This is a genomic window from Burkholderia sp. Ac-20379, assembly GCF_017104645.1.
In the GTDB taxonomy this organism is placed as follows: Bacteria; Pseudomonadota; Gammaproteobacteria; order Burkholderiales; family Burkholderiaceae; genus Burkholderia.
Map to the genome: position 1 here is coordinate 1 of NZ_JAAGPF010000007.1, position 55,085 is coordinate 55,085.

Annotated in this window: 59 protein-coding genes, 4 tRNA genes and 1 rRNA gene (1 of these 64 running past the window's edge); 60 read left to right on the forward strand and 4 right to left on the reverse strand. The window is 63.1% G+C overall.

The genetic code is table 11. The annotated features are described in order from the left end of the window. The 14 genes from rrf to rpoC all read left to right on the forward strand — a co-directional run. Nucleotides 1-103, forward strand: a 5S ribosomal RNA gene (rrf, locus tag G3N92_RS01785); the annotation flags it as partial. 734 nt (nt 104-837) lie between these two features. Further along, nucleotides 838-923: transfer RNA gene (locus G3N92_RS01790), tRNA-Tyr, on the forward strand. Nucleotides 924-961: 38 nt separating this feature from the next. Next, nucleotides 962-1,035, forward strand: a tRNA-Gly gene (locus G3N92_RS01795). A gap of 26 nt (nt 1,036-1,061) precedes the next feature. Next, a tRNA-Thr gene (locus G3N92_RS01800) sits at nt 1,062-1,136 on the forward strand. A 67-nt stretch (nt 1,137-1,203) separates the two neighbouring features. After that, nucleotides 1,204-2,394: an elongation factor Tu gene (tuf, locus tag G3N92_RS01805; protein WP_206125731.1), complete on the forward strand. Its 1,191-nt coding sequence runs from the start codon at nt 1,204-1,206 to the stop codon at nt 2,392-2,394. A 57-nt stretch (nt 2,395-2,451) separates the two neighbouring features. Continuing rightward, nucleotides 2,452-2,527 (forward strand) — tRNA-Trp (locus tag G3N92_RS01810). A 39-nt stretch (nt 2,528-2,566) separates the two neighbouring features. Then, nucleotides 2,567-2,947 (forward strand): preprotein translocase subunit SecE, encoded by a 381-nt coding sequence (gene secE, locus G3N92_RS01815; RefSeq protein WP_206125732.1) that lies wholly within the window; start codon nt 2,567-2,569, stop codon nt 2,945-2,947. A gap of 1 nt (nt 2,948) precedes the next feature. Next, a complete protein-coding gene (nusG, locus tag G3N92_RS01820; protein WP_206125733.1) occupies nt 2,949-3,506 on the forward strand; it encodes a transcription termination/antitermination protein NusG in 558 nt (185 codons plus the stop codon). A gap of 144 nt (nt 3,507-3,650) precedes the next feature. Continuing rightward, the gene (rplK, locus tag G3N92_RS01825; protein WP_206125734.1) at nt 3,651-4,082 is read left to right on the forward strand and encodes a 50S ribosomal protein L11; all 432 of its coding nucleotides are present in this window, start codon (nt 3,651-3,653) and stop codon (nt 4,080-4,082) included. After that, nucleotides 4,083-4,781 (forward strand): 50S ribosomal protein L1, encoded by a 699-nt coding sequence (rplA, locus tag G3N92_RS01830; protein ID WP_206125735.1) that lies wholly within the window; start codon nt 4,083-4,085, stop codon nt 4,779-4,781. Between the two features lie 299 nt (nt 4,782-5,080). Further along, on the forward strand, nt 5,081-5,578 hold the full coding sequence (gene rplJ / locus G3N92_RS01835) for a 50S ribosomal protein L10 (RefSeq protein WP_206125736.1): 498 nt from the start codon (nt 5,081-5,083) through the stop codon (nt 5,576-5,578). Between the two features lie 54 nt (nt 5,579-5,632). After that, nucleotides 5,633-6,007 (forward strand): 50S ribosomal protein L7/L12, encoded by a 375-nt coding sequence (rplL, locus tag G3N92_RS01840; RefSeq protein ID WP_206125737.1) that lies wholly within the window; start codon nt 5,633-5,635, stop codon nt 6,005-6,007. 375 nt (nt 6,008-6,382) lie between these two features. After that, complete coding sequence (gene rpoB / locus G3N92_RS01845; protein WP_206125738.1) at nt 6,383-10,492, forward strand: DNA-directed RNA polymerase subunit beta; 4,110 nt, start codon at nt 6,383-6,385, stop codon at nt 10,490-10,492. A 21-nt stretch (nt 10,493-10,513) separates the two neighbouring features. After that, nucleotides 10,514-14,776, forward strand: coding sequence for a DNA-directed RNA polymerase subunit beta' (gene rpoC, locus G3N92_RS01850; protein WP_206125739.1), 4,263 nt, complete (start codon nt 10,514-10,516; stop codon nt 14,774-14,776). A gap of 131 nt (nt 14,777-14,907) precedes the next feature. Here the strand turns inward: rpoC and G3N92_RS01855 are convergent, their stop codons facing one another. Next, on the reverse strand, nt 14,908-15,867 hold the full coding sequence (locus G3N92_RS01855; protein WP_206125740.1) for a LysR family transcriptional regulator: 960 nt from the start codon (nt 15,865-15,867) through the stop codon (nt 14,908-14,910). Between the two features lie 192 nt (nt 15,868-16,059). Here G3N92_RS01855 and G3N92_RS01860 point away from each other — a divergent pair, with 192 nt between their 5' ends. The 7 genes from G3N92_RS01860 (at nt 16,060) to G3N92_RS01890 (ending at nt 24,375) form a co-directional block, all read left to right on the forward strand. Next, nucleotides 16,060-17,373 (forward strand): MFS transporter, encoded by a 1,314-nt coding sequence (locus G3N92_RS01860; RefSeq protein WP_206125741.1) that lies wholly within the window; start codon nt 16,060-16,062, stop codon nt 17,371-17,373. Nucleotides 17,374-17,436: 63 nt separating this feature from the next. Then, nucleotides 17,437-18,669, forward strand: a complete 1,233-nt coding sequence (locus G3N92_RS01865; protein ID WP_206125742.1) for a Zn-dependent hydrolase — start codon at nt 17,437-17,439, stop codon at nt 18,667-18,669. Nucleotides 18,670-18,706: 37 nt separating this feature from the next. Further along, a complete protein-coding gene (locus G3N92_RS01870; protein WP_206125743.1) occupies nt 18,707-19,732 on the forward strand; it encodes a histone deacetylase family protein in 1,026 nt (341 codons plus the stop codon). Nucleotides 19,733-19,996: 264 nt separating this feature from the next. Beyond that, nucleotides 19,997-21,187, forward strand: coding sequence for a porin (locus tag G3N92_RS01875; RefSeq protein WP_241014516.1), 1,191 nt, complete (start codon nt 19,997-19,999; stop codon nt 21,185-21,187). 133 nt (nt 21,188-21,320) lie between these two features. Continuing rightward, nucleotides 21,321-22,640 (forward strand): MFS transporter, encoded by a 1,320-nt coding sequence (locus tag G3N92_RS01880; protein WP_206125744.1) that lies wholly within the window; start codon nt 21,321-21,323, stop codon nt 22,638-22,640. Nucleotides 22,641-22,682: 42 nt separating this feature from the next. Then, nucleotides 22,683-23,453 (forward strand): class II aldolase/adducin family protein, encoded by a 771-nt coding sequence (locus G3N92_RS01885; protein WP_206125745.1) that lies wholly within the window; start codon nt 22,683-22,685, stop codon nt 23,451-23,453. 1 nt (nt 23,454) lies between these two features. Further along, nucleotides 23,455-24,375, forward strand: a complete 921-nt coding sequence (locus G3N92_RS01890) for a glyoxylate/hydroxypyruvate reductase A (RefSeq protein ID WP_206125746.1) — start codon at nt 23,455-23,457, stop codon at nt 24,373-24,375. A 29-nt stretch (nt 24,376-24,404) separates the two neighbouring features. Here the strand turns inward: G3N92_RS01890 and G3N92_RS01895 are convergent, their stop codons facing one another. After that, on the reverse strand, nt 24,405-25,364 hold the full coding sequence (locus G3N92_RS01895) for a LysR family transcriptional regulator (RefSeq protein ID WP_206125747.1): 960 nt from the start codon (nt 25,362-25,364) through the stop codon (nt 24,405-24,407). Nucleotides 25,365-25,568: 204 nt separating this feature from the next. Between G3N92_RS01895 and G3N92_RS01900 the strand changes: the two genes are divergently transcribed. The 37 genes from G3N92_RS01900 to dsbD all read left to right on the forward strand — a co-directional run bounded on the left by G3N92_RS01900 (nt 25,569) and on the right by dsbD (nt 49,895). After that, a complete protein-coding gene (locus G3N92_RS01900) occupies nt 25,569-26,132 on the forward strand; it encodes a hypothetical protein (protein ID WP_206125748.1) in 564 nt (187 codons plus the stop codon). Nucleotides 26,133-26,156: 24 nt separating this feature from the next. Then, nucleotides 26,157-28,004, forward strand: coding sequence for a DNA helicase RecQ (gene recQ, locus G3N92_RS01905; protein ID WP_206125749.1), 1,848 nt, complete (start codon nt 26,157-26,159; stop codon nt 28,002-28,004). A 278-nt stretch (nt 28,005-28,282) separates the two neighbouring features. Beyond that, nucleotides 28,283-28,666, forward strand: coding sequence for a 30S ribosomal protein S12 (gene rpsL, locus G3N92_RS01910; protein ID WP_206125750.1), 384 nt, complete (start codon nt 28,283-28,285; stop codon nt 28,664-28,666). Between the two features lie 173 nt (nt 28,667-28,839). After that, a complete protein-coding gene (rpsG, locus tag G3N92_RS01915) occupies nt 28,840-29,310 on the forward strand; it encodes a 30S ribosomal protein S7 (protein ID WP_006477195.1) in 471 nt (156 codons plus the stop codon). Nucleotides 29,311-29,427: 117 nt separating this feature from the next. Next, a complete protein-coding gene (fusA, locus tag G3N92_RS01920) occupies nt 29,428-31,530 on the forward strand; it encodes an elongation factor G (RefSeq protein ID WP_206125751.1) in 2,103 nt (700 codons plus the stop codon). A 40-nt stretch (nt 31,531-31,570) separates the two neighbouring features. Further along, a complete protein-coding gene (gene tuf / locus G3N92_RS01925; RefSeq protein WP_206125731.1) occupies nt 31,571-32,761 on the forward strand; it encodes an elongation factor Tu in 1,191 nt (396 codons plus the stop codon). A gap of 130 nt (nt 32,762-32,891) precedes the next feature. Then, nucleotides 32,892-33,203 carry a 30S ribosomal protein S10 gene (rpsJ, locus tag G3N92_RS01930; RefSeq protein ID WP_206125752.1) on the forward strand — a complete coding sequence of 104 codons (312 nt, stop codon included), beginning with the start codon at nt 32,892-32,894 and terminating at the stop codon, nt 33,201-33,203. A gap of 186 nt (nt 33,204-33,389) precedes the next feature. Continuing rightward, nucleotides 33,390-34,040 (forward strand): 50S ribosomal protein L3, encoded by a 651-nt coding sequence (rplC, locus tag G3N92_RS01935; protein ID WP_206125753.1) that lies wholly within the window; start codon nt 33,390-33,392, stop codon nt 34,038-34,040. Next, nucleotides 34,040-34,660: a 50S ribosomal protein L4 gene (gene rplD / locus G3N92_RS01940; protein WP_206125754.1), complete on the forward strand. Its 621-nt coding sequence runs from the start codon at nt 34,040-34,042 to the stop codon at nt 34,658-34,660. Before rplC ends, rplD begins: the two co-directional genes overlap by 1 nt. Further along, entirely contained in the window at nt 34,657-34,971 is a 315-nt protein-coding gene (gene rplW, locus G3N92_RS01945) for a 50S ribosomal protein L23 (RefSeq protein WP_206125755.1), read from the forward strand. The genes rplD and rplW overlap by 4 nt, the downstream gene beginning before the upstream one ends. Nucleotides 34,972-34,973: 2 nt before the next feature. After that, nucleotides 34,974-35,801 carry a 50S ribosomal protein L2 gene (gene rplB, locus G3N92_RS01950; RefSeq protein WP_206125756.1) on the forward strand — a complete coding sequence of 276 codons (828 nt, stop codon included), beginning with the start codon at nt 34,974-34,976 and terminating at the stop codon, nt 35,799-35,801. A 10-nt stretch (nt 35,802-35,811) separates the two neighbouring features. After that, on the forward strand, nt 35,812-36,087 hold the full coding sequence (gene rpsS, locus G3N92_RS01955; RefSeq protein WP_042623627.1) for a 30S ribosomal protein S19: 276 nt from the start codon (nt 35,812-35,814) through the stop codon (nt 36,085-36,087). A gap of 12 nt (nt 36,088-36,099) precedes the next feature. Continuing rightward, complete coding sequence (gene rplV, locus G3N92_RS01960; protein WP_206125757.1) at nt 36,100-36,429, forward strand: 50S ribosomal protein L22; 330 nt, start codon at nt 36,100-36,102, stop codon at nt 36,427-36,429. Between the two features lie 11 nt (nt 36,430-36,440). Next, on the forward strand, nt 36,441-37,241 hold the full coding sequence (rpsC, locus tag G3N92_RS01965; protein WP_206125758.1) for a 30S ribosomal protein S3: 801 nt from the start codon (nt 36,441-36,443) through the stop codon (nt 37,239-37,241). 2 nt (nt 37,242-37,243) lie between these two features. After that, nucleotides 37,244-37,660 (forward strand): 50S ribosomal protein L16, encoded by a 417-nt coding sequence (gene rplP / locus G3N92_RS01970; protein ID WP_012734361.1) that lies wholly within the window; start codon nt 37,244-37,246, stop codon nt 37,658-37,660. A 9-nt stretch (nt 37,661-37,669) separates the two neighbouring features. Then, nucleotides 37,670-37,864 (forward strand): 50S ribosomal protein L29, encoded by a 195-nt coding sequence (rpmC, locus tag G3N92_RS01975; protein ID WP_004199856.1) that lies wholly within the window; start codon nt 37,670-37,672, stop codon nt 37,862-37,864. Then, a complete protein-coding gene (gene rpsQ, locus G3N92_RS01980; protein ID WP_206125759.1) occupies nt 37,861-38,133 on the forward strand; it encodes a 30S ribosomal protein S17 in 273 nt (90 codons plus the stop codon). The genes rpmC and rpsQ overlap by 4 nt, the downstream gene beginning before the upstream one ends. Nucleotides 38,134-38,437: 304 nt before the next feature. Next, entirely contained in the window at nt 38,438-38,806 is a 369-nt protein-coding gene (gene rplN, locus G3N92_RS01985; RefSeq protein WP_206125760.1) for a 50S ribosomal protein L14, read from the forward strand. Between the two features lie 9 nt (nt 38,807-38,815). Next, on the forward strand, nt 38,816-39,121 hold the full coding sequence (rplX, locus tag G3N92_RS01990; RefSeq protein ID WP_206125761.1) for a 50S ribosomal protein L24: 306 nt from the start codon (nt 38,816-38,818) through the stop codon (nt 39,119-39,121). A gap of 14 nt (nt 39,122-39,135) precedes the next feature. Then, the gene (gene rplE / locus G3N92_RS01995) at nt 39,136-39,675 is read left to right on the forward strand and encodes a 50S ribosomal protein L5 (protein ID WP_206125762.1); all 540 of its coding nucleotides are present in this window, start codon (nt 39,136-39,138) and stop codon (nt 39,673-39,675) included. Between the two features lie 7 nt (nt 39,676-39,682). Further along, entirely contained in the window at nt 39,683-39,988 is a 306-nt protein-coding gene (gene rpsN, locus G3N92_RS02000) for a 30S ribosomal protein S14 (protein WP_206125763.1), read from the forward strand. A gap of 14 nt (nt 39,989-40,002) precedes the next feature. Continuing rightward, nucleotides 40,003-40,398 (forward strand): 30S ribosomal protein S8, encoded by a 396-nt coding sequence (gene rpsH / locus G3N92_RS02005; protein WP_206125764.1) that lies wholly within the window; start codon nt 40,003-40,005, stop codon nt 40,396-40,398. 16 nt (nt 40,399-40,414) lie between these two features. Beyond that, complete coding sequence (gene rplF / locus G3N92_RS02010; RefSeq protein WP_206125765.1) at nt 40,415-40,945, forward strand: 50S ribosomal protein L6; 531 nt, start codon at nt 40,415-40,417, stop codon at nt 40,943-40,945. A 12-nt stretch (nt 40,946-40,957) separates the two neighbouring features. Then, nucleotides 40,958-41,323, forward strand: coding sequence for a 50S ribosomal protein L18 (gene rplR / locus G3N92_RS02015; protein ID WP_206125766.1), 366 nt, complete (start codon nt 40,958-40,960; stop codon nt 41,321-41,323). Nucleotides 41,324-41,336: 13 nt separating this feature from the next. Further along, nucleotides 41,337-41,855: a 30S ribosomal protein S5 gene (gene rpsE, locus G3N92_RS02020; protein ID WP_206125780.1), complete on the forward strand. Its 519-nt coding sequence runs from the start codon at nt 41,337-41,339 to the stop codon at nt 41,853-41,855. 12 nt (nt 41,856-41,867) lie between these two features. Then, nucleotides 41,868-42,050 carry a 50S ribosomal protein L30 gene (gene rpmD / locus G3N92_RS02025; protein ID WP_007730608.1) on the forward strand — a complete coding sequence of 61 codons (183 nt, stop codon included), beginning with the start codon at nt 41,868-41,870 and terminating at the stop codon, nt 42,048-42,050. A 27-nt stretch (nt 42,051-42,077) separates the two neighbouring features. Next, complete coding sequence (rplO, locus tag G3N92_RS02030; RefSeq protein WP_206125767.1) at nt 42,078-42,512, forward strand: 50S ribosomal protein L15; 435 nt, start codon at nt 42,078-42,080, stop codon at nt 42,510-42,512. Nucleotides 42,513-42,555: 43 nt separating this feature from the next. Next, entirely contained in the window at nt 42,556-43,905 is a 1,350-nt protein-coding gene (secY, locus tag G3N92_RS02035; RefSeq protein ID WP_206125768.1) for a preprotein translocase subunit SecY, read from the forward strand. A 7-nt stretch (nt 43,906-43,912) separates the two neighbouring features. Continuing rightward, a complete protein-coding gene (gene infA, locus G3N92_RS02040) occupies nt 43,913-44,131 on the forward strand; it encodes a translation initiation factor IF-1 (protein ID WP_012734373.1) in 219 nt (72 codons plus the stop codon). Between the two features lie 20 nt (nt 44,132-44,151). Then, on the forward strand, nt 44,152-44,268 hold the full coding sequence (gene rpmJ, locus G3N92_RS02045; RefSeq protein WP_004199844.1) for a 50S ribosomal protein L36: 117 nt from the start codon (nt 44,152-44,154) through the stop codon (nt 44,266-44,268). Between the two features lie 36 nt (nt 44,269-44,304). Beyond that, complete coding sequence (gene rpsM / locus G3N92_RS02050; RefSeq protein ID WP_206125769.1) at nt 44,305-44,670, forward strand: 30S ribosomal protein S13; 366 nt, start codon at nt 44,305-44,307, stop codon at nt 44,668-44,670. 23 nt (nt 44,671-44,693) lie between these two features. Then, the gene (gene rpsK / locus G3N92_RS02055; protein ID WP_012734376.1) at nt 44,694-45,095 is read left to right on the forward strand and encodes a 30S ribosomal protein S11; all 402 of its coding nucleotides are present in this window, start codon (nt 44,694-44,696) and stop codon (nt 45,093-45,095) included. Between the two features lie 148 nt (nt 45,096-45,243). Further along, a complete protein-coding gene (gene rpsD / locus G3N92_RS02060; RefSeq protein ID WP_206125770.1) occupies nt 45,244-45,867 on the forward strand; it encodes a 30S ribosomal protein S4 in 624 nt (207 codons plus the stop codon). Between the two features lie 122 nt (nt 45,868-45,989). Then, nucleotides 45,990-46,967, forward strand: a complete 978-nt coding sequence (gene rpoA / locus G3N92_RS02065) for a DNA-directed RNA polymerase subunit alpha (RefSeq protein WP_206125771.1) — start codon at nt 45,990-45,992, stop codon at nt 46,965-46,967. A 143-nt stretch (nt 46,968-47,110) separates the two neighbouring features. Continuing rightward, nucleotides 47,111-47,503 carry a 50S ribosomal protein L17 gene (gene rplQ, locus G3N92_RS02070; protein ID WP_013696385.1) on the forward strand — a complete coding sequence of 131 codons (393 nt, stop codon included), beginning with the start codon at nt 47,111-47,113 and terminating at the stop codon, nt 47,501-47,503. A 144-nt stretch (nt 47,504-47,647) separates the two neighbouring features. Next, the gene (cutA, locus tag G3N92_RS02075; protein WP_206125772.1) at nt 47,648-47,974 is read left to right on the forward strand and encodes a divalent-cation tolerance protein CutA; all 327 of its coding nucleotides are present in this window, start codon (nt 47,648-47,650) and stop codon (nt 47,972-47,974) included. Continuing rightward, nucleotides 47,967-49,895 (forward strand): protein-disulfide reductase DsbD, encoded by a 1,929-nt coding sequence (dsbD, locus tag G3N92_RS02080; protein WP_206125773.1) that lies wholly within the window; start codon nt 47,967-47,969, stop codon nt 49,893-49,895. Before cutA ends, dsbD begins: the two co-directional genes overlap by 8 nt. A gap of 102 nt (nt 49,896-49,997) precedes the next feature. Here dsbD and hemB read toward each other — a convergent pair whose 3' ends face one another. Together hemB and yihA are read right to left on the reverse strand one after the other, a co-directional pair. After that, entirely contained in the window at nt 49,998-50,996 is a 999-nt protein-coding gene (gene hemB, locus G3N92_RS02085; RefSeq protein WP_206125774.1) for a porphobilinogen synthase, read from the reverse strand. A 244-nt stretch (nt 50,997-51,240) separates the two neighbouring features. Next, complete coding sequence (yihA, locus tag G3N92_RS02090) at nt 51,241-51,900, reverse strand: ribosome biogenesis GTP-binding protein YihA/YsxC (protein WP_206125775.1); 660 nt, start codon at nt 51,898-51,900, stop codon at nt 51,241-51,243. Between the two features lie 248 nt (nt 51,901-52,148). On the opposite strand from yihA, the gene G3N92_RS02095 reads away from it, so the two are divergent. Both G3N92_RS02095 and G3N92_RS02100 read left to right on the forward strand, forming a co-directional pair. Next, nucleotides 52,149-52,796 carry a c-type cytochrome gene (locus G3N92_RS02095; protein ID WP_206125776.1) on the forward strand — a complete coding sequence of 216 codons (648 nt, stop codon included), beginning with the start codon at nt 52,149-52,151 and terminating at the stop codon, nt 52,794-52,796. Between the two features lie 124 nt (nt 52,797-52,920). Beyond that, a protein-coding gene (locus G3N92_RS02100; protein ID WP_206125777.1) for a cytochrome c biogenesis protein ResB crosses the window boundary here: on the forward strand, nt 52,921-55,085 show its 5' portion. The gene runs 16 nt beyond the window's last position; only the first 2,165 of its 2,181 coding nucleotides appear in the window; the start codon lies at nt 52,921-52,923; the stop codon falls past the right edge of the window.

A 55,085-nucleotide genomic window follows, 5' to 3' on the forward strand; every position in this document is an offset into this window, starting at 1 on the left:
TAGCGAGTCGGTACCACCCCTTCCCATCCCGAACAGGACCGTGAAACGACTCTACGCCGATGATAGTGCGGATTGCCCGTGTGAAAGTAGGTAATCGTCAGGCTTCCTCCTTCAGAACCCCCGCTGCGAATGCAGTGGGGGTTTTGTCTTTTCTGCGCCGAATTCCCATCCACCGCGCGCACGGCAATATCCAAATAGCCTCCACCGAATTGCATTTCAATTCGCTCAACTTGGCTGTCCGCTCGAAACCCGCAGCCAGGTGACCAACGGCGCCGCATAGACTGTCGGCAGGCCGGCCTGAATGCCGCGATCGGCGTTCGATTGCGGTAACCGTTGCCAGCTGGTTAGCGCGCTTCTGGCGCCTCCGAGGGCAGTCTGCGCGCCTCGCTCGTGACCTTCCTGGCCCATGTCCCCTACGCACGATCAGGCTTCGGCCGGCCCTGGTGGGCTGCCGAGACCCGTCAGCCTGGGCTCAGGCGATGTGGTTTGGCCTTTTACGGTGATTATCGAGTCGGCGTTTGCCGGGACATCAAAAAACTTTACGAAAAATCCCGTTTACCCCTTGGCATATTCGTCGTGACCCCTTATGATTAATGTCTTTCCGATTTCCGGCGAACTTTCCCGGGGGTTGGAATGACGGTCTGGGCGGGTGCAGTTTCCGCTCCGGTTGCCAGGTTCGACGAAGTGCGGCGCTTTTACAGGGTGCCGGTTCACGCTCCGTCCTGCGGGTGATCGGCATGAGATGTAGACAGCGGGCGCCGCCAAAGAGAGGTAAAAAATCTCTGCGGGAGTGCTTGACACAAAGTCTGCATGCCACCATAATCGTCAGTTCTCTACGGAGGGGTGCCCGAGTGGCTAAAGGGGGCAGACTGTAAATCTGTTGGCTTACGCCTACGTTGGTTCGAATCCAACCTCCTCCACCAGACATATAGAGCGGTAAAGGGATCGTTAAGTGGCCCGCGCGGGTGTAGCTCAATGGTAGAGCAGAAGCCTTCCAAGCTTACGACGAGGGTTCGATTCCCTTCACCCGCTCCACGTTCCATGTAGTTAGTACTTGTTTCGCCCATGTGGCTCAGTGGTAGAGCACTCCCTTGGTAAGGGAGAGGTCGGCAGTTCGATCCTGCCCATGGGCACCAGCAGGTTGTCAGTGTCTGTTTGCGCGCCACGCTGCGCAACATGTGAAATTCCTTACGGGAGTTGAAAATGGCCAAGGGTAAATTTGAGCGGACCAAGCCGCACGTCAACGTCGGTACGATCGGTCACGTTGACCACGGCAAGACGACGCTGACGGCAGCAATCACGACGGTGCTGACCAAGAAGTTCGGCGGCGAAGCGAAGGCCTACGACCAGATCGACGCGGCACCGGAAGAAAAGGCGCGCGGCATCACGATCAACACGGCACACGTCGAGTACGAAACGGCTAACCGCCACTACGCACACGTCGACTGCCCGGGCCACGCTGACTATGTGAAGAACATGATCACGGGCGCCGCACAGATGGACGGCGCGATCCTGGTTTGCTCGGCTGCCGACGGCCCGATGCCGCAAACGCGCGAGCACATCCTGCTGGCCCGTCAGGTTGGCGTGCCGTACATCATCGTGTTCCTGAACAAGTGCGACATGGTGGACGACGCCGAACTGCTCGAGCTGGTCGAGATGGAAGTTCGCGAACTCCTGTCGAAGTACGACTTCCCGGGCGACGACACGCCGATCGTGAAGGGTTCGGCCAAGCTGGCGCTGGAAGGCGACACGGGCGAGCTGGGCGAAGTGGCGATCATGAGCCTGGCCGACGCGCTGGACACGTACATCCCGACGCCGGAACGCGCTGTTGACGGCCTGTTCCTGATGCCGGTGGAAGACGTGTTCTCGATCTCGGGCCGCGGCACGGTGGTGACGGGTCGTATCGAGCGCGGTATCGTGAAGGTCGGCGAAGAACTCGAAATCGTCGGCATCAAGGACACCGTGAAGACGACCTGCACGGGCGTCGAAATGTTCCGCAAGCTGCTGGACCAAGGTCAAGCAGGCGACAACGTCGGTATCCTGCTGCGCGGCACGAAGCGCGAAGACGTGGAGCGTGGTCAAGTTCTGGCGAAGCCGGGCTCGATCAAGCCGCACACGCACTTCACGGCTGAAGTGTACGTGCTGAGCAAGGACGAAGGCGGCCGTCACACGCCGTTCTTCAACAACTACCGTCCGCAGTTCTACTTCCGTACGACGGACGTGACGGGCTCGATCGAGCTGCCGAAGGACAAGGAAATGGTCATGCCGGGCGACAACGTGTCGATCACGGTGAAGCTGATCGCTCCGATCGCCATGGAAGAAGGTCTGCGCTTCGCAATCCGCGAAGGCGGCCGTACCGTCGGCGCCGGCGTTGTTGCAAAGATCCTCGCCTAAGCCAGTTAGGCGTAGATCGACAGTCTTGGGGCCGGAGTTGTCCGGTTCCATTGGTACAGGGGTATAGCTCAACTGGCAGAGCGTCGGTCTCCAAAACCGAAGGTTGGGGGTTCGATTCCCTCTGCCCCTGCCAAATCGCCACGTTTAGACGTGGCATTTGTTTTAAGGTGTTATGGCGAATCCATCCGTCGAAACTGTAAATACCTCCGGCGATAAGCTAATGCTGGGCCTGGGCGTATTGCTGGTCTTGGCCGGATTTGCGGGCTTCTTCTTGCTGGGTGGCAAGGAGTGGTACATCCGCGGCGCTGCGCTGGCAGTGGGCGTGATCGCCGGTGTCGCCGTCGCCCTGATGTCGCTTCCGGGCAAGAACTTCATCGCATTCGGAAAAGATTCCTACCGGGAAGTGCGCAAGGTCGTTTGGCCGACGCGCAAGGAAGCCACGCAAACCACGTTGGTCGTGTTTGGGTTTGTGCTGATCATGGCACTCTTCCTTTGGCTTAGCGATAAGTCGATCGAATGGGTGATTTTCTCGGCGATTCTGGGTTGGAAATGATATGAGCGATACTCCGGCATCCCCGAGCGGAAAGCGTTGGTACGTCGTGCACGCCTACTCCGGCATGGAGAAGAGCGTGCAACGCGCGCTTCAAGAGCGTGTGGAACGTGCTGGCATGCAAGACAAGTTTGGCCAGATCCTGGTTCCGACCGAAGAGGTCGTCGAAGTCCGGGGTGGTCACAAGGCCGTGACCGAGCGTCGTTTCTTCCCTGGCTACGTGCTGGTGGAAATGGAAATGACGGACGAAACGTGGCACCTCGTCAAGAATACGGCGAAAGTCACCGGTTTCGTGGGTGGTGCGCGCAACCGCCCGAGCCCGATTTCTCCGCGTGAAGTCGAAAAGATCATGTCGCAGATGCAGGAAGGCGTGGAAAAGCCGCGCCCGAAGACCCTGTTCGAAGTAGGCGAGATGGTCCGGGTCAAGGAAGGCCCGTTCACCGACTTCAACGGCACTGTCGAAGAAGTGAACTACGAAAAGTCGAGAGTGCGCGTGTCCGTTACGATTTTCGGGCGCGCAACGCCGGTCGAGCTCGAGTTCGGCCAGGTCGAAAAAGTCTGAGTTTCAAGTGGGCAGCCTGTGTGCTGCCCGCCGTCGCGCTTACGGTCCGCATCATTGGCCGTTGAGGAGCGTCAGTAGTCCGTACGGACGAACCCGCGTTATCACTCACCGGACGCCAGCCTGGCGTTCCAACGAGGTTTTCAAATGGCAAAGAAGATTATCGGCTTTATCAAGCTGCAGATCCCTGCAGGTAAAGCCAACCCGTCGCCGCCGGTCGGTCCGGCACTGGGCCAACGCGGCCTGAACATCATGGAGTTCTGCAAGGCGTTCAACGCGCAGACCCAAGGCATGGAACCGGGCCTGCCGGTTCCGGTCGTGATCACGGCATTCGCGGACAAGAGCTTCACGTTCGTGATGAAGACGCCGCCGGCGACCGTCCTGATCAAGAAGGCAGCGAAGATCGACAAGGGTTCGGCCAAGCCGCACACCGACAAGGTCGGTTCGATCACGCGCGCTCAAGCTGAAGAAATCGCAAAGACCAAGATGCCTGACCTCACGGCAGCGGATCTGGACGCAGCAGTTCGCACCATCGCAGGCAGCGCACGCTCGATGGGCATCACCGTGGAGGGCGTGTAAATGGCCAAGATCTCGAAGCGTCGTCAGGCATTTGCCGCTAAGGTCGACCGTCAGAAGCTGTACGCGATCGAAGACGCACTGGCACTCGTGAAGGAATGCGCGAGCGCGAAGTTCAACGAATCGATCGACGTGGCAGTCCAGCTCGGCATCGACGCGAAGAAGTCGGACCAAGTGGTTCGCGGTTCGGTCGTGCTGCCGGCAGGTACCGGCAAGTCGGTTCGCGTCGCCGTGTTCGCCCAAGGCGACAAGGCTGAGCAAGCACGTGCAGCCGGCGCGGAAATCGTCGGCATGGAAGACCTGGCAGAGCAGATCAAGGCTGGCCAGATGGATTTCGACATCGTGATCGCTTCGCCGGACACGATGCGTATCGTCGGTACGCTCGGCCAGATCCTCGGCCCGCGCGGCCTGATGCCGAACCCGAAGGTCGGTACGGTTACGCCGGACGTCGCCACCGCAGTGAAGAACGCGAAGGCAGGTCAGGTTCAGTTCCGTGTTGACAAGGCCGGTATCATCCACGCAACGATCGGCCGCGCGTCGTTCGAATCGGCAGCGTTGCGCAGCAACCTGTCGGCGCTGATCGAAGCGCTGCAAAAGGCCAAGCCGGCAACGAGCAAGGGCGTGTACCTGCGCAAGGTCGCCCTGTCGAGCACGATGGGCGTCGGCGTTCGCGTCGACCAAGGCTCGCTGGCAGCGCAGTAATCGAAGTATTCCGGGTCGCTTCGCGGGTGCGAAGCGGCCTGACAAGGGCTTTGGGCGGTTGCCGGGCGTGTTGAGCGCCGGGTGACCGGTTATCAAAGACCGTTGGTGGGGGGCAGCAGTTGGGCACTCCCTTAATGCAAGCCAACGCAGATGGCGAACCCGAACAAGTTTTGTAGTGGTGAAGCCGAAGGTGCGGAGCGATCCGGGCCGGCGGCGGAAATACTCCTGACGACTCGGACGCCGTTGTTGAACGAGGTACGAAAGGCTTACGCCGATCGTATCGTTTCTGGAGGCTGACCGTGCCGCTTAATAGAGAAGACAAGCAAGCCGTCGTTGCTGAGGTTTCCGCGCAAGTCGCGAAGGCCCAGACCGTTGTGCTGGCTGAGTATCGTGGAATTGCGGTTGGCGATCTGACCAAGCTGCGCGCGCAAGCGCGTGAAAAGCAGGTGTACCTGCGCGTGCTGAAGAACACCCTGGCACGCCGCGCAGTTGAAGGTACGCCGTTTGCTCCGCTGGCAGAGCAGATGACTGGCCCGCTGATCTACGGCATCTCGGAAGATGCCATTGCTGCTGCGAAGGTCGTGAACGACTTCGCCAAGAGCAATGACAAGCTGATCATCAAGGCTGGTTCGTTCGATGGCAAGGTGATGGACAAGGCTGGCGTGCAAGCGCTGGCAACCATCCCGAGCCGCGAAGAACTGCTCTCGAAGCTGCTGTTCGTCATGCAGTCGCCTGTTGCTGGCTTTGCGCGTGCCCTGGCCGCGCTGGCAGAAAAGAAGCAGGCCGAAGCTGCATAACGTCCGCGTCACAGATCGCTGGCTGTATCCGCATTCAATTTAGGAGTATTTCACATGGCAATCGCAAAAGAAGACATCCTGGCAGCAGTCGAAGGCATGACTGTTCTGGAACTGAACGAGCTGGTCAAGGCGTTCGAAGAGAAGTTCGGCGTGTCGGCAGCTGCAGTGGCAGTTGCTGGCCCGGCAGGCGGCGGCGCAGCTGCTGCAGCCGAAGAGAAGACCGAGTTCTCGGTCATCCTGGCTGAAGTCGGCGCCAACAAGGTTTCCGTCATTAAGGCTGTTCGCGAACTGACGGGCCTGGGCCTGAAGGAAGCGAAGGACCTGGTCGACGGCGCACCGAAGCCTGTCAAGGAAGGCGTTGACAAGGCTGCTGCCGACGACGCGAAGAAGAAGCTGGAAGAAGCAGGCGCGAAGGTCGAAATCAAGTAAGTTTCGATTTGCTGCGCGAAGGCTGGCGGTTTTATACCGCCGGCCTTTTTGTGCTTTGTGGGGACGCTGTTTTGACACTCAATTTCTGTGTCAAGATGGATGGCCCCAGAAGTCAAAGAAAACCGCCGTTACGACACACGATGCGTGACAGCCGGCGATTTTCTTTGTCTTCTGAAGCGACTGCAGAAGGCAAGTTTGGTCGGGTAGCGGGCAACACAGGCATCCGCTGCCGTCAGCCAGCGGTTGGTAGCGGCCAACCACCAAGCTTCTAGGCTCGAGCCGCCGCACGGCATTCGGGTCTCAGTCGGTGAACACTCGGGTTTGACACGTCCAGGTATCCCGCCTCGATAGCGCCCGCCGTGATTCGGAGATCGTATGCAATATTCCTTCACCGAGAAGAAGCGTATTCGCAAGAGTTTCGCGAAACGCTCCATCGTTCACCAAGTTCCTTTCCTGCTAGCCACTCAGCTTGAATCATTCAGCACGTTTCTGCAAGCTGAAGTGTCTGCGGCACAACGTAAGTCTGAAGGTCTTCAGGCTGCCTTTACCTCGGTTTTTCCGATCGTTTCCCACAACGGTTTCGCACGCCTCGAATTCGTGAGCTATGCGTTGTCGTCGCCGGCATTCAACATCAAGGAATGTCAGCAGCGTGGTCTCACCTATTGCTCGGCCCTGCGCGCGAAGGTTCGCCTCGTGCTGCTCGACAAGGAATCGCCGAACAAGCCCGTCGTCAAGGAAGTGAAGGAGCAGGAAGTGTACATGGGCGAAATTCCGCTCATGACGCCGACCGGCTCGTTCGTCATCAACGGCACCGAGCGCGTGATCGTCTCGCAGCTCCACCGTTCGCCCGGCGTGTTCTTCGAACACGACAAGGGCAAGACCCACAGCTCGGGCAAGCTGCTGTTCTCGGCACGGATCATTCCGTACCGCGGCTCGTGGCTCGACTTCGAATTCGATCCGAAGGACATCCTGTACTTCCGCGTCGACCGCCGCCGCAAGATGCCGGTGTCGATCCTGCTGAAGGCCATCGGCCTGACGCCGGAACAGATCCTCGCGAACTTCTTCGTGTTCGACAACTTCACGCTGATGGGCGAAGGCGCGCAGATGGAGTTCGTGCCGGAGCGTCTGCGCGGTGAAGTCGCGCGCTTCGACATCTCGGATCGCGAAGGCAAGGTCATCGTCCAGAAGGACAAGCGGATCAACGCGAAGCACATTCGCGATCTCGAAGCCGCCAAGACCACCTTCATCTCGGTGCCGGAAGATTATCTGATCGGCCGCGTGCTGGCGAAGAACGTCGTCGACGGCGATACCGGCGAAGTCATCGCGAACGCGAACGACGAGATCACCGAAAGCGTGCTGGACAAGCTGCGCGACGCGAAGATCAAGGACATCCAGACGATCTACACGAACGATCTGGATCAAGGTCCGTACATCTCGTCGACGCTGCGCGTCGACGAAACGGCCGACAAGACGGCCGCGCGTATCGCGATCTACCGCATGATGCGTCCGGGCGAGCCGCCGACGGAAGAAGCCGTCGAGGCGCTGTTCAACCGTCTGTTCTACAGCGAAGACGCCTACGACCTGTCGAAGGTCGGCCGTATGAAGTTCAACCGCCGTGTCGGCCGCGACGAAATCGTCGGCCCGATGACGCTGCTGGACGACGACATCCTCGCGACGATCAAGATCCTGGTCGAGCTGCGTAACGGCAAGGGCGAAGTGGACGACATCGACCACTTGGGCAATCGTCGCGTGCGTTGCGTCGGCGAACTGGCGGAAAACCAGTTCCGCGCCGGTCTCGTGCGTGTCGAGCGCGCGGTGAAGGAACGCCTCGGCCAGGCCGAAAGCGAAAACCTGATGCCGCACGACCTGATCAACTCGAAGCCGATTTCGTCGGCGATCCGCGAGTTCTTCGGTTCGTCGCAGCTGTCGCAGTTCATGGACCAGACCAACCCGCTGTCGGAAATCACGCACAAGCGCCGTGTTTCCGCACTGGGCCCGGGCGGTCTGACGCGCGAACGCGCAGGCTTCGAAGTCCGCGACGTGCACCCGACCCACTATGGCCGCGTGTGCCCGATCGAAACGCCGGAAGGTCCGAACATCGGCCTGATCAACTCGCTGGCGCTGTACGCCCACCTGAACGAATACGGCTTCCTCGAAACGCCGTACCGCAAGGTGACGGACAGCAAGGTGACCGATCAGATCGATTACCTGTCGGCGATCGAAGAAGGCCGCTACGTGATCGCGCAGGCGAACGCCTCGGTGGACGAAGTGTCGGGCGAACTGACCGACGAACTCGTCTCCGCGCGTGAAGCCGGCGAAACCATGATGGTCACGCCGGACCGCATCCAGTACATGGACGTGGCGCCGTCGCAGATCGTCTCGGTGGCGGCTTCGCTGATTCCGTTCCTCGAACACGATGACGCGAACCGTGCACTGATGGGTTCGAACATGCAGCGTCAGGCCGTGCCTTGCCTGCGTCCGGAAAAGCCGGTCGTCGGTACGGGTATCGAGCGCACCTGCGCGGTCGACTCGGGCACGACGGTTCAGGCGGAACGCGGCGGCGTGGTCGACTACGTCGACGCGGGCCGTATCGTGATTCGCGTGAACGACGACGAAGCGGTGGCGGGTGAGGTCGGTGTCGACATCTACAACCTCATCAAGTACACGCGTTCGAACCAGAACACGAACATCAACCAGCGTCCGATCGTGAAGATGGGCGACAAGGTTGCGCGTGGCGACGTCGTGGCCGATGGCGCCTCGACCGACCTGGGCGAGCTCGCGCTCGGCCAGAACATGCTGATCGCGTTCATGCCGTGGAACGGCTACAACTTCGAGGATTCGATCCTGATCTCGGAGAAGGTCGTGGCGGACGATCGCTACACGTCGATCCACATCGAAGAGCTGAACGTGGTCGCTCGCGACACGAAGCTCGGGCCTGAGGAAATCACGCGCGACATCTCGAACCTGGCGGAAGTCCAGCTCGGCCGTCTCGACGAATCGGGCATCGTTTACATCGGCGCGGAAGTCGAAGCGGGCGACGTGCTGGTCGGCAAGGTCACGCCGAAGGGCGAAACCCAGCTGACGCCGGAAGAGAAGCTGCTGCGCGCGATCTTCGGCGAGAAGGCTTCGGACGTGAAGGACACGTCGCTGCGCGTGCCGTCGGGCATGAGCGGCACGGTGATCGACGTGCAGGTGTTCACGCGCGAAGGCATCGTGCGCGACAAGCGTGCGCAACAGATCATCGACGACGAACTGAAGCGCTACCGCCTGGACCTGAACGACCAGCTGCGTATCGTGGAAGGCGATGCCTTCCAGCGTCTGGCGCGGATGCTCGACGGCAAGGTCGCCAACGGCGGCCCGAAGAAGCTCGTCAAGGGCACCAAGCTCGACCAGGCCTACCTGTCGGATCTCGACCACTATCACTGGTTCGACATCCGTCTGGCCGACGAGGAAGCGGCGGCACAGCTCGAAGCGATCAAGAACTCGATCGAAGAGAAGCGCCACCAGTTCGACCTCGCGTTCGAAGAGAAGCGCAAGAAGCTCACGCAAGGCGACGAACTGCAGCCTGGCGTGCTGAAGATGGTCAAGGTGTACCTGGCGGTCAAGCGTCGCCTGCAGCCTGGCGACAAGATGGCAGGTCGTCACGGTAACAAGGGTGTGGTCTCGAAGATCGTGCCGGTGGAAGACATGCCGTACATGGCGGACGGTCGTCCGGCCGACGTCGTGCTGAACCCGCTGGGCGTGCCGTCGCGGATGAACGTGGGTCAGGTGCTCGAAGTGCATCTGGGCTGGGCCGCGAAGGGTCTCGGCTGGCGAATCGGCGAAATGCTGGCGCGTCAGGCGAAGATCGAAGAACTGCGTGTGTTCCTGACCAAGATCTACAACGAGTCGGGCCGCGCGGAAGATCTCGTCAGCTTCAGCGACGACGAAATCCTCGAGCTGGCGAAGAACCTGCGCGAAGGCGTGCCGTTCGCGACGCCGGTGTTCGACGGTGCGACCGAAGAAGAAATGTCGAAGATGCTCGACCTGGCGTTCCCGGACGACATCGCGCAGAACCTCGGCATGACGCCTTCGAAGAACCAGGTGCGCCTGTACGACGGCCGCACGGGCGAGGCATTCGAGCGGACCGTCACGGTCGGCTACATGCACTACCTGAAGCTGCACCACTTGGTCGACGACAAGATGCACGCGCGTTCGACCGGCCCGTACTCGCTCGTCACGCAGCAGCCGCTGGGTGGTAAGGCGCAGTTCGGTGGCCAGCGTTTCGGTGAAATGGAAGTGTGGGCACTCGAAGCCTACGGCGCGTCGTACGTGCTGCAGGAAATGCTGACGGTGAAGTCGGACGACGTGAACGGCCGGACGAAGGTGTACGAGAACCTCGTCAAGGGCGACCACGTGATCGACGCGGGCATGCCGGAATCCTTCAACGTGTTGGTGAAGGAAATCCGCTCGCTCGGTATCGACATCGACCTCGACCGCAACTAATCGGACTACGGAGAGAAAGCAATGAAAGCTCTGCTCGATCTATTCAAGCAAGTCCAACAGGAAGAAGTTTTCGACGCGATCAAGATCGGTCTGGCTTCGCCGGACAAGATCCGTTCGTGGTCGTTCGGCGAGGTCAAGAAGCCGGAAACGATCAACTACCGCACGTTCAAGCCGGAGCGGGATGGTCTGTTCTGCGCGAAGATCTTCGGGCCGATCCGCGATTACGAATGCCTGTGCGGCAAGTACAAGCGTCTGAAGCACCGCGGCGTGATCTGCGAGAAGTGCGGCGTCGAAGTGACGCTGGCCAAGGTGCGCCGCGAGCGCATGGGCCACATCGAACTGGCCTCGCCGGTCGCGCACATCTGGTTCCTGAAGTCGCTGCCGTCGCGTCTGGGCATGGTGCTCGACATGACGCTGCGCGACATCGAACGCGTGCTGTACTTCGAAGCCTACGTGGTCATCGAACCGGGCATGACGCCGCTGAAGGCGCGGCAGATCATGACCGAAGAGGATTACTACAACAAGGTCGAGGAATACGGCGACGAATTCCGCGCCGAGATGGGCGCGGAAGGCGTGCGCGAGCTGCTGCGCGCGATCAACATCGACGAACAGGTCGAGACGCTGCGCACCGAGCTGAAGAACACCGGCTCGGAAGCGAAGATCAAGAAGTACGCGAAGCGCCTGAAGGTTCTCGAGGCATTCCAGCGTTCGGGCATCAAGCCCGAGTGGATGATTCTCGAAGTCCTGCCGGTGCTGCCGCCGGAACTGCGTCCGCTGGTGCCGCTGGACGGCGGCCGTTTCGCGACGTCGGACCTGAACGATCTGTATCGCCGCGTGATCAACCGGAACAACCGTCTGAAGCGTCTGCTCGAGCTGAAGGCACCGGAAATCATCGTCCGCAACGAAAAGCGGATGCTGCAGGAAGCCGTCGATTCGCTGCTCGACAACGGCCGCCGCGGCAAGGCGATGACGGGCGCCAACAAGCGTCCGCTGAAGTCGCTCGCCGACATGATCAAGGGCAAGGGCGGTCGTTTCCGTCAGAACTTGCTGGGCAAGCGCGTCGACTACTCGGGCCGTTCGGTCATCGTGGTGGGCCCGACGCTGAAGCTGCACCAGTGCGGTCTGCCGAAGCTGATGGCGCTCGAACTGTTCAAGCCGTTCATCTTCAACAAGCTCGAAGTGATGGGTGTCGCTACCACCATCAAGGCTGCGAAGAAGGAAGTCGAGAACCAGACGCCGGTGGTGTGGGACATCCTCGAAGAGGTGATCCGCGAGCACCCGGTGATGCTGAACCGTGCGCCGACGCTGCACCGTCTGGGTATCCAGGCGTTCGAGCCGGTGCTGATCGAAGGCAAGGCAATCCAGCTGCACCCGCTCGTTTGCGCGGCGTTCAACGCCGACTTCGACGGTGACCAGATGGCCGTGCACGTGCCGCTGTCGCTCGAAGCGCAGATGGAAGCGCGCACGCTGATGCTGGCGTCGAACAACGTCCTGTTCCCGGCCAACGGCGATCCGTCGATCGTGCCGTCGCAGGATATCGTGCTCGGCCTGTATTACGCGACGCGCGAAGCGGTCAACGGCAAGGGCGAAGGCATGACCTTCACGGGCGTGTCGGAAGCCCTGCTGGCGTACGAGAACAAGGAAGTCGAGCTGGCTTCGCGCGTGAACGTGCGGATCACGGAAATGGTCCACAACGAGGACAAGTCGGAAGGCGCACCGCAGTTCGTGCCGAAGATCTCGTTGTACGCCACCACCGTCGGCCGCGCGATCCTGTCGGAAATCCTGCCGGCCGGCCTGCCGTTCTCGGTGCTGAACAAGCCGCTGAAGAAGAAGGAAATCTCGCGCCTGATCAACACCGCGTTCCGCAAGTGCGGCCTGCGTGCGACGGTCGTGTTCGCCGATCAGCTGATGCAGTCGGGCTTCCGTCTCGCGACGCGCGCCGGCATCTCGATCTGCGTGGACGACATGCTCGTGCCGACGCAGAAGGAAGTGATCGTCGGCGACGCCGCGAAGAAGGTGAAGGAATACGACCGTCAGTACATGTCGGGTCTCGTCACCGCGCAAGAACGCTACAACAACGTGGTCGACATCTGGTCGGCGACGTCGGAAGCGGTCGGCAAGGCGATGATGGAGCAGCTCTCGACGGAGCCGGTGGTCGATCGCGACGGCAAGGAAACGCGCCAGGAATCGTTCAACTCGATCTACATGATGGCCGACTCGGGCGCGCGGGGTTCCGCGGTGCAGATTCGTCAGCTGGCCGGTATGCGCGGCCTGATGGCGAAGCCGGACGGCTCGATCATCGAGACGCCGATTACGGCGAACTTCCGCGAAGGCCTGAACGTGTTGCAGTACTTCATCTCGACCCACGGTGCACGTAAGGGTCTGGCTGATACGGCACTGAAGACGGCAAACTCGGGTTACCTGACGCGTCGTCTGGTCGACGTCACGCAGGATCTGGTGGTGGTCGAGAACGACTGCGGCACGTCGAACGGCGTGGCGATGAAGGCGCTCGTGGAAGGCGGTGAAGTCGTCGAAGCGCTGCGCGACCGGATTCTCGGCCGCGTCGCCGTGGCTGACGTCGTCAACCCGGAAACGCAGGAAACGCTGTACGAGAACGGCACGCTGCTGGACGAAACCGCTGTCGAGGAAATCGAACGCCTCGGCATCGACGAAGTCCGCGTGCGCACGCCGCTGACCTGCGAAACGCGCTACGGCCTGTGCGCAGCCTGCTACGGCCGCGACCTGGGCCGCGGCTCGGCGGTGAACGTCGGCGAAGCGGTCGGCGTGATCGCGGCGCAGTCGATCGGCGAACCGGGCACGCAGCTGACCATGCGTACGTTCCACATCGGTGGTGCGGCATCGCGTGCGGCAGTGGCCTCGTCGGTCGAAGCGAAGAGCAACGGTACGGTCCGCTTCACGGCGACCATGCGTTACGTCACCAACGCGAAGGGCGAGCAGATCGTCATTTCGCGTTCGGGCGAAGCCATGATCACCGACGATCTGGGCCGCGAGCGCGAACGTCACAAGATCCCGTACGGCGCGACGCTGCTGCGTCTCGACGGCGACGTGATCAAGGCCGGCACGCAACTGGCCACGTGGGATCCGCTGACGCGTCCGATCATCACCGAGTACGGCGGTACGGTGAAGTTCGAAAACGTCGAGGAAGGCGTGACGGTCGCCAAGCAGATCGACGACGTGACGGGCCTGTCGACGCTCGTCGTGATCGACGTGAAGCGCCGCGGTTCGCAAGCGGCGAAGAGCGTGCGTCCGCAGGTCAAGCTGCTCGACGCGGCTGGCGAGGAAGTGAAGATCCCGAACACCGAGCACTCGGTGCAGATCGGCTTCCAGGTCGGCGCGCTGATCACGGTGAAGGACGGCCAGCAGGTGCAGGTGGGTGAAGTGCTCGCACGTATCCCGACCGAAGCGCAGAAGACGCGTGACATTACCGGCGGTCTGCCGCGAGTCGCGGAACTGTTCGAAGCGCGTTCGCCGAAGGACGCCGGCATTCTGGCGGAAGTCACCGGCACGACCTCGTTCGGCAAGGACACGAAGGGCAAGCAGCGTCTCGTCATCACGGATCTCGAAGGCAATCAGCACGAGTTCCTGATCGCGAAGGAAAAGCAGGTGCTGGTCCACGATGCTCAGGTCGTCAACAAGGGCGAAATGATCGTGGACGGCCCGGCCGATCCGCACGACATCCTGCGTCTGCAGGGTATCGAGGCGCTGTCGCGCTACATCGTCGACGAAGTGCAGGACGTGTACCGTCTGCAGGGTGTGAAGATCAACGACAAGCACATCGAGGTGATCGTTCGCCAGATGCTGCGTCGTGTTCAGATCACCGACAACGGCGATACGCGCTTCATCCTGGGTGAACAGGTCGAGCGTTCGGACATGCTGGACGAAAACGATCGCATGATCGCCGAAGGCAAGCGTCCGGCGTCGTACGACAACATCCTGCTGGGTATCACGAAGGCGTCGCTGTCGACGGATTCGTTCATCTCGGCGGCATCGTTCCAGGAAACGACGCGCGTGCTGACGGAAGCGGCGATCATGGGCAAGCGCGACGATCTGCGTGGCCTGAAGGAAAACGTGATCGTCGGCCGTCTGATCCCGGCCGGTACCGGCCTTGCGTTCCACAAGGCGCGCAAGAACAAGGAAGTGTCGGATCGCGAGCGTTTCGACCAGATCGCGGCGGAAGAAGCCTTCGATTTCGGCATCCCGGAAACCCCGGCTGCCGAAACGCCCGACGCAGTCGAGTCGCAGCAGCATCCGAGCGCGGAATAATCGGGAGCGGCGCCAAGCCGCTTTTCGATGGTTCGCCATCCCGAACCGCCCGGTTTCGACCGGGCGGTTTTTTTTCGTCCGTCGCTTTTGCGCGGGGCTCGCGCGGACGCTCGGGAACCGGCCGGCCCGCGCTACTTCGCGCCGAGCCGCTCCGCGAACGAATAGCGCCGCATGTGCAGCTCCATGCTGTCGAGGAACGCGAGATCGGCCGCGTTCATCTTGCGTTCGCGCTGCCAGAGCAGGAATACGTCGACGTCGACCAGCCCCTCGTCGGGCGGCAGACGCCAGAGCCGCTGCTGGGCCAGGTCGTCGCGCACGATGTGCTCGGGCAGGCAGCCGATGCCGTAGCCGGCGAAGATCAGCCGGCGCACCTCGTCGAGGCTCGGCGACGACGCGACGATGCGGCCCGTGAAGCCCTTCTGGTCGCGAAACACCGTGAGCGGCGAGAGGCTGTCGCCGAGCTGGTCGCTCGTGAACGACACGAAGTTCTCGGCGAGCAGATCGTCCATCGTCAGTTGCGACTTGCCGAACAGGCGGTGATGGCGCCCGCAGAAGATCGCGTAGCGCTGCCGCAGGAACGGCCGCATCTCGAGCTTGTCGTGCGGGTTGCGGCACAGGCCGAGGCCGGCCGTCGCCGTTTTCTGCAGCAGCGAGGAAATGATGTCGGACGAGCGCATGACCTCGATCTGCAGATCGATGCGCGGGTAGGTGCGGTGGAATTCGGCGAGGAATTCGTCGTAGACGGGCGACTCGATGCGGCTGATCGTCAGCAGGCGGATCGAGCCGGTGATGTCGGCCGTGCGGTCGTCGAGTTCGGAATCGAGCCGCGAGATCGTGCCGTACAGGTCGCCCGCGATCCGGTAGACGGCCTCGCCGGCGGCGGTGGGGGCGAAGTACGGCCCGCGGCGCTCGATCAGGCGGTGTTCGAGCGCATCCTCCAGCCGTTTCAGCGCCTGGCTCACGGCCGGCTGCGTGACGTGCAGGCGCGCGGCGGCGCGGCTCAGGCTGCGCTCCTGCATGATCACGAGGAACGTGCGCAGCAGGTTCCAGTCGAGACGGTCGTTCAGGAAGCGGGTGAAATCGGTACGCATCGCGGCTCCGGGCAGGGGGGCGATCAAACTATAAGTTTGATTTATGCGTTGAATAATAACTTGAAATTTGACTAATGATTTCTGGCTATCGATAAAGGCGGCGTGCGCGGCGAATCGAAACGCCGCACGCACCGACCCGTGACAAGCGCGCCCGGGGCCTTCGGGGCCACCGCCGGCGCATGAGGAGCCAGCATGACCCCCCAATCCGCCACCACCCGCCAGCCCGCCCGCGCGGCGACCGCCGCGTTCATCGGCACGATGATCGAGTGGTACGACTTCTATATCTACGCCACCGCCGCCGCGCTCGTGTTCGGCGAGCTGTATTTCCCGTCGGGCGACCGCTTCGTCAGCACCATGGCGTCGTTCGCGACGTTCGCGGTGGGCTTCTTCGCGCGCCCCATCGGCGGCATCATCTTCGGCCATCTCGGCGATCGGATCGGCCGCAAGAAGGCGCTGATGACCACGCTGATGATGATGGGCGCGGCCACCGTGTGCGTCGGGCTGCTGCCCGATTACGCCACGGTCGGCGTGCTCGCGCCGGTGCTGCTGGTGCTGCTGCGCGTGGTGCAGGGCATCGCGGTGGGCGGCGAGTGGGGCGGCGCGGTGCTGATGGCGGGCGAACATGCGCCGGAGGGCCGCCGCACGTTCTTCGCGTCGTTCGCGCAGCTGGGCAGCCCGGCCGGCCTGATCCTGTCGCTGATCGCGTTTCGCGCCGTCACCTCGATGGACAAGGCCGCGTTCCTGTCGTGGGGCTGGCGCCTGCCGTTCCTCGCGAGCGCGGCGCTGCTGATCGTGGGCATCCTGATCCGGCTCGGCGTGAACGAATCGCCCGAGTTCGCGCGGCTGCGCGAAGCCAAGCGCACCGCGAAGCTGCCGATCGCCGAAGTGTTCCGCTCCGCATGGGGCCTGGTGCTGCTCGGCATCGGCGCGAACACCATCGGCATCGCCGGCGTGTACTTCACCAACACGTTCATGATCGCGTACACCACGCAGTACGTCGGCGTGACGCGTTCGATGATCCTCGACTGCCTGTTCGTGGTGGCCGTGATCCAGTTGCTGTCGCAGCCGTGCGCGGCATGGCTCGCCGAGCGCATCGGCGGCGCGCGCTTCCTGAAGCTGGCCGCGCTGCTCGCGATGGCCTCGCCGTATCCGATGTTCGTGCTGGTGCAGCACGGCACGACGCTGTCGATGGTGATCGGCATCGCGCTGGCCGTGATCTGCATGGCGAGCTTCTACTCGGTGATCGCCGGGTTCGTCAGCGGCATCTTCCCCACCCATATCCGCTATTCGGCGATCTCGCTCGCGTATCAGGTGTGCGGCGCGATCGCCGGGGGCCTGACGCCGCTGGTCGGCACCTGGCTCGCGCATCGCTACACCGGCCAGTGGTGGCCGCTGGCGGTGTTCTACACCTGCCTGGCCGGCATCTCGCTGATCTGCATCGTCGCGCTCGATGCACGGCGCGCCGCGAGCCGCGATGCGGCCGAGGCGCTGACGAGCCAGGGCTGACCGGCCCGATTTCCCCAGGATTTCCCCGCACCACATGCAATCCCCGATTGCTCAGGAACACGAATGGAACCGCAACTGAAAGTGAACGGCGAGCGCCTCTGGCGCAGCCTGATGGAGATGGCGACGATCGGCGCGACCGCGCGCGGCGGCGTGCGCCGGCTGGCCTTGACCGACGAGGACCGGCGCGGCCGCGAGCTGTTCGCGCAATGGTGCCGCGAGGCCGGCATGACGGTGAGCACCGACGCGGTCGGCAACCTGTTCGCCCGGCGCGCGGGCCGCGATCCGGAGGCCGCGCCCGTGCTGGTCGGCAGCCATCTCGACACGCAGCCCGAAGGCGGCCGCTTCGACGGCGTGTACGGCGTGCTCGCCGGCCTCGAACTGGTGCGTGCGCTGAACGACGCGAAGCTCGACACGGCCCGGCCGATCGAGATCGTCTCGTGGACCAACGAGGAAGGCGCGCGCTTCACGCCGGCCATGCTCGGCTCGGCCGTGTTCACGGGCGCCACGGCGCTCGACGCGGCGCTGGCCACGCGCGACGCCGACGGCGTGACGCTCGGCGCTGCGCTCGACGCCTGCGACAGCCGAGGCACGCGCGAGCGCGGCGCGGTGGACGCCTACTTCGAGGCGCACATCGAGCAGGGCCCGGTGCTGGAGGCGAACGGCACGACGATCGGCGTGGTGACGGGCGGCCAGGCGATCCGCTGGCTCGACGTGACGGTGACGGGCGTGGCCGCCCACGCCGGCACCACGCCGATGCCGTATCGCAAGGACGCGCTGTTCGCGAGCGCGCAGATGGCGCTCGAACTCGAACGGATCGTCGCCGGCTACGCGCCGCGCGGCCTCGCCACGATCGGCCAGGTCGCGATTCCGAACGCCTCGCGCAACACCATCGCGGGGCAGGTGGGCTTCACGGTCGATTTGCGTCATCACGACGACGCCGAAGTGGACGCGATCGAGCGCGATCTGCGCGCGGCGTTCGAGCGGATCGCGGCGGAACGCGGCCTGCGCGTCGAGATCGCCACCTACTGGCGCAGCCCGGCCACGCCGTTCGACGCGACCTGCGTGGGGCTCGTGCAGCAGGCCACCGATGCGCTCGGCTATTCGAACGAGCGCATCGTCAGCGGCGCGGGGCACGACGCGATCCTGATGGCGCGCGAATACCCGACCGCGATGGTGTTCATTCCCTGCGTCGACGGCCTTTCGCACAACGAAGCCGAAGACGCCTTGCCCGGCGACGTGACCGCCGGCGCCAACGTGCTGCTGCACGCCGTGCTGGCACGCGCGCTGGCGCGCTGATTCGTCGCGCGAAGCGGCCCGATATTACGGAGAACCGATGAAAACCTATTTCCATCCCGAACAGTCGCTGCACCATCCGCGCACCTACCTGTCGCGCGGCCAGATGCGCGAGCCGCAGGAAGTGCCCGAACGCGCGGCGCGGCTTGTCGCGGCGGCCCGCTCGCTCGATTTCGAGGTGCTCGAGCCGGCCGATCGCGGCACCGCGCCGATCGCGGCGGTGCACGACATGAACTACCTGCGCTTCCTCGAAGAGGCGCACCGCGACTGGATGCGCATGCCGGACGACTGGGGCGGCGAAGTGATGTCGAACATCTACGTGCGCGAGGGCAATCCGCTGCGCGGCGTGCTGGCCCAGGCGGCGCGCTATCTGGCCGACGGCAGTTGCCCGGTCGGCGAGCATACGTGGCGTTCGGCCTATTGGTCGGCGCAGAGCGCGCTGGCCGCGGCCGATGCGGTGAACGGCGGCGCGCGCGAGAGCTGGGCGCTGTGCCGGCCGCCCGGCCACCATGCGCGTCGCGATGCGGCGGGTGGCTTCTGTTATCTGAACAACGCCGCGATCGCCGCGCAATCGCTGCGCGAGCGCTTCGGCCGCGTCGCGATTCTCGATACCGACATGCACCACGGCCAGGGCGTGCAGGAAATCTTCTACGGCCGCGACGACGTGCTCTATATCTCGATCCACGGCGATCCGACCAACTTCTACCCGGTCGTGGCCGGCTACGAGGACGAAGCGGGCAGCGGCGACGGTTACGGCTACAACGTGAACCTGCCGATGCCGCACGGCGCGTCCGAGGCCGTGTTCTTCGAACGCGTGGACGATGCGCTGCGCGTGCTCAAGCGCTTCCAGCCCGACGCGATCGTGTTGGCGCTCGGCTTCGACATCTATCGCGACGATCCGCAATCGAAGGTGGCCGTCACCACCGAGGGCTTCGGCCGGCTCGGCGGCGCGGTCGGCGCGCTGCAGTTGCCGACCGTGATCGTGCAGGAGGGCGGGTATCACATCGAGAGCCTCGAGGCCAACGCGCGCGCGTTCTTCGGCGGTTTCGGCGAGGCGCGCCGCTAGGCAGTACACCGAAACAGCGCGCACGACAAGGCGCGACGCCGGAAGCAGGGTGCTGCTTCCGGCGTCGCGTTTTTTTGCGCCCGCCGTTTCGCTCGCATCGCCGCGGCAAGGATGAACGCCATTAATACTGACGATGAGTAAACGGCATTTTACGTAGCGTTATTGGCGCTCGATAACTGACACCAGGGCCGGCGATGTCCATGCCGCTCGCCATGAATTTCGCAGTCCAGATCGATTTAAAAACGAATCTCAACCACACGCGCCATGCGACCCACCATGAACTTCAACAAGCCTCTTTGCCTCGGCGTCGCCCTGCTGGGCGCCACCGCTGCGCACGCGCAGAACTCGGTCACGCTGTACGGGATCGTCGACCAGGGCATCGCCATCAACACCAATGCGGGCGGCAGCCGCCAGTTCGCGCTGACCAGCGGCAACGCGTCGGGCAGCCGCTGGGGCCTGCGCGGCCGCGAGGACCTGGGCGGCGGACTGTACTCGCTGTTCGTGCTCGAAGGCGGCTTCAACGGCTCGACCGGCGCGCTCGGCCAGAACGGCGACCTGTTCGGCCGGCAGCTCTATGTCGGGCTCGGCTCCGCGCGATTCGGCGCCGTGACGGCCGGCCGCCAGTATTTGCCGAACGCGGACATGGTCGGCATCTACACGGCCGGCGAGGATTGGGCGCTGTCGGGCGCGGGCTACGGCGCGCACCCGGGCGATCTCGACGACCTCGACGGTTCGTTCCGCGTCAACAACGCGCTGAAGTACGTGTCGCCGGTGTGGGCAGGATTCAGCGTGGAAGCGCTCTACAGCTTCGGCGGCGTGGCGGGCAGTACCGCGCGCAACCAGATCTACGGCGTGGGCGTCGGCTATCAGGGCGGCCCGCTGAAGGCCGCGGCCGCCTACACGCTCGCGCGCAATCCGAACTTCTCGCTGTTCGGCAACAAGGCCAACGACAGCGCCGCCGGCAGCAACATGGCCAGCCCCGTCTACAGCGGCTATGCGAGCGCGGGCACGCAGCAGATCGTCAACGCGGGCGGCGCCTACACGTTCGGCGCGGCCACCTTCGGCGCGGTGTACAGCAACACGCGCTTCAACAACCTCGGTGCAACCGCCGTGGCCGGCTCGACCACGCAGATGCCTGGCGGCAGCGTGGCGTTCAACACGTTCGAGCTGAACACGAAATATCTGATCACGCCGGCCCTGCAGGTGGCCGCGTCGTATGCGTACACGCGCAGCAGCAGCGTGAACGGCCGCGAGGGGGCGAAGTACGGCCAGCTCGATGTGGGCGTGGATTATTCGCTGTCCAAGCGCACCGATCTGTACGCGGTCGGCATCTACCAACTGGCGACCGGCACCGATTCGACGGGCCGCAAGGCCGTGGCGGCGGTGGCGTTCGCGACGCCGTCGTCGAACAGCCATCAACTCGTCACGGTGGCCGGCATCCGGCACCGCTTCTGACGCGGCGCGGAGCATGAACGCGATTCATGCTCCGCATAAGAAATCAGCATTTTACGTGGCGATATTGGCCACCGATAAATGCGCAAAGCCGCACGGCCCTGGCGCCATGCGGCGCTCCGACCAAGGATCCCCGATGACTTCCCCCGTTGCGCAACGCCAGCCGGTCCGCGCCGCACTCGCCGCGTTTTTCGGCACGACGATCGAGTTCTACGATTTCTATACCTACGCGACGGCCGCCGCGCTCGTGCTCGGCGACGTGTTCTTCCCGGCCAGCGACCCGTTCGTCAGCACGCTGGCGTCGTTCGCGACGTTCGCCGTGGGCTTCGTCGCGCGCCCGCTCAGCGGCGCCGTGTTCGGCCATTGGGGCGACCGCCTCGGCCGCAAGAAGATGCTGATCCTGACGATGTTCCTGATGGGCGTGGCGACCACCGGCATCGGCCTGCTGCCGTCGTACGCATCGATCGGCGCGGCCGCGCCGGTGATCCTGATCCTGCTGCGCATCCTGCAGGGCATCGCCGTGGGCGGCGAGTGGGGCGGCGCGGTGCTGATGTCGAGCGAGCACGCCGCGCCGGGGCGCAAGACGCTGTTCGCGTCGATCCCGCAGATGGGCAGCCCGGCCGGGTTGCTGCTGTCGCTGATCTCGTTCCGCCTGGTGTCGTCGCTCGATCACGACGCGTTCGTGTCGTGGGGCTGGCGCCTGCCGTTCGTGGCCAGCTTCGTGCTGCTGGTGGCGGGCGTGGTGGTGCGCATGGGCGTGAACGAATCGCCCGAGTTCGAGCAGGCCAAGCGCGAGAACCGTCGCGTGAAGGCGCCGGTGACCGAGGTGCTGCGCGGCTACTGGAAGCCGATTCTTTACGCGGCGGCGGCCACCACCATCGGTTCGGCCGGTTTCTTCTTCACGAACACGTTCATGATTTCGTACGTCACGAGCTTCCTGAAGATGCCGAAGCCGCTGATTCTCGATTGCCTGTTCGCGGTGACGATCATCCAGCTCGCCTCGCAGCCCGTGTCGGCGCTGCTCGCGCAGCGCTTCGGCGACGCGCGCTTCCTGACTTGCGCCGCGCTGCTGTCGATCTTCACGCCGTATCCGATGTTCGTGCTCGTCAACAGCCAGCAGCCGGTGCTGATCGTGGCCGGCATCGCGATCGCGGTGGTGGTGCTGTCGGCCGTGTATGCGGTGATCGCGGGCTTCATGACGCGCGCGTTTCCGACCCATCTGCGCTATTCGGGCATTTCGATCGCCTACCAGCTGTGCGCCACCGTGGCAGGCGGCACCACGCCGCTGATCGGCACGCTCGTCGCGCAGCATTACCGCGGCCAGTGGCTGCCGCTGGCTGTGTTCTTCTCGCTGCTGTCCGCCATTTCGCTGGCCGGCATCGTCGCGCTGGCGCGCTATCAGCGGCGCTTCGCGCCAGCCCACCCGGCCGCCGCCGGCACCGTTCAGGTTTCCTGATCGACGGCGCGGCCCTTCCTCTTTCTTCCGCAAGCGATTTCCATGCACACCGCACCCCAGCACATTCCGGAATCCGAATGGACGGCGCGCGTCGAACTGGCCGCGCTGTACCGGCTCGTCGCGCACTTCGGCATGACCGACATGATCGACACGCACATCACCGCGCGCGTGCCCGGCCCCGAGCATCATTTCCTGATCAACCGCTACGGCGTGCTGTTCCATGAAATGCGCGCGTCCGATCTGATCAAGATCGACGGCCAGGGGCGCGTCGTCGAGCCGATCGTCGAGGACGATCCGGCGCGCTACCGCGTCAACGCGGCAGGCTTCACGATCCATTCGGCGATCCATCAGGCGCGGCCCGACCTGCAGTGCGTGATCCATACGCACACGGCGGCCGGCTCGGCCGTGTCGGCGCAGCAGCACGGGCTGCTGCCGATCAGCCAGCACGCGCTGAAGTTCTACGAGCGGCTCGCGTATCACGACTACGAGGGGATCGCGCTCGATCTCGGCGAGCGCGAGCGGCTGATTCGCGACCTTGGCCCGCACAGCGCGATGATCCTGCGCAATCACGGGCTGCTGGTGGCCGGCCGCTCGGTGCCGGCCGCGTTCCAGAACATCTACTTTCTCGAACTCGCGTGCCAGATCCAGGTGCGTGCGATGGCCGGCGGCGCGGCGTTGAGCCAGCCCTCCGAGGCGGTGTGCCGGCTGGCGGCCGAGCAATTCGACCGCGACGAGGCCGAGGCGATCATCGCGCTGCAATGGCAGGCGGCGCTGCGGCTGATCGACGGCGGCGCCACCGACTATCGCAACTGACATGACGCGCATCGCCTTTCTCAGCGACGGCTTCGACCTGTCGCCGTTGTTCGCGCCGCTGCGCGAGCGCTTGCCGGGGCTGCGCATCGCGGGCGCGGACACCGATCCCCACGACGCCGACATCGCAGTGTGCTGGCGACCGCCGGCCGGCGCGCTCGCGCGGCTGCCGTCGCTGCGGCTCGTGCACAGCATCGCGGCCGGCGTCGACCACATCCTTGCCGACCCGGCGCTGCCCGCCGTGCCGGTGTGCCGCGTGGTCGATCCGGCGCACGCGCAGGGCATGGGCGAATTCGTGATGTGGGCCGTGCTGCACTTCCATCGCGAGTTCGACCGCGTGCTGGCCAACCAGCGCGAGCGGCGCTGGCAGCGCTATGCGCAGGTGGCCGCCGGCGAGCGCAGCGTGGGCGTGATGGGGCTCGGTGCGCTCGGCCTGCACGTGGCGCGCCAGCTCGCCGATGCGGGTTTTCGGGTGCGCGGCTGGTCGCGCGAGCGCAAGGCGATCGAGGGCGTCGAAACGTTCGGCGCCGACGCGTTCGATGCGTTCCTGGCCGGCAGCGAGCTGCTCGTCTGCCTGCTGCCGCTGACGGCCGATACGCGCGGCATCGTCGATCGCCGCCTGCTGGCCCGGCTGCCGCGCGGCGCGAAGCTGATCCACGTGGGCCGCGGCGAGCATCTGGTGCCGGACGACGTGCTGGCTGCGTTGGAGGACGGCGCGCTCGGCGGCGCGGTGATCGACGTGTTCGAGCGCGAGCCGTTGCCCGAGGACGATCCGTTCTGGCGTGCGCCGAACCTGATCGTCACGCCGCACATGGCGTCGGTGGCGAGTTTCGAGCGGATCGCGGCGCAGATCGCCGCCAATGTGCTGCGCTTGCGCGACGGCGCGCCGCTCGAAAATCAGGTGGACGTGGCGCGCGGATACTGAGGGCGGCGTGTGTTGGCGGCCGTGCCGGATTACGCCGCCGCGTCGCCGGGCTTGCCCGCGTTTTCCGCGAACGCGCGGATCCGTTCGAGAAACACCGCTTCCGCCGCGCGCGGCTTGCGATCGGCCGCCCACAGCAGCATGACGTCGAGATCCGCCACGCCGTCGTCAGGCGGCAGCCGCATCATGCGGCCCGCGTCCACCTGCGCCTGCCCGACGTGTTCGGGCAGGCTGCCGATCCCGAATCCGGCCACGATCAGCCGCACCATTTCGGCCATGCTGGCCGAGGTCGCCACGACGCGCCCGGCCAGCCCGTGTTGGTCGCGAAACACGCTCAGCACCGACAACGACGCCCCAAGCTGATCTCCCGCAAACGAAACGAAATTCTCGTCGCGCAGGTCGTCGACGACGAGCCCTGGCTGGCCGAACAGCCGATGGCGCCGCCCGCAAAACAGCGCGTAGCGCTGCGGCATGAACCGTTGCTGCGCGATCTTTCCGCCGACGTGCCGGTTCAGGCTCAGCGCGGCCGTGGCCGTGTGCTGGAGCAGGGCGCTCGGCACGTCGGCGCTGCGCATCACCTGCACGTCGAGATCGATGTCGGGGTAGTCGCGATGAAAGTCGCCGAGGAAATCGTCGTAGGCTTCCGACTGCACGCCGCTGACGGTGATCAGGCGCACCTGCCCCGACACGTAGTGCCCGCCCGCGTCTTCGTCACTGGCGAGCCGCGAGATGCTGCCGTAGATATCCTCGGCGATCTCGCGCACCTCGTTGCCGGCGCGCGTGATGTCGATGCGCGGGCCGCTGCGCTGCACGAGCTTGCGCCCGAGCTGCTCCTCGAGCCGCCGCAGCGCATGGCTGACGGCCGGTTGCGTGATGTGGAGGTGCGCGGCGGCGCGGCTCACGCTCTGTTCGCGCGCGATGACGAGAAAGGTGCGCAGCAGGTTCCAGTCGAGCCGGTCGTTGAGCAATGCGGCGCGTACGCTGCGAGTCATCGCGGCCTCCGGAGGCGAAAAAATGCCGAATTATAGGGGCGCCGTTTTTGCCTGTGCATCCGTTGTTTCGAGATGGGCCCGGTGCTATGGTCGCTGCTCGACTTTTCCCTGATTCAGGCCGGCGCGCTTGAACCGGCGCCTCGCCGGATGATCTCTGCCTCCACGATCGCGCTCCGGCCGCGCGACCAACTGAGGTGAGCGATCATGCGCAACGTTGCGGCGGTCAATCGCGGGATCGGCGTAGCCGGCCTCGCGCTCTGCGTGTTGCTGGCGGTGCTGGCCCTGCCGGGCTGGTGGTATCTGCGCCATTACGGCATTGCTGACGACGGGGTCGTGCGCACGCGCGTGCTGCGCCCCGGGCTGCGGCTTTACGTGGTGCGGCGGCCCGACGAGGGCGCGGCGTCGCCGTTCGTCTACGACTACTATCTGTCCGGGCGCGATCTTTCCCGCGCCTCGCTCGGCGGCCTGATGGATCGCCGCGCCCCGTTCCTGACCGCCGACAACGACGTGGCCGAGGTTGGCGTCGACAGCGACGATTCCCTCTGCGTGTCGCTGCTCGGGCATGTCTACGGCTTCGCCAACAGGGTCGCGCTCGATACCGGCGGCCGGCGCGTGACGATCGCGATCTCGCTGGTCGCGCGCCCTCCCGGCGATCTGGCGCAGCGCAGCGCGGCGCGTGCCCACGCGGCAGCGCGATCCCGTCCGAATGGCCAATCCGGACGCGAAGACGAGGGCGGCGCGGTTTCTGTCTGTAAAATGCAGCCTTGATTTTCACCCGATCCCTCCTGCCTCATGTCGCGCGCGCTCGAAATCCTGAACGAAGTTTTCGGTTATCCGGCCTTTCGCGGCCAACAGGGCGAGATCGTCGAGCATGTCGCGGGCGGTGGCGACTGCCTCGTGCTGATGCCCACCGGCGGCGGCAAGTCGCTCTGCTATCAGATCCCGGCACTGGTGCGTCACGAGGCGGGGCAGGGCCCCGGCATCGTCGTCTCGCCGCTGATCGCGCTGATGCAGGATCAGGTCGCCGCGCTGACCGAAGTGGGCGTGCGCGCCGCTTACCTGAATTCCACGCTGTCGGGCGCCGAGGCCGCCGCCACCGAGCGCGCGCTGCGCGACGGCGAGCTCGATCTGCTCTACGTGGCGCCCGAGCGGCTGATGACGCCGCGCTTCCTCGATCTGCTCGAACGCACCCGCATCGGCCTGTTCGCGATCGACGAGGCGCATTGCGTGTCGCAGTGGGGGCACGATTTCCGGCCCGAATACATCAAGCTGTCGATCCTGCACGAGCGCTTCCCGTACGTGCCGCGCATCGCGCTGACGGCCACCGCCGACGCCATCACGCGCGACGAAATCGTCCAGCGGCTCGCGCTCGACGATACGCGCGTGTTCGTGTCGAGCTTCGACCGGCCGAACATCCGCTACCGGATCGTCGAGAAGGACAACGCGCGCTCGCAACTGCTCGATTTCATCCGCGCCGAACACACCAATGCCGACGGCACGACCGATGCCGGCGTGGTGTATTGCCTGTCGCGCCGCAAGGTCGAGGAAACGGCCGAGTGGCTCAAGACTCAAGGCGTGCGTGCGCTGCCGTATCACGCCGGCATGGAATTCGAGGTGCGCCAGCGCCATCAGGAGATGTTCCAGCGCGAGGAGGGCATCGTGATGTGCGCGACGATCGCGTTCGGTATGGGCATCGACAAGCCCGACGTGCGCTTCGTGGCTCACCTCGACCTGCCGAAGAGCGTCGAAGGCTATTACCAGGAAACCGGCCGCGCCGGCCGCGACGGCCTGCCTGCCAATGCCTGGATGGCGTATGGCCTGGGCGACGTCGTGCAGCAGCGCAAGATGATCGACGAATCCGATGCCGACGACGCCCACAAGCGCGTGCAGACCTCGAAGCTCGATGCGCTGCTCGGCCTGTGCGAAACCGCGTCGTGCCGCCGCGTGCGCCTGCTCGGCTATTTCGGCGAGGCGAGCCAGCCGTGCGGCAACTGCGACACTTGCCTCGAGCCGCCCGCCACCTGGGACGCCACGCGCGAATCGCAGATGGCCCTGTCGTGCGTGTTCCGCGCGCAGCGGGCGAGCGGCTTCAATTTCGGCGCGGGCCACCTGATCGAGATCCTGCGCGGCGCCAAGACGGAAAAGATCCAGCAGCGCGGTCACGATTCGTTGAGCACGTTCGGCATTGGCGCCGAACTGTCCGAGCCCGAATGGCGGGCGATCTTCCGTCAGCTCGTGGCGTTCGGCTATCTGGCGGTCGATCACGGCGGCTTCGGCGCGCTCGAGCTGACCGAGGCCAGCAAGCCGGTGCTCAAGGGCGAACAGAACGTCACGCTGCGGCGCTACGTGAAGCCGAAGAGTTCGCGCAACGCGTCCACACGCAGCGGCGCGCGCGCCGACCCCACCGCCGGCATGTCCACGCGCGAGCGCGCGTGCTGGGAACGGTTGCGCGCCTGGCGCGCCGAAACCGCCAAGAGCGACGGCGTGCCAGCCTACGTGATCTTTCACGACGCGACCCTGGCCGAGATCGCCCGCAATGCGCCCGAATCGATCGAGGATCTGCGCCATATCCCCGGTATCGGCGCCCGCAAGCTCGAGCGTTTCGGCGACGAGCTCATCGACGTGGTCGAATCGCTGTAGGCCGCGTTGCGGTGAGGCGCGATGTTGCGCTGCGATCACCGCAACCGGCCGTCACTGATTCGTCACTTATTGTTGCGTCGGCAAATCACGCAAGCTATTGACCCGCTTGGGATTTTTGACTTATGATGCCGGGTTCCGATTCCCGGTAGGTAAACTCGCGTGCCGACAAGAAGTGTCGGCGGGTGGGGTGTCAGCGGGGCGTCGGATTGCCACAGGCATGCCTGCGTCGCTTTGCCCGATGCGAGTGTGCCGGTTTTTGTCATTTTCAGGAATACACAATGCCAACCATCAACCAACTGGTTCGCAAAGGCCGTGAGTCGGAAACGACCAAGAGCAAGAGCCCGGCCTTGCAGAACTGCCCCCAGCGTCGCGGCGTGTGCACTCGCGTGTACACCACGACGCCGAAGAAGCCGAACTCGGCACTCCGTAAGGTCGCCAAGGTTCGTCTGACGAACGGCTTCGAAGTGATTTCGTACATCGGCGGTGAAGGCCACAACCTGCAGGAACACTCGGTTGTGCTGATCCGCGGCGGCCGTGTGAAGGACTTGCCGGGTGTGCGTTACCACATGGTTCGCGGCTCGCTGGATACCCAGGGCGTCAAGGATCGTAAGCAAGCTCGCTCGAAGTACGGCGCGAAGCGTGCCAAGGCTACGAAGAAGTAAGCAGGTTCTGAAAAGTGATCGCCGTCAGGCGATTAATGCGGTGGTGCCGGATAGCCGGTGCTGTCGAGTAAGTGGTCACCCGGCCAAGCTGGTTAGTCGAACGAGATGAATCGGGTTTGTTGGTGGCCGCGGGGCTGGATGTCAGCTCCAACTGAAAAGTTAAAGGAAGAAACATGCCGCGTCGTCGCGAAGTCCCCAAGCGGGAAGTGTTGCCGGATCCGAAGTTCGGTAACGTTGATGTTGCAAAATTCATGAACATGCTGATGCTGTCCGGCAAGAAGTCGGTCGCGGAACGCATCGTTTATGGCGCTTTCGAACAGATCCAGACCAAGGGTGGCAAGGACCCGCTGGAAGTGTTCACTGTCGCGCTGAACAACGTGAAGCCGGTGGTCGAAGTGAAGAGCCGTCGCGTTGGTGGTGCGAACTATCAGGTTCCGGTCGAAGTGCGCCCGTCGCGTCGTATGGCATTGGCGATGCGCTGGCTGCGTGAGGCCGCGAAGAAGCGTAGCGAGAAGTCGATGGCCCTGCGCCTGGCAGGTGAACTCTCCGAAGCGGCCGAAGGCCGCGGCGGCGCGATGAAGAAGCGCGACGAAGTTCACCGGATGGCAGAAGCCAACCGCGCGTTCTCGCACTTCCGCTTCTAAGCGAGAGCGAGACTCAAGCGGTAAAAATCCGGGCGGGTGCGCTGTTTCAGGCGCCTCGCCCGTTTGTGTTGAGGCGTGACGCAACCTTGCGTTGCGTTAACCCATAGAGGATTCAAAGTGGCTCGCAAGACTCCTATCGAGCGCTACCGCAATATCGGTATTAGCGCCCACATCGACGCCGGCAAGACGACGACGACCGAGCGCATCCTGTTTTACACCGGTGTGAACCACAAGATCGGTGAAGTTCACGATGGCGCCGCCACGATGGACTGGATGGAACAGGAACAGGAACGTGGCATCACGATCACGTCCGCTGCCACCACGGCCTTCTGGAAGGGCATGGGCGGCAACTATCCGGAACACCGCATCAACATCATCGACACGCCGGGCCACGTCGACTTCACGATTGAAGTCGAGCGCTCGATGCGCGTGCTCGACGGCGCGTGCATGGTGTACTGCGCGGTGGGTGGCGTTCAGCCGCAGTCGGAAACCGTGTGGCGTCAGGCCAACAAGTACAAGGTTCCGCGTCTGGCGTTCGTCAACAAGATGGACCGTACCGGCGCGAACTTCTTCAAGGTCTACGACCAGCTCCGTCTGCGCCTGAAGGCGAACCCGGTTCCGGTCGTGGTGCCGATCGGCGCGGAAGAAGGCTTCAAGGGCGTGGTCGACCTGATCAAGATGAAGGCGATCGTGTGGGATGAGGCCTCGCAAGGCACGAAGTTCGACTACGTCGACATCCCGGCCGAACTCGCCGAGACCTGCCAGGAATGGCGCGAAAAGATGGTCGAAGCGGCTGCCGAAGCCAATGAAGACCTGATGAACAAGTACCTGGAAGAAGGCGATCTGCCGGAAGCCGACATCGTCAAGGCGCTGCGCGACCGGACGATCGCGTGCGAAATCCAGCCGATGCTGTGCGGTACCGCGTTCAAGAACAAGGGCGTGCAACGCATGCTCGACGCCGTGATCGACTTCCTGCCGTCGCCGGTCGACATTCCCCCGGTTTCGGGCGAACTCGACAACGGCGACAAGGTCGAACGCGTTGCGTCGGACGACGAAAAGTTCTCGTCGCTGGCATTCAAGATCATGACCGACCCGTTCGTCGGCCAGCTGATTTTCTTCCGCGTGTACTCGGGCGTCGTGAATTCGGGCGACACGCTGCTGAACTCGACCAAGGGCAAGAAGGAACGCCTGGGCCGGATTCTGCAGATGCACGCGAACCAGCGCGAAGAAATCAAGGAAGTCCGTGCAGGCGACATCGCCGCAGCGGTCGGCCTGAAGGAAGCGACCACGGGTGACACGCTGTGCGATCCGCAGCACCCGATCATCCTGGAACGCATGGTGTTCCCGGAGCCGGTGATCTCGCAGGCCGTCGAGCCGAAGACGAAGCCGGACCAGGAAAAGATGGGCCTGGCGCTGAACCGCCTGGCTCAGGAAGATCCGTCGTTCCGCGTCCAGACGGACGAGGAATCGGGCCAGACCATCATTTCGGGCATGGGCGAGCTCCACCTCGAAATTCTGGTCGACCGGATGAAGCGCGAATTCGGCGTGGAAGCCACCGTCGGCAAGCCGCAGGTTGCTTACCGCGAAACGATCCGTGCAACGGCCAAGGACGTCGACGGCAAGTTCGTCAAGCAGTCGGGTGGTCGCGGCCAGTATGGTCACGCGGTCATCACGCTCGAGCCGAACGAGCAGGGCAAGGGCTACGAGTTCTTCGACGAGATCAAGGGTGGTGTGATTCCGCGTGAATACATCCCGGCGGTCGACAAGGGTATCCAGGACACGCTGAAGGCTGGCGTGCTGGCAGGCTTCCCGGTCGTCGACGTGAAGGTGCACCTGACCTTCGGTTCGTACCACGATGTCGACTCGAACGAAAATGCGTTCCGCATGGCCGGTTCGATGGCGTTCAAGGAAGCAATGCGCAAGGCGAGCCCGGTCGTCCTCGAGCCGATGATGGCCGTCGAAGTCGAAACGCCGGAAGACTACATGGGCAACGTGATGGGCGACCTGTCGGGCCGTCGCGGTATCGTCCAGGGCATGGAAGACATGGTTGGCGGCGGCAAGATCGTTCGCGCCGAAGTGCCGCTGTCGGAAATGTTCGGCTACTCGACCTCGCTGCGTTCGCTGACCCAAGGTCGCGCCACGTACACGATGGAGTTCAAGCACTACGCCGAAGCTCCGCGTAACGTCGCCGAAGCGATCATCAGCGCAAAGTCGAAGTAATTCGTCTCCTCCAAACATTCATTTTTGAAAGAAGAGAATCATGGCAAAAGGTAAATTCGAACGGACCAAGCCGCACGTCAACGTCGGTACGATCGGTCACGTTGACCACGGCAAGACGACGCTGACGGCAGCAATCACGACGGTGCTGACCAAGAAGTTCGGCGGCGAAGCGAAGGCCTACGACCAGATCGACGCGGCACCGGAAGAAAAGGCGCGCGGCATCACGATCAACACGGCACACGTCGAGTACGAAACGGCTAACCGCCACTACGCACACGTCGACTGCCCGGGCCACGCTGACTATGTGAAGAACATGATCACGGGCGCCGCACAGATGGACGGCGCGATCCTGGTTTGCTCGGCTGCCGACGGCCCGATGCCGCAAACGCGCGAGCACATCCTGCTGGCCCGTCAGGTTGGCGTGCCGTACATCATCGTGTTCCTGAACAAGTGCGACATGGTGGACGACGCCGAACTGCTCGAGCTGGTCGAGATGGAAGTTCGCGAACTCCTGTCGAAGTACGACTTCCCGGGCGACGACACGCCGATCGTGAAGGGTTCGGCCAAGCTGGCGCTGGAAGGCGACACGGGCGAGCTGGGCGAAGTGGCGATCATGAGCCTGGCCGACGCGCTGGACACGTACATCCCGACGCCGGAACGCGCTGTTGACGGCCTGTTCCTGATGCCGGTGGAAGACGTGTTCTCGATCTCGGGCCGCGGCACGGTGGTGACGGGTCGTATCGAGCGCGGTATCGTGAAGGTCGGCGAAGAACTCGAAATCGTCGGCATCAAGGACACCGTGAAGACGACCTGCACGGGCGTCGAAATGTTCCGCAAGCTGCTGGACCAAGGTCAAGCAGGCGACAACGTCGGTATCCTGCTGCGCGGCACGAAGCGCGAAGACGTGGAGCGTGGTCAAGTTCTGGCGAAGCCGGGCTCGATCAAGCCGCACACGCACTTCACGGCTGAAGTGTACGTGCTGAGCAAGGACGAAGGCGGCCGTCACACGCCGTTCTTCAACAACTACCGTCCGCAGTTCTACTTCCGTACGACGGACGTGACGGGCTCGATCGAGCTGCCGAAGGACAAGGAAATGGTCATGCCGGGCGACAACGTGTCGATCACGGTGAAGCTGATCGCTCCGATCGCCATGGAAGAAGGTCTGCGCTTCGCAATCCGCGAAGGCGGCCGTACCGTCGGCGCCGGCGTTGTTGCAAAGATCCTCGCCTAAACTCGTCGATCGCGTTTTGATGTAATATGCAGCGCTCGGGAACGGGCGCCACCTCTCCGGTGGCGTCCGTTCCTACGTTCTTTTAGTGATCTGGCGACGCAATATCGCCTCGTTCTTTTTAGGAATTGTCATGGCTCAACAAAAAATCCGCATTCGCCTGAAGGCGTTCGACTATCGTTTGATCGACCAGTCGGCTGCCGAAATCGTCGACACCGCGAAGCGGACCGGCGCAATCGTCCGTGGCCCGGTGCCGCTGCCGACGCGCATCCAGCGTTTCGACATCCTCCGCTCGCCGCACGTCAACAAGACGTCGCGTGACCAGCTCGAGATCCGCACGCACCAGCGCCTGATGGACATCGTCGATCCGACCGACAAGACGGTCGACGCGCTGATGAAGCTCGATCTGCCGGCAGGCGTCGACGTCGAAATCAAGCTGCAGTAAGGCTTTCGGCGGATCCGGCCCCGGTCGGAAGCGCTAAGTCATTGATTGCTTGCGAAAAACGAAAAGCTTGGCTATAATGCTTGGCTTTTCGCGTATTTGCGTAAAAGCCTGCGTACCTGCCGTTCCGGCGGACGCGGCGTTTTGTAAATTAGCCCCGACCAATCGCAGTCGGGAATGGAGAAAACGATGAGCCTTGGACTCGTAGGTCGCAAGGTTGGCATGACCCGTATTTTCACGGCTGAAGGGGATTCGATTCCCGTCACCGTGCTGGACGTGTCGGACAACCGCGTGACGCAGATCAAGACTGTTGAAACCGACGGCTACACGGCTGTTCAGGTTGCATTCGGCTCCCGCCGCGCATCGCGCGTGACGAAGCCGCTGGCAGGTCATCTCGCCAAAGCCGGCGTTGAAGCCGGTGAAGTTCTCAAGGAATTCCGTATCGATGCGACGAAGGCAGCCGAGCTGTCGAACGGCGCCATCGTCGGTCCCGATCTCTTCGAAGTAGGCCAAAAGGTCGACGTGCAAGGCGTGTCGATCGGTAAGGGCTACGCCGGTACGATCAAGCGTTACAACTTCAGCTCGGGTCGCGCAACCCACGGTAACTCGCGTTCGCACAACGTGCCGGGTTCGATCGGTATGGCGCAGGATCCGGGCCGTGTGTTCCCGGGTAAGCGCATGACCGGCCACATGGGTGACGAGACCGTTACGGTTCAAAACCTCGAAATCGCACGTATCGACGCAGAGCGCAAGCTGCTGCTCGTGAAGGGTGCTATTCCGGGCGCGAAGGGCGGCAAAGTCTTCGTGACGCCGGCCGTCAAGACCAAGGGAGCGAAATAATGGAACTCAAGCTCCTGAATGAAAATGGTCAGGAAGGTGCAGTCGTCAACGCATCGGACGCAGTGTTCGGTCGTGACTACAACGAAGCGCTGATCCACCAGGTCGTCGTTGCTTACCAGGCGAACGCTCGCCAGGGTAACCGCGCGCAGAAGGATCGTGAGCAAGTCAAGCACACGACCAAGAAGCCGTGGCGCCAGAAGGGTACGGGCCGCGCTCGTGCCGGTATGTCGTCGAGCCCGCTGTGGCGCGGCGGTGGCCGTATTTTCCCGAATTCGCCGGAAGAAAACTTCTCGCACAAGGTCAACAAGAAGATGCACCGCGCAGGTCTGCGCTCCATCTTCTCGCAGCTGGCCCGCGAAGGCCGTCTGTCGGTCGTCGAAGAGTTCACGCTCGAAGCGCCGAAGACCAAGCTGCTGGCCGAGAAGTTCAAGGCCATGGGCCTGGAGTCCGTGCTCGTGATCACGGACACGGTTGAAGAAAACCTGTACCTCGCGTCGCGCAACCTGCCGAATGTGGCAGTTGTCGAGCCGCGTTACGCCGACCCGCTGTCGCTGATCTACTTCAAGAAGATCCTGGTCACGAAGGCTGCGGTCGCCCAGATCGAGGAGTTGCTGTCATGAGCGAGATTCGCAAAAACGATCATCGTTTGATGCAGGTCCTGCTCGCGCCGGTAGTCTCGGAAAAGGCGACGCTGGTTGCAGACAAGAACGAGCAAGTTGTGTTCGAAGTCGCGCCGGATGCCACGAAGCAGGAAGTGAAGGCCGCGGTCGAGCTGCTGTTCAAGGTGGAAGTCAATTCCGTCAACATGCTGGTCCAAAAGGGCAAGCAGAAGCGTTTCGGCCGTTCGATGGGCCGTCGCAAGGACGTGAAGAAGGCGTACGTCTGCCTGAAGCCCGGCCAGGAAATCAACTTTGAAGCGGAGGCCAAGTAATCATGGCAATCGTTAAAGTTAAGCCGACTTCGCCGGGTCGCCGCGCGATGGTCAAGGTGGTCAACAAGGATCTGCACAAGGGCAAGCCGTTCGCGGCCCTGCTCGACACGCAGAGCGTGACCGCCGGCCGTAACAACAACGGCCGCATCACCACCCGCCATAAGGGCGGTGGTCACAAGCAACACTACCGTGTCGTCGATTTCCGTCGCAACAAGGACGGCATCCCGGCAAAGGTCGAACGTCTCGAGTACGACCCGAACCGTAGCGCGAACATCGCGCTGGTTCTGTACGCAGACGGCGAGCGCCGCTACATCATCGCGCCGAAGGGCGTGACGGTTGGCCAGCAGCTCCTGTCGGGCTCGGAAGCGCCGATCCGTGCAGGCAACACGCTGCCGATCCGCAACATTCCGGTCGGTACGACGATCCACTGCATCGAGATGCTGCCGGGCAAGGGCGCGCAAATCGCGCGTTCGGCTGGCACGTCGGCCATGCTGCTGGCGCGTGAAGGCGTCTACGCGCAGGTTCGTCTGCGTTCGGGCGAAATCCGCCGCGTGCACATCGAGTGCCGTGCAACGATCGGTGAAGTGGGCAACGAAGAGCACAGCCTGCGTCAGATCGGCAAGGCCGGTGCAAACCGCTGGCGCGGTATCCGCCCGACGGTTCGTGGCGTCGCGATGAACCCGATCGATCACCCGCACGGTGGTGGTGAAGGCAAGACCGCGGCAGGTCGCGATCCGGTGAGCCCGTGGGGCACGCCGGCGAAGGGCTTCCGTACGCGTAGCAACAAGCGCACGACGACGATGATCGTCCAGCGCCGTCATAAGCGCTAAGGAGTAGGCAATGGCACGTTCTGTTAAAAAAGGTCCGTTCTGCGACGCCCATTTGCTGAAGAAGGTTGAGGCAGCTGCAGCTACGCGCGACAAGAAGCCGATCAAGACCTGGTCGCGTCGCTCGACGATCCTCCCGGATTTCATTGGTCTGACGATCGCCGTGCACAACGGCCGTCAACACGTACCGGTGTACATCTCGGAAAACATGGTCGGCCACAAGCTTGGCGAGTTCGCACTGACCCGGACGTTCAAGGGGCACGCGGCCGACAAGAAGGCCAAGAAATAAGGGGCAATCAAGATGGAAGTGAAAGCAATTCATCGCGGTGCCCGCATTTCGGCGCAGAAGACGCGCCTGGTGGCTGACCAGATCCGCGGTTTGCCGGTGGACAAGGCGCTGAACGTTCTGACGTTCTCGCCGAAGAAAGCCGCCGGTATCGTGAAGAAGGTCGTTCTGTCGGCCATCGCCAATGCGGAGCACAACGAAGGCGCGGATATCGACGAGCTCAAGATCAAGAGCATCCTCGTCGACAAGGCAGCGTCGCTGAAGCGTTTTACCGCGCGCGCCAAAGGCCGCGGCAACCGCATCGAGAAGCAATCCTGTCACATCACTGTGACGGTCGGGAATTAAGGGGTCGCACGATGGGACAGAAAATTCATCCGACTGGCTTCCGTTTGGCCGTCAGCCGTAATTGGGCGTCGCGTTGGTACGCGAACAACAACAATTTCGCGGCGATGCTGCAGGAAGACATCGGCGTCCGTGAGTATCTGAAGAAGAAGCTGAAGAACGCTTCGGTGGGTCGCGTCGTTATCGAGCGCCCGGCAAAGAACGCACGGATCACGATTTACAGCTCGCGTCCGGGCGTCGTCATCGGCAAGAAGGGTGAGGACATCGAACAGCTGAAGACGGAACTGCAACGCCGCATGGGCGTTCCGGTCCACGTCAACATCGAGGAAATCCGCAAGCCGGAAACCGATGCTCAGCTGATCGCCGACTCGATCACGCAACAGCTCGAGCGTCGGATCATGTTCCGCCGCGCGATGAAGCGTGCGATGCAAAACGCCATGCGTCTGGGTGCCCAAGGCATCAAGATCATGAGCGCGGGCCGTCTGAACGGCATCGAAATCGCACGTACGGAGTGGTACCGCGAAGGCCGCGTGCCCCTGCACACGCTGCGTGCCGACATCGACTACGCGACCTCGGAAGCGAAGACGACCTACGGCATCATCGGCGTCAAGGTGTGGGTGTACAAGGGCGATACGCTGGGCCGCAACGACGCGCCGGTGGTCGAGGAAGTGACGGAAGACAAGCGTCCGCGCCGTAACGCGCGCCCGGGCGATCGTCGTCCGCGCCGTGACGGTGAAGGCGGTGGTCCGGGTGCCCGTCGTGGCGCTCCGCGTCGCGCTGCAGGCAAGCCGGAAGACGGCAAGACTGGAGAATAACGATGCTGCAACCGAAACGCAGAAAGTATCGTAAAGAGCAGAAGGGTCGCAACACCGGTATCGCGACGCGCGGCAACGCCGTCTCGTTCGGTGAATACGGCCTGAAGGCTATCGGTCGCGGCCGTCTGACCGCGCGTCAGATCGAAGCGGCGCGTCGTGCCATGACGCGTCACATCAAGCGTGGCGGCCGTATCTGGATTCGCATTTTCCCGGACAAGCCGATTTCGCAGAAGCCGGCCGAAGTGCGGATGGGTAACGGTAAGGGTAACCCTGAGTACTACGTCGCCGAGATTCAGCCGGGCAAGATGCTGTATGAAATGGATGGCGTAACCGAAGAACTGGCACGCGAAGCGTTCCGTCTGGCTGCAGCGAAGCTGCCGCTGAAGACGGCGTTCATCGTTCGTCAGCTCGGCGCCTAAGGAGAAAATATGAAGGCTTCCGAACTTCTCCAGAAAGATCAGGCAGCGCTCAACAAGGAGCTGTCGGATCTGCTTAAGGCGCAATTCGGCCTGCGCATGCAACTCGCGACCCAGCAGCTCACGAACACGAGCCAGCTGAAGAAGGTGCGTCGCGACATCGCTCGTGTGCGGACCGTCCTGACTCAGAAGGCGAACCAGAAATGAACGATAGCGTGAAAACCTCGCTCAAGCGGACGCTCGTCGGTCGGGTTGTCAGCAACAAGATGGATAAAACCGTCACGGTGCTGATCGAAAACCGCGTCAAGCATCCGATCTACGGCAAGTACGTCGTGCGCTCGAAGAAGTACCACGCGCATGACGAGGCTAACGCCTACAACGAAGGCGATCTCGTCGAGATCCAGGAAACGCGTCCTCTCTCGAAGACGAAGGCCTGGACGGTGTCGCGCCTCGTAGAAGCAGCCCGCGTCATCTAAGCGGGAGGGTCGAAAGGCCCGCAAGCAGTTGAAGTGCTTGAAATCGCAAAGTTTTTGCTTGCGTGGCCGGGATTATTTGCTATAATCCCGGTCTTCCCTCTGTATGGGAGCCCCGTCGCGGGCAAAGTCTCGGTGGGGGAAGCGGGCTGACGTCCTGTCAGTTCGATAGATTCACCGATTTGCGATGGCGGGTTTCGTTTGCCGTCGCTGCTGTTCAAACCCAAGCAGCCGATTGGCTGACGGGACCAAGACTGACCGTATGCCTCATGGTGGGGTATCCGGATTAAGTTGGGAAAGATAAACCATGATCCAGACCGAATCTCGGCTTGAAGTGGCCGACAACACGGGTGCACGCGAAGTTCTGTGCATCAAGGTGCTCGGCGGCTCGAAGCGTCGTTATGCCAGCATTGGCGACATCATCAAGGTGACCGTCAAGGAAGCAACGCCGCGCGGGCGCGTGAAGAAAGGCGAAATCTATAACGCCGTGGTGGTTCGTACCGCCAAGGGCGTGCGTCGTCAAGACGGTTCGCTGATCAAGTTCGACGGCAACGCCGCTGTGCTTTTGAACAACAAGCTCGAGCCGATCGGCACCCGCATTTTCGGGCCGGTCACGCGTGAGCTGCGTAGCGAACGATTCATGAAGATCGTTTCGCTGGCGCCGGAAGTGCTGTAAGGAGTCGCGATGAATAAGATTCGCAAGGGTGACGAAGTCATCGTCATCACCGGCAAGGATAAGGGCAAGCGCGGTGTCGTGCTGGCCGTCGGCGCCGAGCATGTCACTGTCGAAGGTATCAACCTCGTCAAGAAGCATGTGAAGCCGAACCCGATGAAGGGTACGACGGGTGGCGTGGAAGCGAAGACGATGCCGCTGAATATTTCGAACGTCGCACTGGTCGACGCGAACGGCAAGGCTTCGCGTGTTGGCATCAAGGTCGAAGAAGGCAAGAAGGTCCGCTTTCTGAAGACGACCGGTGCCGTGCTGGCCTGACGCGGAGTATAAAAATGGCACGTTTTCAAGAGTTTTACAAAGAAACGGTAGTTCCCGGCCTGGTCGAGAAGTTCGGCTACAAGTCGATCATGGAAGTGCCGCGCATCACCAAGATCACCCTGAACATGGGCCTTGGCGAAGCGATCGCTGACAAGAAGATCATCGAGAACGCCGTTGGCGATCTGACGAAGATCGCTGGTCAGAAGCCCGTCGTGACGAAGGCTCGCAAGGCAATTGCAGGCTTCAAGATCCGTCAAGGCTACCCGATCGGTGCGATGGTGACGCTGCGTGGTCGCGCGATGTACGAATTCCTCGATCGTTTCGTGACGGTTGCCCTGCCCCGCGTGCGCGATTTCCGCGGCGTGTCGGGTCGTGCATTCGACGGCCGTGGCAATTACAACATCGGTGTGAAAGAGCAGATCATTTTCCCCGAAATCGACTACGACAAGATCGACGCGCTGCGTGGGCTGAACATCAGCATCACGACGACCGCGAAGACCGACGACGAAGCAAAGGCACTGCTCGCCAGCTTCAAGTTCCCGTTCAGAAACTGAGGTTACCGTGGCTAAACTGGCACTGATCGAACGTGAAAAGAAGCGTGCTCGCCTGGCAGCAAAGTTCGCGCCGAAGCGTGCGGCACTGAAGGCGATCATCGACGACGCGAGCAAGTCGGACGAAGAGCGTTATTCCGCACGTCTCGAACTGCAACAACTGCCCCGCAACTCGAACCCGACCCGCAAGCGTAACCGCTGCGCGATTACGGGCCGTCCGCGTGGCACGTTCCGTAAATTCGGCCTCGCGCGTAACAAGATTCGTGAAATCGCTTTCCGCGGCGAGATTCCTGGCCTGACCAAGGCGAGCTGGTAATAGGAGAAACATAAATGAGCATGAGTGATCCTATCGCCGATATGCTGACTCGCATCCGCAACGCGCAGATGGTCGAGAAGGTTTCGGTGGCAATGCCCTCGTCGAAGGTGAAGATTGCGATCGCCCAAGTCCTGAAGGACGAAGGCTATATCGATGATTTCGCGATCAAGACCGAAGGCGCGAAGGCAGAACTGAATATTGCACTGAAGTACTACGCTGGCCGTCCGGTCATCGAACGCCTCGAGCGCGTTTCGAAGCCTGGTCTGCGCGTGTACCGCGGCCGCAATGACATCCCTCAGGTCATGAACGGCCTGGGTGTGGCAATCGTGTCGACGCCGAAGGGCGTGATGACTGATCGCAAGGCGCGCGCTACGGGCGTCGGCGGCGAAGTCATCTGCTACGTCGCTTAATCGAGGAGAAAGAAACATGTCTCGAGTAGGTAAAAGCCCGATCGCGCTGCAAGGCGCCGAGGTGACGCTGGCAAACGGCTCCATCACCGTGAAGGGTCCGCTGGGCACGATCGCGCAAGTGGTGAATCCGCTTGTGACGGTGGTGAACAACGACGGCACGCTGAACCTGGCGCCGGTCGACGAAAGCCGCGAAGCAAATGCACTGTCGGGCACGATGCGCGCGATTATCGCGAACATGGTGCACGGCGTGACCAAGGGTTTCGAGCGCAAGCTGACGCTGGTTGGCGTCGGTTATCGTGCGCAGGCGCAAGGCGACAAGCTGAACCTGTCGCTGGGTTTCTCGCACCCGGTGGTGCACCAGATGCCGGAAGGCATCAAGGCAGAAACCCCGACGCAAACCGAAATCGTGATCAAGGGGATCAACAAGCAACAAGTCGGTCAAGTAGCTGCGGAAGTTCGCGGTTACCGTCCGCCGGAGCCGTACAAGGGCAAGGGCGTGCGCTATTCCGACGAGGTTGTGATCCTCAAAGAAACGAAGAAGAAGTAAGGGTGCGCAATCATGGATAAGACTCAATCTCGCCTGCGCCGCGCTCGCCAGACGCGTATCAAGATCGCTGAGCTGCAGGTCGCGCGTCTCGCCGTGCATCGCACGAACTCGCACATCTACGCTCAAGTGTTCTCGCCGTGCGGCACCAAGGTGGTTGCCAGCGCGTCGACGCTCGAAGCCGAAGTGCGTGCGCAGCTGGCTGATCTGTCGGGCAAGGGCGGCAACGTCAATGCAGCGACCCTGATCGGTCAGCGTATCGCCGAGAAGGCCAAGGCCGCCGGCATCGAATCCGTCGCCTTTGACCGCTCGGGCTTCCGCTACCATGGCCGCGTGAAGGCGCTGGCCGATGCAGCTCGCGAAGCTGGGCTCAAGTTCTAAGGAAGAATTCGTCATGGCAAAGATGCAAGCGAAAGTTCAGGCCGACGAGCGCGACGACGGCCTTCGCGAAAAAATGATTTCGGTCAATCGCGTGACCAAGGTTGTGAAGGGTGGCCGTATTCTCGGCTTCGCCGCACTGACCGTGGTTGGCGACGGTGATGGCCGCGTCGGTATGGGCAAGGGCAAGGCGAAGGAAGTGCCGGTTGCCGTCCAGAAGGCAATGGAGCAGGCTCGTCGCAACATGTTCAAGGTGCCGTTGAAGAACGGTACGCTGCAACATGAAGTGCACGGCAAGCACGGCGCATCCGCTGTTCTCCTCGCTCCGGCGAAGGATGGTACGGGCGTGATCGCTGGCGGCCCGATGCGTGCCGTGTTCGACGTGATGGGCGTGCAAAACGTCGTCGCGAAGAGCCACGGTTCGACGAACCCGTACAACCTGGTTCGTGCGACGCTCGACGGCCTGCGCAAGCAGTCGACGCCGGCTGACATTGCTGCCAAGCGCGGCAAGTCCGTCGAAGAAATTTTGGGCTAAGCGGTGGTCACCATGTCTGATAAAACTGTCAAGGTTCAGCTCGTCAAGAGCCTGATTGGGACCCGCGAATCTCACCGTGCCACCGTGCGTGGCCTGGGTCTGCGTCGCCTCAACTCGGTCAGCGAGCTGCAGGATACGCCGGCGGTGCGCGGCATGATCAACAAGGTTTCGTACCTTGTTAAGGTCATCGGCTAAGCGCCGACTACCGATCTAGGAGTTGATATGGAATTGAATAACCTGAAGCCGGCGGAAGGCGCGAAGCACGCTAAGCGTCGTGTCGGCCGCGGCATCGGTTCCGGCCTCGGTAAGACGGCCGGCCGTGGTCACAAGGGTCAGAAATCGCGTTCGGGCGGTTTCCACAAGGTTGGCTTCGAAGGCGGTCAAATGCCGCTGCAACGTCGTCTGCCGAAGCGCGGCTTCACGTCGCTGACGAAGGAATTCGTCGGTGAAGTGCGTCTGGGCGACCTCGAGAAGCTGCCGGTCGACGAGATCGATCTGCTCGCACTGAAGCAAGCCGGCCTGGTCGGCGAGCTGACGAAGAGCGCAAAGATCATCGCCACGGGCGAACTGAAGCGCAAGATTGTCGTGAAGGGTCTCGGTGCGACGAAGTCGGCGCGCGCAGCGATCGAAGCGGCTGGCGGTTCGTTTGCCGAGTAACGCACTCGCGTGCCGTTACTAGCATCTGCATCGGAGAAGATACTTGGCCAACAGCCCGAGTCTCGCAAAACCCGGTCGTAGCACGGCGAAGTTCGGCGATCTGCGCCGGCGAGCAATGTTCTTGCTCCTGGCGCTGCTCGTCTACCGCATCGGCGCGCATATCCCGGTTCCGGGCATCGATCCGGATCAACTGGCGAAGCTGTTCCAGAGCCAGGCAGGCGGCATCCTGGGCATGTTCAACATGTTCTCGGGTGGTGCATTGTCCCGCTTCACGATCTTCGCGCTGGGGATCATGCCGTACATCTCCGCGTCGATCATCATGCAGTTGCTGGCGATTGTCTCGCCGCAGCTCGAGGCGCTGAAGAAGGAAGGGCAGGCAGGGCAACGGAAGATCACGCAGTACACGCGGATCTTCACCGTGGTTCTGGCGACGTTCCAGGCTTTCGGCATCGCGGCTGCGCTGGAAAATCAGCCGGGCCTCGTGATCGATCCGGGCATGCTGTTCCGTCTCACGACGGTCGTCACGCTGGTGACCGGCACGATGTTCCTGATGTGGCTTGGCGAGCAGATCACCGAGCGCGGTCTGGGCAACGGTATTTCGATCATCATCTTCGGCGGGATCGCAGCTGGGTTCCCGAATGCCGTGGGTGGCCTGTTCGAACTGGTGCGCACGGGTTCGATGAGCATCATCTCGGCGATCATCATCGTCGTGTTGATTGCCGCGGTGACTTACCTGGTCGTGTTCATCGAACGCGGTCAGCGCAAGATCCTCGTGAACTACGCGAAGCGCCAGGTAGGCAACAAGATTTACGGCGGGCAGTCGTCGCACCTGCCGCTGAAGTTGAACATGTCGGGCGTGATTCCGCCGATCTTCGCATCGTCGATCATCCTGTTCCCGGCAACCATCCTGAGCTGGTTCAGTTCGGGCGAGCGCAAGAGCTGGCTTTCCGACACGCTGCATAATGTGGCGGAAGCGCTGAAGCCGGGTCAGCCGGTGTACGTGCTGCTGTACACGCTGGCGATCGTGTTTTTCTGCTTCTTCTACACCGCACTGGTGTTCAACAGCAGGGAAACGGCGGACAACCTGAAGAAAAGCGGCGCGTTTGTTCCGGGCATCCGTCCGGGCGACCAAACCGCACGATATATCGACCGCATTCTCACGCGTCTGACGCTGGCTGGTGCGATCTACATCGTCTTCGTGTGTCTGCTGCCGGAATTTCTGGTGCTGCGCTGGAATGTGCCGTTTTATTTTGGTGGAACGTCGCTGCTGATCATTGTCGTCGTCACGATGGACTTCATGGCGCAGGTGCAGTCGTACGTTATGTCGCAACAGTATGAGTCACTGCTCAAGAAAGCCAATTTCAAGGGCGGCGGCAACATCCCAATGCGTTGAAAAGCTTATGGCCAAAGACGATGTAATCCAGATGCAGGGTGAAGTGGTTGAAAACCTTCCGAATGCTACCTTCCGCGTGAAGCTGGAAAACGGCCATGTCGTATTGGGGCATATCTCGGGCAAGATGCGGATGCACTACATCCGCATCCTTCCGGGCGACAAGGTGACGGTTGAATTGACGCCTTACGATCTGTCGCGTGCGCGGATCGTGTTCCGGGCGAAGTGATTTGTAAAAAGGGTAATATCATGAAAGTGATGGCATCGGTTAAGCGCATTTGCCGCAATTGCAAGATCATCAAGCGCAAAGGCGTTGTTCGCGTGATCTGCAGCTCGGACCCGCGCCATAAACAGCGTCAAGGCTGATTGCGCTTGTTTGCGCTTTTTGTTTGAGGAAAAACAATGGCTCGTATCGCAGGGGTTAACATCCCGAATCACCAGCATACCGAGATCGGCCTGACGGCGATTTTCGGTGTCGGCCGCACGCGCGCTCGCAGCATCTGCGTCGCAGCAGGCGTCGAATTCTCGAAGAAGGTCAAGGACCTGAACGACGCAGACCTCGAAAAGCTGCGTGAAGAAGTGGGCAAGTTCATCGTCGAAGGCGATCTGCGCCGTGAAGTGACGATGAACATCAAGCGCCTGATGGACCTCGGTTGCTACCGTGGCGTCCGCCATCGCAAGGGTCTGCCGATGCGTGGCCAGCGTACGCGTACGAACGCGCGCACCCGTAAGGGTCCGCGTCGCGCCGCGCAATCGCTGAAGAAATAAGCTGACAGTTACAGGAAAACGTCATGGCTAAGGCTTCCAATAACGCGGCTCAACGCGTTCGCAAGAAGGTTAAGAAGAACGTTGCGGAAGGTGTGGTTCACGTCCACGCTTCGTTCAACAACACGATCATCACGATCACCGATCGTCAAGGCAATGCCTTGGCGTGGGCGACGTCGGGCGGCCAGGGCTTCAAGGGCTCGCGCAAGTCGACCCCCTTCGCAGCGCAGGTTGCCGCCGAGTCGGCAGGCCGTGTCGCGATGGAATACGGCGTGAAGAATCTCGAAGTGCGTATCAAGGGCCCGGGCCCGGGTCGTGAGTCGGCAGTGCGTGCACTGCATGGCCTCGGCATCAAGATCACGGCGATTTCCGACGTGACCCCGATCCCGCACAACGGCTGCCGTCCGCCGAAGCGCCGCCGCATCTAAGGATGCCTGGTGCAGCCTGTCGTCGCCTCAGGCGGCTACGGGCAACGTAGTTGATTGCTATTGATTGACTAAGTCCACCGTTCGGCCCAAAGGGCACGAACTAGCGCGGTTGTCGCAACCGCGTGACGATAGATAGAGGAAACACAAAGTGGCACGTTATACCGGCCCTAAGGCCAAGCTGTCCCGCCGCGAAGGCACCGACCTGTTCCTGAAGAGCGCACGCCGCTCGCTCGCCGACAAGTGCAAGCTTGACAGCAAGCCGGGTCAACACGGCCGCACCTCGGGTGCGCGTACGTCCGACTACGGCACGCAGCTGCGTGAAAAGCAGAAGGTCAAGCGCATCTACGGCGTGCTGGAGCGCCAGTTCCGCCGTTACTTCGCCGACGCCGATCGTCGCAAGGGCAACACGGGTGAAAACCTGCTGCAACTGCTCGAGTCGCGTCTGGACAACGTCGTGTACCGCATGGGCTTCGGCTCGACCCGCGCAGAAGCGCGCCAGCTCGTGAGCCACAAGGCCATCACGGTGAACGGCGTCGTGTCGAACATTCCGTCGCTGCAAGTCAAGGCTGGCGACGTCATCTCGATCCGCGAAAAGTCGAAGAAGCAAGCGCGTATCGTCGAAGCGCTGTCGCTGGCAGAGCAAGGCGGCATGCCGAGCTGGGTCGCGGTCGACGCGAAGAAGTTCGAAGGCACGTTCAAGCAAGTGCCGGAACGCGCTGAAATTGCAGGCGATATCAACGAAAGCCTGATCGTCGAATTGTATTCGCGTTAATCCGATTGATAGCCGAGGTACCCTGCTTGCGAAGCGCCGGCAGGGCCTCGGTTCTTCATTTTCAGGTGTTACCGGTCAGCCTTATCGGTGTAACGAGCCGAGGGTATTGAAAAGGAAAACCTATGCAAACCAGTTTGTTGAAACCCAAGATCATCGCCGTGGAATCGCTGGGCGAGAACCATGCGCGTGTGGTGATGGAGCCGTTCGAACGCGGCTATGGCCATACCTTGGGCAATGCGCTTCGTCGCGTGCTGCTGTCGTCGATGATCGGCTATGCGCCGACCGAGGTGACGATCGCCGGCGTGGTGCACGAGTATTCGACGCTTGATGGTGTGCAAGAGGATGTCGTCAACCTGCTGCTGAACCTGAAGGGCGTGGTGTTCAAGCTGCACAACCGCGACGAAGTCACGGTGACGCTGCGCAAGGATGGCGAAGGTATCGTGACGGCCGGCGACATCGAACTCGCGCATGATTGCGAGATCATCAACCCGGAACACGTGATCGCTCACCTGACGAAGGGCGGCAAGCTCGACGTTCAGATCAAGATCGAGAAGGGCCGCGGCTACGTGCCGGGCAATGTCCGTCGCTACGGCGAGGAATCCGCGAAGATCATCGGCCGCATCGTGCTGGACGCATCGTTCTCGCCGGTTCGCCGCGTCAGCTACTCGGTCGAAAGCGCCCGTGTCGAACAGCGTACCGACCTCGACAAGCTCGTGATGAACATCGAAACGAGCGGCGTGATCACCCCGGAAGAAGCGATCCGCCAGTCGGCCCGCATCCTGGTCGATCAGTTGTCGGTGTTTGCGGCGCTGGAAGGCACGGAAACGGCTGCAGAAGCACCGTCGCGTGCTCCGCAGATCGATCCGATCCTGCTGCGTCCGGTGGACGATCTCGAACTGACGGTGCGTTCCGCGAACTGCCTGAAGGCCGAGAACATCTATTACATCGGCGACCTGATCCAGCGCACGGAAAACGAGCTGCTGAAGACGCCGAACCTGGGCCGCAAGTCGCTGAACGAGATCAAGGAAGTGCTCGCTTCGCGTGGCCTGACGCTCGGCATGAAGCTCGAAAACTGGCCGCCGGCTGGTCTCGACAAGTAATCGCACGACAGTCATAGCGTCGTCATCTGGTCAAGGCGCGGATTTTCCTTTAGAATCCGCGTCTTGTCTTTTTTCTACCGGCCCGTGCGCCCCTGAGGCGCGATAGAAGAGCTGGATCAAAACTTCGAAACAAGGAAAGTAAAATGCGTCACCGTCATGGTCTGCGGAAACTGAACCGCACGAGCAGCCACCGTCTGGCAATGCTCCGTAACATGTCCAACTCGCTGATCGAGCACGAAGTCATCAAGACGACGCTGCCGAAGGCCAAGGAACTCCGCAAGGTTGTCGAGCCCCTCATCACGCTGGGCAAGAAGCCGTCGCTGGCAAACCGTCGTCTTGCGTTCAACCGCCTGCGCGATCGTGACTCGGTCACGAAGCTGTTCGACGTGCTGGGCCCGCGCTTCGCGAACCGCCCGGGCGGCTACCTGCGTATCCTGAAGTTCGGCTTCCGCGTTGGCGATAACGCGCCGATGGCACTGGTCGAACTGCTCGACCGTCCGGAAGTTTCGGAAGAGAACGTGCAGGAAGCGGAATAAGCTTTACCCGCTGTCCAGAAAAAGCCAGGCCGATGCCTGGCTTTTTTGTTGCCCGGCGCTTTGTAAGCCGCGCCGGGCGCGCAGCACGCAATGCCGGGGCCTGCGTTAGGATATGGCGTTTTGCGAATGCCGCAGGAGACGTCGATGGTGATCGTTCTGATGATGACGACCGTGCCCGATGAGGCGACGGCCCGCTCGCTCGCCGACGGCGCGCTGGGCGGCCGGCTCGCGGCGTGCGTGTCGGAACTCGGCACGATCCGCTCGAGTTACCACTGGCAGGGCAAGATCGAATCCGCGGAGGAGATCCAGTTGTTGTTCAAGACGAGCGCCCAGCGCGCGCTCGAGCTCGAACGCTTCATCGCGTCCCATCACCCGTACGAGACGCCCGAAATCGTCTCGTGGCAGGCCACCGCATCCGACGCCTACGGCGCTTGGGTGGCCGCCGAAACTCAACGCCTGTTCCATGTCTGATCGTCCATTGAAGGCTGCCGGCTGGCGGTTTCTGCTCGCCGGGTTTGTTCTGTTTGCCGCGCTGTTCGGCCTGTCGTCGGCCGCGCGCGCCGATGCCGATTTCCTCGATCCGTCGGTTGCGTTCCGCTTCGGTTCGAGCGAGGCGCCGGGGCAGGTCGATCTGCATTTCAAGATCGCGGACGGCTACTACATGTACCGCGAGCGCTTCGTGTTCGCCGTGAAGAGCGGCAACGCGACGCTCGGCGACGCGCAGATGCCGGCCGGGCACGTGAAGTACGACGAGACGTTCGCCAAGAACGTCGAGACCTATCGCGGCGACCTGGTCATCCATCTGCCGGTGACGAAGGCGTCGGGACCGTTCGACCTGTCGGTGACGTCGCAGGGATGTGCCGATGGCGGCATTTGCTACCCGCCCGCCGAGCATGTCGTGCACGTCGACGGTGCGGCGCTGACGGCGGCGGCATCGCCCGCCCCGGCCGCGCCATCGACGGCCGCGCAATCTTCCGCGGTGCCGCCCTCGTCGGCGCCTGCGGCCGCATCGGCGCCGGTTAGCGCGGCGCCCGCCGTTGCAACCGACGGCAGTTGGTACGAACGCGTGACAAGCGCCGACTACGCGCAGTCGCTGCTGGAAGGCCACGGCTTCGTGACGATCGTCGCGCTGTTCTTCGTCGCCGGCATGGTGCTGAGCCTGTTGCCCTGCTCCTACCCGATGATCCCGATCCTTTCCGCGATCATCATCGGCGAGGGCACGCAGGCCACGCGCACGCGCAGCTTCCTGCTGTCGCTGACCTACGTGGTCGGGATGGCGCTGGTCTATACGGTGCTCGGGATTGCCGCGGCGCTGGTCGGACAGAGCCTTGGCGCCTGGCTGCAGAACCCGTGGATGCTCGGCGCGTTCGGCCTGCTGCTGACCGTGTTCGCGTTGACGCTGATCGGCGGCATCGACATCTCGCTGCCGCAGCGCTGGCAGGATGGCGCCGCGCAAGCGTCGAGCCGCCGCTCGGGCGGCCGCTTCCTGGCCGTGGCGACGATGGGGGCGCTGTCGGCGCTGGTGGTGGGCGCATGCATGACGGCGCCGCTGTTCGCCGTGCTCGCATTCATCGCGCATACCGGCAACGCGTTGCTCGGCGGCGCCGCGCTGTTCGCGATGGGGCTCGGCCTCGGCGTGCCGCTGTTGATCATCGGCTTGGGTGCCGGCACGCTGCTGCCGCGCGCGGGCGCCTGGATGGACGGCGTGAAGGTGTTCTTCGGCGTGGTGCTGCTCGCGGCCGCGCTCTGGATCGTCTGGCCGGTGCTCGGCGCGTCGCTGCAGATCGGCCTGGCCGCGCTCTGGCTGCTGATCGCCGCCGCGGCCACCGGCTTGTTCACGCCGGCCGCCGGCGGCACGTCGATCTGGCGTCGCCTCGGCCGCGGCGTGGGCGCGGCGTTCGCGATCTGGGCGGCGTTGCTGCTGGTGGGTCTGGCCGCCGGTTCGACCGATCCGCTGCGTCCGTTGTCGGTGTTTGCATCGCGAGGCGGTGCAGCCGGTGCGCCAGGCGCGGCGGCAGCGGCCGCGCACGAAGGCCCGGTGTTCGCGCCGGTACGCTCCAGCGCGGAACTGGATCAGGTGATCAAGACCGCCGGCCGCCCCGTGATGCTCGATTTCTATGCCGACTGGTGCGTGTCGTGCAAGGAGATGGAGCATCTCACCTTCACCGATCCGCGCGTGCAGGCGCGTCTGGCGCAACTGCAACTGGTGCGCGCCGACGTCACGGCGAACAACGCCGACGATCAGGCGCTGCTGAAGCGTTTCGGCCTGTTCGGGCCGCCGGGCATCATCGTGTTCGGCGCCGACGGACACGAACTGGGGCGCGTGGTCGGCTATCAGGCGGCCGATCGCTTCTTGCGCAGCCTCGATCGCGCGGGCGCGCCGGCGGCCTGAGCGTCAAGGTTCGCTCCAGAACATCCGCATAAAAAAACGGCGAAGCGTGTCGAGCGCTTCGCCGTTTTTGCATTCCGCAGCGCGCCGTCCGGCACGCGGGGCTTACTTCTGGTCGCGCAGCAACCGCGCCGCGTCGAGCGCGAAGTAGGTCAGCACGCCGTCCGCGCCGGCCCGCTTGAACGCGAGCAGCGATTCGAGCACCACCTTGTCGTGATCGAGCCAGCCATTCTGCGCGGCCGCCTTCAGCATCGCGTACTCGCCGCTGACCTGATAGACGTAGGTCGGGAAGCGGAACTCGTCCTTCACGCGGCGCACGATGTCGAGGTAGGGCATGCCCGGCTTCACCATCACCATGTCCGCGCCTTCCTCGATGTCGAGCCGGACTTCGCGCAGGGCCTCGTCGGAGTTCGACGGATCCATCTGGTACGTCATCTTGTTGCTCTTGCCGAGGTTCGAGGCCGAGCCGACCGCATCGCGGAACGGGCCGTAGAACGCCGACGCGAACTTGGCCGAGTAGGCCATGATGCGCGTGTGGATGTGGCCGTCGCTTTCGAGCATTTCGCGGATCGAGCCGATCCGGCCGTCCATCATGTCCGACGGCGCGACGATGTCGACGCCGGCTTCGGCCTGCGCGCGCGCCTGCTCGATCAGGATCTCGATCGTCTCGTCGTTGATCACGTAGCCGTTCTCGTCGAGCACGCCGTCCTGGCCGTGGCTCGTGTACGGATCGAGCGCGACGTCGGTCAGCACGCCGAGATCGGGGAAATGCTGCTTGAGCTCGCGCACGGCGCGCGGGATCAGGCCGGCCGGGTTGGTCGCCTCGCGGCCGTCGGGCGTCTTCAGCGACGGCTCGATGGCCGGAAACAGGGACAGCACGGGCACGCCGAGCGCGACGCACTGTTCGGCCACGCCCATCAGCAGATCGACCGACACGCGCTCGACGCCGGGCATCGACGGCACCGCCTGGCGCACGTTGGTGCCTTCGACGACGAAGACGGGCAGGATCAGATCGTTGGTGGTGAGGATGTTTTCGCGCATCAGGCGACGCGAGAAATCGTCGCGGCGCATTCTGCGCGGGCGGTGCAAGGGATGGAGGCTCATGACGGAATCGCTGGAATCAGTCTGAAGGATGGCTTACGGCAGCCTTCGGTGAAATTTCGAGACAATGGTATATGATAGCGATCGAGTTCCGCGCCAAGCGCGGCGCTCCCCGCTTCTCCTCCCTGAGCGGGTGCCTGTCGTAGTTCGATTAGGCTGTTTGACCCGCCGTTTCACGGCGGGTTTTTTTATGCGCTAACCGACGGCAAGCCCCCGTTCGGGGCCGCGCCTGCTCGGCGCGGAGCGGTCATTCTGCTACAGCTGCGTCATTTTCGCCGGCGACCGACGGACGCAGCCAGCCTTCGATCTGCGTGTGCGCGTCGTCGAGCCCCACGCGCTTGAGCGCCGAAAACAGTTGGCAGGTCAGCTCGCCTTCATAGCCGGCTTCGCGATAAGCCTTCAACTCGTTTTGCGTGCCGCGCAACGCCAGGATGCTTTCCTGGCGAGTCAATTTGTCGCATTTCGTCAGCAGCGTGTGGATCGGCTTGCCGGTCGGCGCGAACCACTCGATCATGCGGCGGTCCAGATCGGTCAGCGGCCGGCGCGAATCCATCATCAGGATCATGCCGCGCAATTGGGATCGGGTCTTCAAATAGGCGGACAGCAGGGCTTCCCAGTGCGCCTTGGCCGCATTGGGGACTTCCGCGTAGCCGTAGCCCGGCAGGTCGACCAGGTTCGCGACCGGTTCGGCTTCGGGGCCGACCGAGAAATAGTTGATGTGCTGCGTGCGGCCGGGCGTTTTCGACGCGAAGGCAAGCCGCTTCTGATTGCACAGGATATTGATCGCCGTCGATTTGCCCGCGTTGGATCGGCCGGCGAACGCGATTTCCGGGATCACCGTGGGCGGCAGGTCGCGCAGATGATTGACGGTCGTATAGAAACGGGCTTGATGGAGCAGGAAGGCCATGAGAGCGGACGGAGCGAGGGTGCGCGGGGCGCGCGTGAAGGCGGGATGCCCCGCAATGATCCGCTCGGTTGGATACGCGGAAATCCGCGCAATAACCCTGATAGCCGGAACGGGGCTTTGAATACCATATTGTACAATACGGCGGTTTTCGCGAAGCCCTGCGGGCGGGTTGCAGGGGCTTTGTGCTGTAGACTGGCTACCGTCGTTTGCAAAACTCGAATTCCCACAAGACGAAACAGGGTGTGCGAATGAATCGACTGTGCAAGTCTCTGATCACGCTTCAGGTTGCGGCAGGGTTCACGGGTTTCGCGACACTGGCGCATGCGGCGGATCCGGCCAAGCCGGATCTCGAGCGGGGCAAGGCGATCGCCACGGCGGTTTGCGCATCGTGCCACGGTGCGGACGGCAACAGCGCGACGGCGGCGTTTCCCAAGCTGGCCGGCCAGCATCCCGAATATCTGCTCAAGCAACTGCACGATTTCAAGACGCAGCCGGGCGCGAAGGCGCCGGCGCGCAGCAGTGCCGTGATGGCCGGTTTTGCCGGCGCGCTGAGCGAGGCGGATGCGCGCAACGTGGCCGCCTATTACGGGGCGCAAACGGCGAAGCCGGGCGTCGCGCGCAGCGCGGCCACGGTCGCGCTGGGGCAGAAGATCTACCGTGGCGGGATCGCCGAGAAGGGCGTGCCGGCGTGTGCCAGCTGTCACGGCCCGACCGGGCAGGGCATCCCGGTGCAGTATCCGCGCCTGTCGGGGCAGTGGGCCGATTACACGGTCGCGCAGCTCACGGCGTTCCAGCAGGGCGCACGCAACAACAACGAGCCGATGCATCAGATCGCATCGCGCCTGTCGGACAGCGAAGTGAAGGCAGTGGCCGATTACGTGGCCGGCCTGCACTGAGCGCGCCGGGCAACGAATGAACCGCCTGTCATCGCGGGTGACGGGCGCAAGAACGAAAAGAAAGGGTGGGGCGCTTGCCGGCAGGTATGCGCCTTGCCCTTTTTTGTTGTCAGTCGGAGTGTGAATGAGCGTTACCACGTCGGGAATCGAGACGAAAACGCGCCGCGGCGCGCTGAACACCGCGATCGAGCTGATCAGTTCGATGCGCTTCGCGATCGCGCTGCTCGTCGTATTGGCGATCGCGAGCATCATCGGCACCGTCCTCACGCAGGACGATCCCTACCCGAACTACGTGAACCAGTTCGGCCCGTTCTGGGCCGACATCTTCCGCGCGATCGGCCTGTACACGGTCTACAGCGCCTGGTGGTTCATGCTGATCCTGCTGTTCCTGGTGGTGTCGCTGTCGCTGTGCGTGTTCCGCAACGGCCCGAAGATGCTGGCCGACGTCCGCAGCTGGAAGGACAAGGTGCGCGAAGGCAGCCTGCGCGCGTTCCACCACAAGGCCGAATACACGGTCGAGGGCGATCGGGCCGGCGTGGCGGCGGCGCTGTCGGCGTTCGTGGCGAAGGGCGGCTACAAGCACGTCGTGCGCGAATCGGACGGCGCGACGCTGATCGCGGCCAAGCGCGGCGCGATGACCAAGTACGGCTACATCTCGGCCCACCTCGCGATCGTCGTGATCTGCATCGGCGGCCTGCTCGACAGCAACCTGCCGATCCACTTCCAGATGTGGCTGTTCGGCAAGTCGCCCGTCAACACCAGCGCCGCGATCAGCGAGATCGGGCCGGAACACCGGCTGTCGGCGTCGAACCCCACGTTCCGCGGTTATGCCTGGGTGCCCGAGGGGCAGTACGTGTCCACCGCGATCCTGAACCAGCCGAGCGGCTCGCTGATCCAGGATCTGCCGTTCTCGATCCAGCTCGACAAGTTCATCGTCGATTACTACTCGACCGGCATGCCGAAGCTGTTCGCGAGCGACATCGTCGTGATCGACCGCGCCACCGGCAAGCGGATCCCGGCGCGCGTCGAGGTCAACAAGCCGTTCACGTACAAGGGCGTGTCGATCTACCAGTCGAGCTTCCAGGACGGCGGCTCGCAGATGCAGATGACGGCGTTCCCGATGACGGGCGCGAGCGACAAGACATTCCCGGTGAACGGCGTGATCGGCAACGCCGCGCCGCTCGCCGGCCACGACGGCGACACGATCGAATTCGCCGATTTTCGCGCGATCAACGTCGAGAACATCACCGATGCGAGCGGCAAGACCGACGTGCGCGGCGTGGGCGCATCGCATTCGCTGAAGGAAGCGTTCGACGAGCGGCTCGGCTCGGGCGCGAAAACCTCGAACCCGGTGAACCTGCACAACGTCGGCCCGTCGGTCCAGTACAAGGTGCGCGGCAAGGACGGCCAGGCGCGCGAGTTCAACAACTACATGCTGCCGGTCGAGGTGGGCGGCGACCGGATGTTCCTGGCCGGCATGCGCCTGAGCCCGAACGATCCGTTCCGCTATCTGCGGATTCCGGCCGATGCCGACGATTCGATCGCCGAATGGATGCGGATTCGCGCCGCGCTGGAGGATCCGGCCGTGCGCACCGAGGCTGCCGCGCGCTTCGCGCAGGCGTCGCTGCCGAACGCCGACGCCGGCCTGCGCACGCGGCTCGACGACAGCGCATTGCGTGTCCTGACCCTGTTCGCCGGCGCCGACGCGAGCGCGGGCCATCAGCCGGACGGCGCGCCGATGGGCGGCTTCCAGGCGGTGGCCGGCTTCATCGATCAATCGGTGCCGAAGGCCGAGCAGGAGAAGGCGGCCGGGCTGCTGCTGCGCATGCTGGAAGGCGCGATGTGGCAGGTCTGGGCGGTCGCGCGCGAACATGCGGGGCTGCAACCGGTCGCGCAATCGGCCGATACGGCCCGTTTCGTGCAGAACGCCATCAATGCGCTGTCGGACAGCTTTCTGTACGGTGCGCCCGTGTATTTGCGGCTCGATTCATATAAGCAGGTGCAAGCTTCGGTATTCCAGTTGACACGCGCGCCTGGTAAAAATCTGGTGTATCTTGGCAGCCTGCTGCTGGTGTTCGGCATCTTCTCGATGTTCTACGTGCGCGAACGCCGGCTCTGGTTCTGGCTCAAGGATACGCAGGCGGGCGTGGGTGTCGTGATGGCGATGTCCACGGCTCGCAGGACCTTCGATTTCGAGAAGGAGTTCGCGCAGACGCGCGATGCGGCAGGCGCGGTGCTCGGCGCCGAGCCGCAAGCGGCAGCCCCGGCCGCGCGCGACGCCGATCTCCC

What these genes read in the sequence shown, in the direction of transcription:
- rplC (WP_206125753.1), top strand. Translation starts at nt 33,390, where the DNA reads ATGAGCCTTGGACTCGTAGGTCGCAAGGTTGGCATGACCCGTATTTTC.
- infA (WP_012734373.1), top strand. Translation starts at nt 43,913, where the DNA reads ATGGCCAAAGACGATGTAATCCAGATGCAGGGTGAAGTGGTTGAAAAC.
- rplB (WP_206125756.1), top strand. Translation starts at nt 34,974, where the DNA reads ATGGCAATCGTTAAAGTTAAGCCGACTTCGCCGGGTCGCCGCGCGATG.
- G3N92_RS01870 (WP_206125743.1), top strand. Translation starts at nt 18,707, where the DNA reads ATGAAAACCTATTTCCATCCCGAACAGTCGCTGCACCATCCGCGCACC.
- rpsG (WP_006477195.1), top strand. Translation starts at nt 28,840, where the DNA reads ATGCCGCGTCGTCGCGAAGTCCCCAAGCGGGAAGTGTTGCCGGATCCG.
- rpsJ (WP_206125752.1), top strand. Translation starts at nt 32,892, where the DNA reads ATGGCTCAACAAAAAATCCGCATTCGCCTGAAGGCGTTCGACTATCGT.
- hemB (WP_206125774.1), bottom strand. Translation starts at nt 50,996, where the DNA reads ATGAGCCTCCATCCCTTGCACCGCCCGCGCAGAATGCGCCGCGACGAT.
- G3N92_RS01865 (WP_206125742.1), top strand. Translation starts at nt 17,437, where the DNA reads ATGGAACCGCAACTGAAAGTGAACGGCGAGCGCCTCTGGCGCAGCCTG.
- rpsQ (WP_206125759.1), top strand. Translation starts at nt 37,861, where the DNA reads ATGAACGATAGCGTGAAAACCTCGCTCAAGCGGACGCTCGTCGGTCGG.
- rpsS (WP_042623627.1), top strand. Translation starts at nt 35,812, where the DNA reads ATGGCACGTTCTGTTAAAAAAGGTCCGTTCTGCGACGCCCATTTGCTG.
- rpsK (WP_012734376.1), top strand. Translation starts at nt 44,694, where the DNA reads ATGGCTAAGGCTTCCAATAACGCGGCTCAACGCGTTCGCAAGAAGGTT.
- G3N92_RS02095 (WP_206125776.1), top strand. Translation starts at nt 52,149, where the DNA reads ATGAATCGACTGTGCAAGTCTCTGATCACGCTTCAGGTTGCGGCAGGG.
- rplA (WP_206125735.1), top strand. Translation starts at nt 4,083, where the DNA reads ATGGCCAAGATCTCGAAGCGTCGTCAGGCATTTGCCGCTAAGGTCGAC.
- rpsM (WP_206125769.1), top strand. Translation starts at nt 44,305, where the DNA reads ATGGCTCGTATCGCAGGGGTTAACATCCCGAATCACCAGCATACCGAG.
- G3N92_RS01880 (WP_206125744.1), top strand. Translation starts at nt 21,321, where the DNA reads ATGACTTCCCCCGTTGCGCAACGCCAGCCGGTCCGCGCCGCACTCGCC.
- rplQ (WP_013696385.1), top strand. Translation starts at nt 47,111, where the DNA reads ATGCGTCACCGTCATGGTCTGCGGAAACTGAACCGCACGAGCAGCCAC.
- yihA (WP_206125775.1), bottom strand. Translation starts at nt 51,900, where the DNA reads ATGGCCTTCCTGCTCCATCAAGCCCGTTTCTATACGACCGTCAATCAT.
- rplO (WP_206125767.1), top strand. Translation starts at nt 42,078, where the DNA reads ATGGAATTGAATAACCTGAAGCCGGCGGAAGGCGCGAAGCACGCTAAG.
- secE (WP_206125732.1), top strand. Translation starts at nt 2,567, where the DNA reads ATGGCGAATCCATCCGTCGAAACTGTAAATACCTCCGGCGATAAGCTA.
- rplW (WP_206125755.1), top strand. Translation starts at nt 34,657, where the DNA reads ATGAGCGAGATTCGCAAAAACGATCATCGTTTGATGCAGGTCCTGCTC.
- nusG (WP_206125733.1), top strand. Translation starts at nt 2,949, where the DNA reads ATGAGCGATACTCCGGCATCCCCGAGCGGAAAGCGTTGGTACGTCGTG.
- G3N92_RS01855 (WP_206125740.1), bottom strand. Translation starts at nt 15,867, where the DNA reads ATGCGTACCGATTTCACCCGCTTCCTGAACGACCGTCTCGACTGGAAC.
- rplR (WP_206125766.1), top strand. Translation starts at nt 40,958, where the DNA reads ATGGATAAGACTCAATCTCGCCTGCGCCGCGCTCGCCAGACGCGTATC.
- rplN (WP_206125760.1), top strand. Translation starts at nt 38,438, where the DNA reads ATGATCCAGACCGAATCTCGGCTTGAAGTGGCCGACAACACGGGTGCA.
- rpsE (WP_206125780.1), top strand. Translation starts at nt 41,337, where the DNA reads ATGGCAAAGATGCAAGCGAAAGTTCAGGCCGACGAGCGCGACGACGGC.
- rpsL (WP_206125750.1), top strand. Translation starts at nt 28,283, where the DNA reads ATGCCAACCATCAACCAACTGGTTCGCAAAGGCCGTGAGTCGGAAACG.
- dsbD (WP_206125773.1), top strand. Translation starts at nt 47,967, where the DNA reads ATGTCTGATCGTCCATTGAAGGCTGCCGGCTGGCGGTTTCTGCTCGCC.
- rpmJ (WP_004199844.1), top strand. Translation starts at nt 44,152, where the DNA reads ATGAAAGTGATGGCATCGGTTAAGCGCATTTGCCGCAATTGCAAGATC.
- G3N92_RS01900 (WP_206125748.1), top strand. Translation starts at nt 25,569, where the DNA reads ATGCGCAACGTTGCGGCGGTCAATCGCGGGATCGGCGTAGCCGGCCTC.
- tuf (WP_206125731.1), top strand. Translation starts at nt 1,204, where the DNA reads ATGGCCAAGGGTAAATTTGAGCGGACCAAGCCGCACGTCAACGTCGGT.
- rpoC (WP_206125739.1), top strand. Translation starts at nt 10,514, where the DNA reads ATGAAAGCTCTGCTCGATCTATTCAAGCAAGTCCAACAGGAAGAAGTT.
- rpsC (WP_206125758.1), top strand. Translation starts at nt 36,441, where the DNA reads ATGGGACAGAAAATTCATCCGACTGGCTTCCGTTTGGCCGTCAGCCGT.
- rpmD (WP_007730608.1), top strand. Translation starts at nt 41,868, where the DNA reads ATGTCTGATAAAACTGTCAAGGTTCAGCTCGTCAAGAGCCTGATTGGG.
- tuf (WP_206125731.1), top strand. Translation starts at nt 31,571, where the DNA reads ATGGCAAAAGGTAAATTCGAACGGACCAAGCCGCACGTCAACGTCGGT.
- G3N92_RS01895 (WP_206125747.1), bottom strand. Translation starts at nt 25,364, where the DNA reads ATGACTCGCAGCGTACGCGCCGCATTGCTCAACGACCGGCTCGACTGG.
- G3N92_RS01890 (WP_206125746.1), top strand. Translation starts at nt 23,455, where the DNA reads ATGACGCGCATCGCCTTTCTCAGCGACGGCTTCGACCTGTCGCCGTTG.
- G3N92_RS01885 (WP_206125745.1), top strand. Translation starts at nt 22,683, where the DNA reads ATGCACACCGCACCCCAGCACATTCCGGAATCCGAATGGACGGCGCGC.
- rpoA (WP_206125771.1), top strand. Translation starts at nt 45,990, where the DNA reads ATGCAAACCAGTTTGTTGAAACCCAAGATCATCGCCGTGGAATCGCTG.
- rpmC (WP_004199856.1), top strand. Translation starts at nt 37,670, where the DNA reads ATGAAGGCTTCCGAACTTCTCCAGAAAGATCAGGCAGCGCTCAACAAG.
- rplL (WP_206125737.1), top strand. Translation starts at nt 5,633, where the DNA reads ATGGCAATCGCAAAAGAAGACATCCTGGCAGCAGTCGAAGGCATGACT.
- rplP (WP_012734361.1), top strand. Translation starts at nt 37,244, where the DNA reads ATGCTGCAACCGAAACGCAGAAAGTATCGTAAAGAGCAGAAGGGTCGC.
- rplV (WP_206125757.1), top strand. Translation starts at nt 36,100, where the DNA reads ATGGAAGTGAAAGCAATTCATCGCGGTGCCCGCATTTCGGCGCAGAAG.
- rpsH (WP_206125764.1), top strand. Translation starts at nt 40,003, where the DNA reads ATGAGCATGAGTGATCCTATCGCCGATATGCTGACTCGCATCCGCAAC.
- rpoB (WP_206125738.1), top strand. Translation starts at nt 6,383, where the DNA reads ATGCAATATTCCTTCACCGAGAAGAAGCGTATTCGCAAGAGTTTCGCG.
- rplF (WP_206125765.1), top strand. Translation starts at nt 40,415, where the DNA reads ATGTCTCGAGTAGGTAAAAGCCCGATCGCGCTGCAAGGCGCCGAGGTG.
- cutA (WP_206125772.1), top strand. Translation starts at nt 47,648, where the DNA reads ATGGTGATCGTTCTGATGATGACGACCGTGCCCGATGAGGCGACGGCC.
- G3N92_RS01860 (WP_206125741.1), top strand. Translation starts at nt 16,060, where the DNA reads ATGACCCCCCAATCCGCCACCACCCGCCAGCCCGCCCGCGCGGCGACC.
- rplX (WP_206125761.1), top strand. Translation starts at nt 38,816, where the DNA reads ATGAATAAGATTCGCAAGGGTGACGAAGTCATCGTCATCACCGGCAAG.
- recQ (WP_206125749.1), top strand. Translation starts at nt 26,157, where the DNA reads ATGTCGCGCGCGCTCGAAATCCTGAACGAAGTTTTCGGTTATCCGGCC.
- rplE (WP_206125762.1), top strand. Translation starts at nt 39,136, where the DNA reads ATGGCACGTTTTCAAGAGTTTTACAAAGAAACGGTAGTTCCCGGCCTG.
- rplK (WP_206125734.1), top strand. Translation starts at nt 3,651, where the DNA reads ATGGCAAAGAAGATTATCGGCTTTATCAAGCTGCAGATCCCTGCAGGT.
- rplD (WP_206125754.1), top strand. Translation starts at nt 34,040, where the DNA reads ATGGAACTCAAGCTCCTGAATGAAAATGGTCAGGAAGGTGCAGTCGTC.
- G3N92_RS01875 (WP_241014516.1), top strand. Translation starts at nt 19,997, where the DNA reads ATGCGACCCACCATGAACTTCAACAAGCCTCTTTGCCTCGGCGTCGCC.